Origin of the sequence: Vibrio sp. B1ASS3 (assembly GCF_905175355.1) — a bacterium.
Taxonomy (GTDB): Bacteria; Pseudomonadota; Gammaproteobacteria; order Enterobacterales; family Vibrionaceae; genus Vibrio; species Vibrio owensii.
Genome location: NZ_HG992742.1, coordinates 3,976,727 through 4,034,397 on the forward strand (window position 1 = coordinate 3,976,727; position 57,671 = coordinate 4,034,397).

At 44.6% G+C, this 57,671-nt stretch carries 47 protein-coding genes and 7 pseudogenes (2 of these 54 running past the window's edge); 30 read left to right on the forward strand and 24 right to left on the reverse strand.

Annotation, left to right across the window (positions count from 1 at the left end; genetic code table 11):
• From KJB05_RS18010 to KJB05_RS18025, 4 genes are all read right to left on the reverse strand, one after another.
• On the reverse strand, positions 1–15 hold the start of the coding sequence (locus KJB05_RS18010; protein ID WP_208446460.1) for a DUF1488 domain-containing protein. 249 nt of this gene lie to the left of the window's left edge; 15 of the gene's 264 nt are visible here — the first part of the coding sequence; it begins with the start codon at positions 13–15; its stop codon lies off the left edge, out of view.
• A gap of 3 nt (positions 16–18) precedes the next feature.
• The gene (gene aroE / locus KJB05_RS18015; RefSeq protein WP_208446461.1) at positions 19–852 is read right to left on the reverse strand and encodes a shikimate dehydrogenase; all 834 of its coding nucleotides are present in this window, start codon (positions 850–852) and stop codon (positions 19–21) included.
• 100 nt (positions 853–952) lie between these two features.
• Positions 953–1,870 carry an oxygen-dependent coproporphyrinogen oxidase gene (gene hemF, locus KJB05_RS18020; protein ID WP_045408333.1) on the reverse strand — a complete coding sequence of 306 codons (918 nt, stop codon included), beginning with the start codon at positions 1,868–1,870 and terminating at the stop codon, positions 953–955.
• Positions 1,871–1,904: 34 nt separating this feature from the next.
• The gene (locus KJB05_RS18025; protein ID WP_038896199.1) at positions 1,905–2,462 is read right to left on the reverse strand and encodes an L-threonylcarbamoyladenylate synthase; all 558 of its coding nucleotides are present in this window, start codon (positions 2,460–2,462) and stop codon (positions 1,905–1,907) included.
• 200 nt (positions 2,463–2,662) lie between these two features.
• On the opposite strand from KJB05_RS18025, the gene purE reads away from it, so the two are divergent.
• Together purE and KJB05_RS18035 are read left to right on the forward strand one after the other, a co-directional pair.
• Positions 2,663–3,148 (forward strand): 5-(carboxyamino)imidazole ribonucleotide mutase, encoded by a 486-nt coding sequence (gene purE, locus KJB05_RS18030; protein ID WP_005440742.1) that lies wholly within the window; start codon positions 2,663–2,665, stop codon positions 3,146–3,148.
• Between the two features lie 4 nt (positions 3,149–3,152).
• Positions 3,153–4,286: a 5-(carboxyamino)imidazole ribonucleotide synthase gene (locus tag KJB05_RS18035; protein WP_208446462.1), complete on the forward strand. Its 1,134-nt coding sequence runs from the start codon at positions 3,153–3,155 to the stop codon at positions 4,284–4,286.
• Between the two features lie 64 nt (positions 4,287–4,350).
• On the opposite strand, the gene KJB05_RS18040 is transcribed toward KJB05_RS18035, so the two are convergent.
• Together KJB05_RS18040 and KJB05_RS18045 are read right to left on the reverse strand one after the other, a co-directional pair.
• Positions 4,351–4,920, reverse strand: a complete 570-nt coding sequence (locus tag KJB05_RS18040) for a topoisomerase DNA-binding C4 zinc finger domain-containing protein (protein ID WP_009708006.1) — start codon at positions 4,918–4,920, stop codon at positions 4,351–4,353.
• A 22-nt stretch (positions 4,921–4,942) separates the two neighbouring features.
• Positions 4,943–5,260: pseudogene (locus tag KJB05_RS18045) on the reverse strand (DUF494 family protein); the annotation flags it as partial.
• Positions 5,261–5,366: 106 nt separating this feature from the next.
• On the opposite strand from KJB05_RS18045, the gene KJB05_RS18050 reads away from it, so the two are divergent.
• A complete protein-coding gene (locus tag KJB05_RS18050) occupies positions 5,367–6,575 on the forward strand; it encodes an IS4-like element ISVsa5 family transposase (protein WP_001352368.1) in 1,209 nt (402 codons plus the stop codon).
• A 14-nt stretch (positions 6,576–6,589) separates the two neighbouring features.
• Here KJB05_RS18050 and KJB05_RS18055 read toward each other — a convergent pair.
• The 3 genes and pseudogenes from KJB05_RS18055 to KJB05_RS18065 all read right to left on the reverse strand — a co-directional run.
• Positions 6,590–6,760: pseudogene (locus KJB05_RS18055) on the reverse strand (DUF494 family protein); the annotation flags it as partial.
• Positions 6,761–6,762: 2 nt separating this feature from the next.
• A complete protein-coding gene (gene dprA / locus KJB05_RS18060) occupies positions 6,763–7,872 on the reverse strand; it encodes a DNA-processing protein DprA (protein WP_208445678.1) in 1,110 nt (369 codons plus the stop codon).
• Positions 7,856–8,950 (reverse strand): LysM peptidoglycan-binding domain-containing protein, encoded by a 1,095-nt coding sequence (locus KJB05_RS18065; RefSeq protein ID WP_009708009.1) that lies wholly within the window; start codon positions 8,948–8,950, stop codon positions 7,856–7,858. The genes dprA and KJB05_RS18065 overlap by 17 nt, the downstream gene beginning before the upstream one ends.
• A 138-nt stretch (positions 8,951–9,088) precedes the next feature.
• Between KJB05_RS18065 and def the strand changes: the two genes are divergently transcribed.
• The 6 genes from def to KJB05_RS18095 all read left to right on the forward strand — a co-directional run bounded on the left by def (position 9,089) and on the right by KJB05_RS18095 (position 15,514).
• Positions 9,089–9,607, forward strand: a complete 519-nt coding sequence (gene def, locus KJB05_RS18070) for a peptide deformylase (RefSeq protein WP_033006323.1) — start codon at positions 9,089–9,091, stop codon at positions 9,605–9,607.
• Between the two features lie 33 nt (positions 9,608–9,640).
• Positions 9,641–10,588, forward strand: coding sequence for a methionyl-tRNA formyltransferase (fmt, locus tag KJB05_RS18075; RefSeq protein ID WP_038896195.1), 948 nt, complete (start codon positions 9,641–9,643; stop codon positions 10,586–10,588).
• A gap of 82 nt (positions 10,589–10,670) precedes the next feature.
• Positions 10,671–11,954: a 16S rRNA (cytosine(967)-C(5))-methyltransferase RsmB gene (rsmB, locus tag KJB05_RS18080; RefSeq protein ID WP_005440762.1), complete on the forward strand. Its 1,284-nt coding sequence runs from the start codon at positions 10,671–10,673 to the stop codon at positions 11,952–11,954.
• 64 nt (positions 11,955–12,018) lie between these two features.
• The gene (trkA, locus tag KJB05_RS18085; protein WP_005440765.1) at positions 12,019–13,395 is read left to right on the forward strand and encodes a Trk system potassium transporter TrkA; all 1,377 of its coding nucleotides are present in this window, start codon (positions 12,019–12,021) and stop codon (positions 13,393–13,395) included.
• Between the two features lie 9 nt (positions 13,396–13,404).
• Positions 13,405–14,850 carry a TrkH family potassium uptake protein gene (locus KJB05_RS18090; protein WP_005440768.1) on the forward strand — a complete coding sequence of 482 codons (1,446 nt, stop codon included), beginning with the start codon at positions 13,405–13,407 and terminating at the stop codon, positions 14,848–14,850.
• 25 nt (positions 14,851–14,875) lie between these two features.
• A complete protein-coding gene (locus tag KJB05_RS18095) occupies positions 14,876–15,514 on the forward strand; it encodes a DUF3157 family protein (RefSeq protein ID WP_208445679.1) in 639 nt (212 codons plus the stop codon).
• A gap of 38 nt (positions 15,515–15,552) precedes the next feature.
• Here the strand turns inward: KJB05_RS18095 and KJB05_RS18100 are convergent, their stop codons facing one another.
• Both KJB05_RS18100 and KJB05_RS18105 read right to left on the reverse strand, forming a co-directional pair.
• Entirely contained in the window at positions 15,553–16,206 is a 654-nt protein-coding gene (locus KJB05_RS18100; protein WP_005450987.1) for a hemolysin III family protein, read from the reverse strand.
• A 72-nt stretch (positions 16,207–16,278) separates the two neighbouring features.
• Entirely contained in the window at positions 16,279–17,085 is an 807-nt protein-coding gene (locus KJB05_RS18105) for a sporulation protein (protein ID WP_005450989.1), read from the reverse strand.
• 296 nt (positions 17,086–17,381) lie between these two features.
• On the opposite strand from KJB05_RS18105, the gene KJB05_RS18110 reads away from it, so the two are divergent.
• The 6 genes from KJB05_RS18110 (at position 17,382) to KJB05_RS18135 (ending at position 22,653) form a co-directional block, all read left to right on the forward strand.
• On the forward strand, positions 17,382–17,549 hold the full coding sequence (locus tag KJB05_RS18110; RefSeq protein ID WP_005450993.1) for a hypothetical protein: 168 nt from the start codon (positions 17,382–17,384) through the stop codon (positions 17,547–17,549).
• Positions 17,550–17,671: 122 nt separating this feature from the next.
• Positions 17,672–17,938: a YihD family protein gene (locus tag KJB05_RS18115; RefSeq protein WP_005450994.1), complete on the forward strand. Its 267-nt coding sequence runs from the start codon at positions 17,672–17,674 to the stop codon at positions 17,936–17,938.
• A 312-nt stretch (positions 17,939–18,250) separates the two neighbouring features.
• Positions 18,251–19,672 (forward strand): cytochrome c oxidase accessory protein CcoG, encoded by a 1,422-nt coding sequence (gene ccoG / locus KJB05_RS18120; protein WP_208445680.1) that lies wholly within the window; start codon positions 18,251–18,253, stop codon positions 19,670–19,672.
• A 48-nt stretch (positions 19,673–19,720) separates the two neighbouring features.
• Positions 19,721–20,707 carry a serine/threonine protein kinase gene (locus KJB05_RS18125; protein WP_199481036.1) on the forward strand — a complete coding sequence of 329 codons (987 nt, stop codon included), beginning with the start codon at positions 19,721–19,723 and terminating at the stop codon, positions 20,705–20,707.
• Between the two features lie 34 nt (positions 20,708–20,741).
• Positions 20,742–21,344, forward strand: coding sequence for a thiol:disulfide interchange protein DsbA/DsbL (locus tag KJB05_RS18130; protein ID WP_005440776.1), 603 nt, complete (start codon positions 20,742–20,744; stop codon positions 21,342–21,344).
• A gap of 104 nt (positions 21,345–21,448) precedes the next feature.
• Positions 21,449–22,653 (forward strand): IS3 family transposase gene (locus KJB05_RS18135; protein WP_244142947.1). Its coding sequence is split into 2 segments (ribosomal slippage): positions 21,449–21,836 and positions 21,836–22,653, totalling 1,206 coding nucleotides; the frame shifts between segments, so codons are not numbered across the junction.
• Between the two features lie 19 nt (positions 22,654–22,672).
• Here KJB05_RS18135 and KJB05_RS18140 read toward each other — a convergent pair.
• Complete coding sequence (locus KJB05_RS18140; protein ID WP_208445682.1) at positions 22,673–23,557, reverse strand: acyltransferase; 885 nt, start codon at positions 23,555–23,557, stop codon at positions 22,673–22,675.
• 164 nt (positions 23,558–23,721) lie between these two features.
• Between KJB05_RS18140 and KJB05_RS18145 the strand changes: the two genes are divergently transcribed.
• Complete coding sequence (locus KJB05_RS18145; RefSeq protein ID WP_208445683.1) at positions 23,722–24,678, forward strand: DUF2860 domain-containing protein; 957 nt, start codon at positions 23,722–23,724, stop codon at positions 24,676–24,678.
• A 48-nt stretch (positions 24,679–24,726) separates the two neighbouring features.
• Here the strand turns inward: KJB05_RS18145 and KJB05_RS18150 are convergent.
• A pseudogene (locus KJB05_RS18150) lies at positions 24,727–25,365 on the reverse strand (ATP-binding protein); the annotation flags it as partial.
• Positions 25,366–25,952: 587 nt separating this feature from the next.
• Here KJB05_RS18150 and KJB05_RS18155 point away from each other — a divergent pair.
• The 3 genes from KJB05_RS18155 (at position 25,953) to KJB05_RS18165 (ending at position 30,062) form a co-directional block, all read left to right on the forward strand.
• Positions 25,953–28,607, forward strand: coding sequence for a DUF2235 domain-containing protein (locus KJB05_RS18155; protein WP_244142948.1), 2,655 nt, complete (start codon positions 25,953–25,955; stop codon positions 28,605–28,607).
• On the forward strand, positions 28,597–29,250 hold the full coding sequence (locus tag KJB05_RS18160; protein ID WP_085344060.1) for a hypothetical protein: 654 nt from the start codon (positions 28,597–28,599) through the stop codon (positions 29,248–29,250). Before KJB05_RS18155 ends, KJB05_RS18160 begins: the two co-directional genes overlap by 11 nt.
• A 545-nt stretch (positions 29,251–29,795) precedes the next feature.
• Entirely contained in the window at positions 29,796–30,062 is a 267-nt protein-coding gene (locus KJB05_RS18165; RefSeq protein ID WP_005379032.1) for a hypothetical protein, read from the forward strand.
• 230 nt (positions 30,063–30,292) lie between these two features.
• Here the strand turns inward: KJB05_RS18165 and KJB05_RS18170 are convergent, their stop codons facing one another.
• Positions 30,293–30,754 (reverse strand): hypothetical protein, encoded by a 462-nt coding sequence (locus KJB05_RS18170; RefSeq protein WP_208445685.1) that lies wholly within the window; start codon positions 30,752–30,754, stop codon positions 30,293–30,295.
• 146 nt (positions 30,755–30,900) lie between these two features.
• Positions 30,901–31,283: pseudogene (locus KJB05_RS18175) on the reverse strand (DDE-type integrase/transposase/recombinase); the annotation flags it as partial.
• A 372-nt stretch (positions 31,284–31,655) separates the two neighbouring features.
• On the opposite strand from KJB05_RS18175, the gene KJB05_RS18180 reads away from it, so the two are divergent.
• From KJB05_RS18180 to KJB05_RS18190, 3 genes are all read left to right on the forward strand, one after another.
• The gene (locus KJB05_RS18180) at positions 31,656–33,197 is read left to right on the forward strand and encodes a class I SAM-dependent DNA methyltransferase (RefSeq protein ID WP_208445686.1); all 1,542 of its coding nucleotides are present in this window, start codon (positions 31,656–31,658) and stop codon (positions 33,195–33,197) included.
• Positions 33,187–34,539: a restriction endonuclease subunit S gene (locus tag KJB05_RS18185; RefSeq protein ID WP_208445687.1), complete on the forward strand. Its 1,353-nt coding sequence runs from the start codon at positions 33,187–33,189 to the stop codon at positions 34,537–34,539. The genes KJB05_RS18180 and KJB05_RS18185 overlap by 11 nt, the downstream gene beginning before the upstream one ends.
• Before the next feature lie 83 nt (positions 34,540–34,622).
• Complete coding sequence (locus KJB05_RS18190; RefSeq protein ID WP_086368859.1) at positions 34,623–37,709, forward strand: type I restriction endonuclease subunit R; 3,087 nt, start codon at positions 34,623–34,625, stop codon at positions 37,707–37,709.
• Positions 37,710–37,853: 144 nt separating this feature from the next.
• Here the strand turns inward: KJB05_RS18190 and KJB05_RS18195 are convergent, their stop codons facing one another.
• From KJB05_RS18195 to KJB05_RS18215, 5 genes and pseudogenes are all read right to left on the reverse strand, one after another.
• Positions 37,854–39,218, reverse strand: coding sequence for a site-specific integrase (locus KJB05_RS18195; RefSeq protein ID WP_208445692.1), 1,365 nt, complete (start codon positions 39,216–39,218; stop codon positions 37,854–37,856).
• Positions 39,218–39,748, reverse strand: a complete 531-nt coding sequence (locus KJB05_RS18200; protein WP_208445688.1) for a hypothetical protein — start codon at positions 39,746–39,748, stop codon at positions 39,218–39,220. The genes KJB05_RS18195 and KJB05_RS18200 overlap by 1 nt, the downstream gene beginning before the upstream one ends.
• An 11-nt stretch (positions 39,749–39,759) precedes the next feature.
• Positions 39,760–42,172 (reverse strand): annotated as a pseudogene (locus KJB05_RS18205) (integrase).
• Complete coding sequence (locus KJB05_RS18210) at positions 42,166–44,511, reverse strand: hypothetical protein (RefSeq protein ID WP_208445690.1); 2,346 nt, start codon at positions 44,509–44,511, stop codon at positions 42,166–42,168. The pseudogene KJB05_RS18205 and the gene KJB05_RS18210 overlap by 7 nt, the downstream one beginning before the upstream one ends.
• Positions 44,512–44,661: 150 nt before the next feature.
• A pseudogene (locus KJB05_RS18215) lies at positions 44,662–45,476 on the reverse strand (YifB family Mg chelatase-like AAA ATPase); the annotation flags it as partial.
• Between the two features lie 69 nt (positions 45,477–45,545).
• On the opposite strand from KJB05_RS18215, the gene KJB05_RS18220 reads away from it, so the two are divergent.
• Positions 45,546–47,141 (forward strand): recombinase family protein, encoded by a 1,596-nt coding sequence (locus tag KJB05_RS18220; protein WP_208445691.1) that lies wholly within the window; start codon positions 45,546–45,548, stop codon positions 47,139–47,141.
• Positions 47,142–47,333: 192 nt separating this feature from the next.
• Here the strand turns inward: KJB05_RS18220 and KJB05_RS18225 are convergent, their stop codons facing one another.
• The gene (locus KJB05_RS18225) at positions 47,334–47,723 is read right to left on the reverse strand and encodes a hypothetical protein (RefSeq protein WP_203538354.1); all 390 of its coding nucleotides are present in this window, start codon (positions 47,721–47,723) and stop codon (positions 47,334–47,336) included.
• 260 nt (positions 47,724–47,983) lie between these two features.
• Here KJB05_RS18225 and KJB05_RS18230 point away from each other — a divergent pair, with 260 nt between their 5' ends.
• Positions 47,984–49,390, forward strand: a complete 1,407-nt coding sequence (locus KJB05_RS18230) for an IS66 family transposase (protein WP_208446529.1) — start codon at positions 47,984–47,986, stop codon at positions 49,388–49,390.
• 47 nt (positions 49,391–49,437) lie between these two features.
• A pseudogene (locus KJB05_RS18235) lies at positions 49,438–49,614 on the forward strand (helix-turn-helix transcriptional regulator); the annotation flags it as partial.
• Positions 49,615–50,146: 532 nt separating this feature from the next.
• Here the strand turns inward: KJB05_RS18235 and KJB05_RS18240 are convergent.
• The 3 genes from KJB05_RS18240 to KJB05_RS18250 all read right to left on the reverse strand — a co-directional run bounded on the left by KJB05_RS18240 (position 50,147) and on the right by KJB05_RS18250 (position 52,163).
• Positions 50,147–50,947 (reverse strand): DUF4225 domain-containing protein, encoded by an 801-nt coding sequence (locus tag KJB05_RS18240; RefSeq protein ID WP_208444975.1) that lies wholly within the window; start codon positions 50,945–50,947, stop codon positions 50,147–50,149.
• Entirely contained in the window at positions 50,944–51,444 is a 501-nt protein-coding gene (locus KJB05_RS18245; protein ID WP_086368926.1) for an Hcp family type VI secretion system effector, read from the reverse strand. The genes KJB05_RS18240 and KJB05_RS18245 overlap by 4 nt, the downstream gene beginning before the upstream one ends.
• 149 nt (positions 51,445–51,593) lie before the next feature.
• The gene (locus tag KJB05_RS18250) at positions 51,594–52,163 is read right to left on the reverse strand and encodes a recombinase family protein (RefSeq protein WP_086368927.1); all 570 of its coding nucleotides are present in this window, start codon (positions 52,161–52,163) and stop codon (positions 51,594–51,596) included.
• Positions 52,164–52,915: 752 nt separating this feature from the next.
• Between KJB05_RS18250 and ilvG the strand changes: the two genes are divergently transcribed.
• The 5 genes in view from ilvG to ilvA are tightly spaced (at most 13 nt apart) and all read left to right on the forward strand, a layout consistent with a single transcriptional unit that may run on beyond the window.
• Positions 52,916–54,562 carry an acetolactate synthase 2 catalytic subunit gene (ilvG, locus tag KJB05_RS18255; protein WP_005440785.1) on the forward strand — a complete coding sequence of 549 codons (1,647 nt, stop codon included), beginning with the start codon at positions 52,916–52,918 and terminating at the stop codon, positions 54,560–54,562.
• Between the two features lie 11 nt (positions 54,563–54,573).
• Positions 54,574–54,858 (forward strand): acetolactate synthase 2 small subunit, encoded by a 285-nt coding sequence (gene ilvM / locus KJB05_RS18260; protein ID WP_005440786.1) that lies wholly within the window; start codon positions 54,574–54,576, stop codon positions 54,856–54,858.
• A 12-nt stretch (positions 54,859–54,870) separates the two neighbouring features.
• Positions 54,871–55,809 (forward strand): branched-chain-amino-acid transaminase, encoded by a 939-nt coding sequence (gene ilvE, locus KJB05_RS18265; RefSeq protein WP_009708024.1) that lies wholly within the window; start codon positions 54,871–54,873, stop codon positions 55,807–55,809.
• A gap of 13 nt (positions 55,810–55,822) precedes the next feature.
• The gene (gene ilvD / locus KJB05_RS18270; RefSeq protein ID WP_020195188.1) at positions 55,823–57,664 is read left to right on the forward strand and encodes a dihydroxy-acid dehydratase; all 1,842 of its coding nucleotides are present in this window, start codon (positions 55,823–55,825) and stop codon (positions 57,662–57,664) included.
• Positions 57,665–57,668: 4 nt separating this feature from the next.
• Positions 57,669–57,671 carry the 5' end (the start) of a threonine ammonia-lyase, biosynthetic gene (gene ilvA, locus KJB05_RS18275; RefSeq protein ID WP_208444977.1) on the forward strand. Its footprint extends 1,545 nt past the window's final position, so only the first 3 of its 1,548 coding nucleotides appear in the window; its start codon is at positions 57,669–57,671; its stop codon lies beyond the right edge, outside the window.

Below are 57,671 nucleotides of genomic sequence, written 5' to 3' on the forward strand. Positions count from 1 at the left end.
GATAGATTGATTCATTGATTATTGACCTTCAAGGTTCTTTCTTAGTTCTCTGAGAATTTGTTTAGCACCAGGACGTAAGCCACGCCAGAGCATGAAGCTTTCTGCAGCCTGCCCAACTAGCATTCCAAGACCATCATACGCATGAGCGGCACCATTTTCTCTTGCCCATAAGTTAAAGCTCGTCACCCCTTTGCCGTAAATCATGTCATAGCTTGTACTGTTGGCGGCAAAGATAGAGGAAGAGATAGCAGGTAGTTCACCACTAAGAGAAGCAGAAGTAGAATTAATGATGACATCATACTCTTCATTAATACTATCCATCTCTTTGGCGACGATAGGACCGTGAGAGACAAACAACTCAGCAAGCTCCTGTGCTTTACTAAAGGTACGGTTGGTAATGGTTAAAGAAGCCGGCTTTTGATCAAGCAGTGGCTTAATAACACCACGAGCTGCACCACCAGCACCAATAATTAGGATTCGCGCACCTTCCAATACAACTTGGTGCTGAAGCAGATCTTGCACTAGACCTGCACCATCGGTGTTGTCACCAATGATTTCACCATCATCTAGCTTCTTGAGAGTGTTCACTGCGCCCGCCAACTGAGCACGCTCAGTCAGACGGCTAGCAAATTGATAAGCGTCTTCTTTAAATGGCATGGTAATGTTGCACCCCTTGCCACCTTCAGCAAAAAACACCTTCGCTGCGTCAATAAAGCCATCAACAGGCGCACTTTCTGCGGTATACACCAAAGACTGATTGGTTTGACGAGCAAACAAGGTGTGAATGAATGGCGACTTACTGTGTCCGATAGGGTTACCAAACACGGCATAGCGATCAATTTGCTGAGTCATTTCCTTACCTTTATTCCTTACTTATATAGAAAAAAACAGGGCCACCTGATTACAGATGACCCTATCACTATCTATCTATATAGAAAAGGAGATTCAGCGCCTACCACTCTCGGGGCGTTAGGTATTGCTCGTAAAGCTCTGCCTCTGGAGAACCAACTTGCGGCTCATAGCTGTATTCCCAACGCGCAAGTGGTGGCATTGACATAAGAATCGACTCGGTACGACCACCACTTTGCAAACCAAACAGAGTGCCACGGTCATACACTAGGTTGAACTCTACGTAACGGCCACGTCGGTACAGTTGGAACTCGCGCTCACGCTCACCGAATTCAATGTCTTTACGACGAGAAACGATCGGTAGGTAAGCTTGGCAGTATCCCTCGCCAACCGCTTTGATGTAGTCAAAGCACTTATCAAATTCCCATTGGTTTAGGTCATCAAAGAACAAGCCACCAACACCACGAGTTTCATTACGATGTGGTAGGAAGAAGTATTTGTCACACCATGCTTTGTGCTCTGCGTAAACGTCGTCACCAAATGGTGCACAAAGCTGTTTTGCTGTGTCGTGCCATGATTGGCAATCTTCTTCAAATGGATAGAAAGGCGTAAGGTCAAAACCACCACCAAACCACCAAATTGGGTCTTCACCGTCTTTCTCTGCAATAAAGAAGCGGACATTGGCGTGTGAAGTCGGTACGTAAGGGTTTTTAGGGTGAATAACCAAAGAAACCCCCATCGCTTCAAAACGACGACCCGCTAGCTCTGGACGATGTGCTGTCGCTGATGCTGGCATTTCATTACCTTCTACATGAGAGAAGTTCACTCCTCCTTGCTCGAAGATATGACCATCGCGCAATACGCGAGTACGGCCACCGCCACCAAGACGCTCTCCTTTTTCACGTTGCCAAGCATCTTCGACAAAGACGGCCTTTCCATCTTCTTGTTCTAGTTGCTGACAAATGGAATCCTGAAGTGACATCAAGAACTGCTTTACGGCGTGCTTATCGATTGCTGACATACGTGTAGTACCTATTGATTGCTGACTAGCAGGGTTAGCCCTGTCTTAATATTTGCGAGGTTTTAGCATCACGGATTTCACTAGGCTTGTCACGACCGCTGGTTTCACCACGTAAGATCGCCACAAGTCGGTCACCTAACTGTTCTTCGACTTCTTTCGTCGTCATACAAGGAGGCAGACCTGTAAGATTCGCGCTGGTAGAGGTTAGCGGCTTTCCGAATGCATTACACATCTTTTGTACTAAAGGATGATCAGTCACACGAACTGCAATCGAATCAAATTGACCCGACACCCAGTGAGAGACTTTGTCACTCGCAGGCATGATCCAAGTGTATGGTCCTGGCCAAGTTGCGTGGACTTTATCTAACTGATCTTGAGTCAACTGAGATTCATCAACATAAGGCAAAAGCTGCTCATAGCTAGCCGCAATAAGAATAAGCCCCTTCTCTACTGGGCGCTGCTTTAGCTCTAGCAACTTTTGAATCGCTTCCGGGTTATCTGGATCACAGCCGACACCAAATACGCCTTCTGTTGGATAGGCAATCACTTCGCCTTTTTGTAGTGCTTCAAGCACCTGTTCAAAGTTATCCACCAATTACTTCCTGATAGTCTTATCTGTTGTGTTTGCACTAAGTGTACAAATATTCATTCTCAGAGACTAAATCAATTTGTTTATAAAATGTATCAATACCATTTACAAACACACGCAAACGTTTGCTTGAGGTAAAAATCCCCGTATAATGCGCACAAATTTATCAGCTCACCTAATTTTGCAGCTTGAAGGAGTTTGAGATGAAAGTCGGTATCATCATGGGTTCTAAATCAGATTGGCCAACCATGAAACTAGCAGCAGACATGCTGGATCAATTTGGCGTGTCTTACGAAACAAAGGTGGTGTCAGCTCACCGTACTCCTCAATTGTTGGCTGATTACGCAAGCAGCGCGAAAGAACGTGGCATTAAAGTCATCATTGCGGGTGCTGGCGGTGCCGCTCACCTACCAGGCATGGCAGCAGCGTTTACCAGCGTACCTGTACTTGGCGTTCCAGTTCAGTCTCGTGCACTGAAAGGCATGGATTCACTGCTTTCTATCGTACAAATGCCAAAGGGTATTGCGGTTGGTACATTGGCGATTGGCGAAGCAGGCGCAGCAAACGCTGGCATCCTAGCAGCTCAAATCCTTGGTACACATGATGAAGCGATCATGGCAAAAGTCGAAGCGTTCCGTAACGAACAAACGGAAACCGTATTGGCGAACCCAAACCCTGCTGAGGATTAATCAGATGCATGTACTGGTTCTTGGTGCGGGTCAACTAGCTCGTATGATGTCTCTGGCTGGTGCGCCACTGAATATTCAAATCTCAGCTTACGATGTGGGCAGCGGTAACATCGTTCATCCACTGACTCAGCACGTACTAGGCAACGGCTTAGAGAATGCAATTGAACAAGTCGACGTCATTACTGCTGAGTTCGAGCATATCCCACATGATGTGCTCGATGTTTGCGAAGCGAGCGGTAAGTTCTTACCAAGTACGCAAGCCATCAAAGCAGGTGGTGATCGCCGTGTTGAAAAGGCATTACTTGATGATGCTGGCGTGCGTAACGCGAAATACTACGTCATCGAAACTCGTGAAGACTTTGACCGCGCAATTGAACACGTTGGTATGCCAATGGTTCTGAAAAGTGCATTAGGTGGTTACGATGGTAAAGGCCAGTGGCGCTTAAAAGAAACTTCTCAAGTCGAAGACATTTGGACTGAGATGGCAGAGTGCATTGCCGCAACACCAACTCAAGCGATTGTTGCTGAGGAATTTGTCCCTTTTAACCGCGAAGTTTCACTGGTTGGTGCTCGCGGTAAAGATGGCAGCGTTGAAGTGTACCCTCTGGCAGAGAACGTCCATACCAATGGAGTATTGAGCCTTTCTACTGCAATTGATGCACCAGAGTTGCAAGAGCAAGCAAAACAGATGTTCACGGCCGTTGCCAACAACTTGAATTACGTTGGTGTGCTAGCGCTGGAGTTCTTCGATGTTGATGGTACTTTGCTAGTTAATGAAATCGCACCACGCGTACACAACTCTGGTCACTGGACCCAACAGGGTGCAGAAACTTGTCAGTTTGAGAACCACCTACGCGCCGTGTGTGGCATGCCTTTGGGTAGCACTAAGCTGGTTCGTGAAACCTCAATGATTAATATTCTTGGTGAAGACACACTACCAGAAGCATTGCTAGCGATGGATGGTTGCCACATTCATTGGTACGGCAAAGAAAAACGTACGGGTCGCAAGATGGGTCACATCAACGTATGTGGTGACTACACTGGCGAACTTAATCGCAAGCTTTGTGCATTAGCAGATGTTTTGGATGAACAGGCTTTCCCTGCCGTACATGAATTTGCCAAGCAGTGGCAAGCCTAGAAAAGCAGCGGGATAAATAACAAAAGGGTCGCATGATGCGACTCTTTTTAATTCGTACTGAAGGTTATTGTGATTGAGTATGCTGGCACTTACGGCTCGCGCATTGCAGTTTAACTCCGCTGGCCAGTTTCTTTTCGACCAGTAAGGTAAATCCACATTCCTCGCAGCGGCCTCTTACAGGCGGCAAGTTCACCGCAAACTTGCACTTCGGATAGTTATCACACGCGTAGAATGTTTTACCAAATCGGGTTTTACGCTCAACCAAATGTCCTTTGCCACATTCAGGGCAAGCGTGTTGCTCTTTCGCTTGCTGCTCTGGCTCAGGTTGGTTAATCGACTCAATATGATGGCATGCTGGGTAATGGCTACAACCAACGAACATACCGTAGCGCCCTTGGCGGAGTACCAATTCATTGCCACACTCAGGGCAAGGCACACCCAACTCTTTCACGATGTGACCGTCATTGCTGTGTAGCGGCTTAATGTAATCGCAACTTGGGTATTGGCTACAACCTAAAAAAGGACCGTGTTTACCGTGCTTAAGCGACACTTCCCCACCGCATTTAGGGCAAGGTTCGCGCTCAAGCGCATGCTCGTGTGCCGAGAAAAGGTTGTGATCGATTTTACTACTCATACTCACCGCTCAAGCGAAGATATTAATGAAGAATACCTTGTTCCTTGGTGTACAGCAGCTCTTCCATCAGCGTGTAGGCGTTTTCGTTGCCTGGAACATTAAACAGCACCATAAGAATGATCCATTTGAGGTCCTCAAGCTCAAACTCATTGGTTTCAAGCCCCATTACACGGTCGATAACCATCTCACGCGTTTCGGTGGTCAGAACATTGATTTGCTCTAGGAACAACAAGAACCCACGACATTCGAGGTCCAGTCGCTGCATTTCTGAAGCGGTATAGATACGTGTCGATGCCGATGCAATGCAGGTTGAAATGGCTGAATGTTCATCGCTTTGTTCTGATGAATCCCCTAATGATTTTTATCAAAATCATTAAGTTAAGGTAGATACACATCTTGTCATATGATCAAATGGTTTCGCCAAAAATCAATAATCAGACAACAAAATGTGCGAACTCGATATTTTACACGACTCTCTTTACCAATTCTGCCCCGAATTACACTTAAAACGACTCAACAGCTTAACGTTGGCTTGCCACGCCTTACTTGACTGTAAAACTCTCACTCTTACCGAACTTGGCCGTAACCTGCCAACCAAAGCGAGAACAAAACATAACATCAAACGAATCGACCGATTGTTAGGTAATCGTCACCTCCACAAAGAGCGACTCGCTGTATACCGTTGGCATGCTAGCTTTATCTGTTCGGGCAATACGATGCCCATTGTACTTGTTGACTGGTCTGATATCCGTGAGCAAAAACGGCTTATGGTATTGCGAGCTTCAGTCGCACTACACGGTCGTTCTGTTACTCTTTATGAGAAAGCGTTCCCGCTTTCAGAGCAATGTTCAAAGAAAGCTCATGACCAATTTCTAGCCGACCTTGCGAGCATTCTACCGAGTAACACCACACCGCTCATTGTCAGTGATGCTGGCTTTAAAGTGCCATGGTATAAATCCGTTGAGAAGCTGGGTTGGTACTGGTTAAGTCGAGTAAGAGGAAAAGTACAATATGCAGACCTAGGAGCGGAAAACTGGAAACCTATCAGCAACTTACATGATATGTCATCTAGTCACTCAAAGACTTTAGGCTATAAGAGGCTGACTAAAAGCAATCCAATCTCATGCCAAATTCTATTGTATAAATCTCGCTCTAAAGGCCGAAAAAATCAGCGCTCGACACGGACTCATTGTCACCACCCGTCACCTAAAATCTACTCAGCGTCGGCAAAGGAGCCATGGATTCTAGCAACTAACTTACCTGTTGAAATTCGAACACCCAAACAACTTGTTAATATCTATTCGAAGCGAATGCAGATTGAAGAAACCTTCCGAGACTTGAAAAGTCCTGCCTACGGACTAGGCCTACGCCATAGCCGAACGAGCAGCTCAGAGCGTTTTGATATCATGCTGCTAATCGCCCTGATGCTTCAACTAACATGTTGGCTTGCGGGCGTTCATGCTCAGAAACAAGGTTGGGACAAGCACTTCCAGGCTAACACAGTCAGAAATCGAAACGTACTCTCAACAGTTCGCTTAGGCATGGAAGTTTTGCGGCATTCTGGCTACACAATAACAAGGGAAGACTCACTCGTGGCTGCAACCCTGCTTACTCAAAATCTATTCACACATGGTTACGTTTTGGGGAAATTATGAGGGGATCTCTCAGCGCTTTGTTGCAATGCCGCCAGCTCTTCTAACCAGACAAGGGCTTTGTAGATGTCTTTTTGCTGGAAGCCTGCACGAAGCAATTCATCTTCCAATTCGTCTTGTTCGACTTGTAACTCTGCATCGCTATGGATGTAGGTTTCGAATAGATACATAAGTATATCCATCATCATAGCTAGCCCCTCCCCTTTCGAATATAGCCACCGGATACTGCAACAACATGCCCTGAAAGCTCAAGCTCTAAGAGCTGCATCATGACTTCTTGGACAGGTATATTGGTCCTGCTTGCAAGAATATCAACTGGTGTAGCCTCATTTCCTACGTTAGCTAACAGCTGAGGAAATGGCAATTCTTCTTCATCAATTGGCGCAGAAAATAAATCTAAGCTCTGATTAATAGACCAGTCGAGTAAAGACTGTATTTCATTCAGCACCTCTTGAGTATTTTGTACGAGGCAAGCCCCGTTACGAATCAATTGATTACCACCACTGGCGTTAGGAGCATTAATCGAAGCTGGCAGAGCGAAAACTTCTCGACCTTGCTCAAGGGCATAGCGAGCAGTGATTAAGGAACCACTTTTTTCAGCCGCTTCCACCACCAAAACACCCAGCGACAAACCACTGATAATTCGATTACGACGTGGGAAGTTTTCTGCGCGAGGTTTAGCATCAGGACGAAACTCAGAGACAAGCGCACCATTTTCCATCACTCGCTGCGCCAAACCTCGGTGTCTTGCTGGGTACACTTGTTCCAACCCAGAACCAAGCACTGCGATGGTTTTACCGCCAGCTAAAAGCGCGCCATCATGAGCATGACCATCAATACCTAATGCTAAACCACTGGTGACGATCAGATCGTGTTGTACCAAGTCTGATGCAAAGCTTCTTGCATGTTGTAGTCCATCCACGCTGGCATTACGACTGCCAACCATGGCTATTTGTGGCTGAGACAAGCAGCTCGCGTCTCCCTTTACGAATAATAAAGGAGGCGGTGCGACGGTTTGTTTGAGAAGTGGCGGATACAAAGCATCCGCCAAAGTAAGAATATGATGATGAGAAGATGCAGCAGCCCAAGTCAGACAAGCATCGACTTCTTTATCGACCTTCGACCACGCTTGCAGTTGTTTCGCCGTTAAACCTAAAAGCTGAAGCTGCTCCGTGGAATATTGGACAATATTACTCGGCGTGTCTTTGCTCAGTAGCTTACTCAGCTTGACCCCGCCAATACCTGGCAAGCAACTCAGCTTTAACCAGGCGGCGAGATCCGTATCATTGTGTGGTTTCATTGGTGGTCGGTTCCTCTACCAGAGGAGAAACCACAGATACCTCTTTATTGATTGGTTTGGTGCTATTGGTGATCAGAGCAAGGCTGAAATATTCATAAGGGCGAATCACGAGTAATTCACCAACTTTACTCTGTGGCAAAGTGATCTTGGAGTCGAGAAAACCGTTGTCCTTGGCAAAGTCATCACCATCTTTATAAACAGGATGCGCATCTTCTTTAAGATCGAACACACTGCCTTGGCGAAGTTCGTCCGATGTGCCTTTATCGATCACAACCACTTGGTTGGTCGAGCTAAAGCGAATGCCTTCAATATTCCCCAATAACTTAGCAGAACTGCCTTGCGGCGAAGGTAATGGATAGAAGGTGGCCGTGAAATCCCCGTTTTCTAATGCTTGAACCGGCAAAGCAATATCATTACGGATAATCTCTTGCAGTTGAGTGGTGATTTTCAGTCCTGAAAATTCGTCTGACGCCTCGATCAACTCACCTTTGGCAATCAAACGCAATGCCGTGATTTGTTGTGATACATCATCTCGAGAGAAGGTTTCCACTGGTCGATATATTGCCCAATCTGTCCATGCTTGCTTGCCACTGATGTACAACGTGTCTTCTGCAGTCAGGTATTTACTGCCTTTACTGCTGCCCATCACCTTCGCTGCGTTTTCTAATGTCTCATCATCCACTAAGCGATCGGATTTTAAGTACGGCATCACCAAACCTTCGGCTACGGTAGGTACCGCTTTCTTTTCAGTGATGCGAGCTTTAGGGCTGAGTTTTTTGACGGGTTTTAAGCTCAAGACTGGCTGGCCGTTAATCCACACCAGCGATAACTTGTCTCCCGGATAAATCAGGTGCGGGTTATCGATCTCTGGATTGACTTGCCACAAACGAGGCCACAACCAAGGGCTATCAAGGTACATCGCTGAAATATCCCAAAGCGTATCACCTTTGACCACAACGTAAGTTTTAGGTGCATCATCTTTAACGGTAAGTGGTTGGGAGTCCGTATTTGCTACAACATTGAAAGAGAAAAGTAACGGCAACGTAATACGAGAAACGTTGCGGAAAATTCGATTCATGACCCTCGTCCTTGGTCTATTAGGCAGTTACCAGAATGGAAATTGGTATCAGGATGCTGTCATTTAGGTCATAAAATGTCTAGAATTGAGCCAACAAGGTTTGTGCTGTTACGGCACAGTTCAATATTTCGAGTGAATATGTCTGTATTACAAGTATTAACATTCCCAGATGATCGCCTGCGTACCGTTGCAAAACCTGTAGAAGAGGTGACACCTGAGATTCAAAAAATCGTCGATGACATGATTGAAACCATGTACGACGAAGAAGGTATTGGCCTTGCGGCAACGCAGGTTGATGTCCACAAACGTATCGTAGTTATCGATATTTCAGAGACTCGCGATGAGCCGATGGTGCTTATCAACCCAGAGATTCTGGAAAAGCGTGGCGAAGACGGCATCGAAGAAGGCTGTCTATCGGTACCAGGTGCTCGCGCACTTGTGCCTCGCGCTGCTGAAGTTACGGTTAAAGCCCTAGATCGCGACGGCAAAGAATACACATTTGACGCTGACGATCTGCTAGCAATCTGCGTTCAACACGAACTAGACCACCTAATGGGTAAACTGTTCGTTGATTACCTATCGCCACTTAAGCGTAAGCGTATTCAAGACAAACTAGCGAAAATCAAACGCTTTAACGAGAAACAGCAAAACGCTTAATCTCGATACAATTTAATTAGAAGGAAGCCTACCTTGAGTCAGTCTTTACGTATTGTCTTTGCAGGTACTCCGGATTTCGCCGCCCGTCACTTGGCGGCGTTGTTGTCTTCGGAGCACGAAGTAATTGCGGTATACACTCAACCAGACCGCCCAGCAGGTCGTGGTAAGAAGCTTACTGCCAGTCCAGTGAAAACCATCGCGCTTGAGCACGACATTCCGGTATACCAACCAGAAAACTTCAAATCAGATGAAGCCAAGCAAGAGCTTGCTGATCTGAACGCCGACATCATGGTGGTTGTGGCTTACGGTCTATTGCTTCCACAAGTCGTGCTAGATACGCCTAAATTGGGCTGTATTAACGTGCACGGTTCGATTCTTCCTCGCTGGCGTGGTGCAGCTCCTATCCAACGCTCAATTTGGGCTGGTGATGCAGAAACAGGTGTAACCATCATGCAGATGGACATTGGCTTGGATACAGGTGACATGCTGAAAATCGCAACATTGCCAATTGAAGCAAGTGACACCAGCGCATCTATGTACGAAAAACTTGCAGGCTTAGGCCCTGATGCTCTGATTGACTGCCTAGCAGACATCGCAACAGGTAAAGCTGAACCAGTGAAGCAAGATGACGAGCTTGCAAACTACGCGAAGAAACTGAGCAAAGAAGAAGCACGCATTAATTGGAATGACGACGCGGCACACATCGAGCGTTGCGTTCGCGCATTCAACCCATGGCCCATGAGCCACTTTGAAGCGGCTGAAAACAGCATCAAAGTATGGCAAAGCCGTGTGGCGGAACAAACCAGTGACAAGCCAGCGGGCACTATTGTGCAAGCAGATAAAACCGGCATTTATGTTGCGACAGGCAATGGCACACTGGTACTGGAACAACTGCAAGTTCCGGGTAAAAAAGCCATGTCAGTTCAAGATATTTTGAACTCACGTGCATCTTGGTTTGAAGTTGGCACCCAACTGGTTTAAAAAGCCAGACAATAGTGTCAAAGACCAATAATACGAACTTTTAGAGGGCAGAGATGCCCTCCTTTACTTTAAGGTACTCATCATGAATGTTCGCGCTGCGGCTGCCAACGTCTTGTATCTTGTCGTCGACAAGGGCCACTCACTTTCAAGCGCTCTTCCAGCGGCTCAACAAAACGTACGACCACGAGATCACGCTCTTCTACAAGAGATCTGTTACGGCGCTCTACGTTACCTCCCTCGCCTAGAAATGATTGCAAACCAATTGATGGATAAGCCGTTAAAAGGCAAACAACGCGTTTTCCATCACCTTATTTTGGTTGGCATTTATCAACTAAGCTTCATGCGTATTCCTGCGCACGCTGCAGTCGGTGAAACGGTTGAAGGTACTAAAGAGCTGAAAGGTCCTCGTCTGCGCGGTCTTATCAACGCGGTATTGCGTAACTACCAGCGCAACCAAGAAGAGCTAGACCAAATGGCGGTCAGCAACAATGCGGGCAAGTACGGCCACCCAAGCTGGTTACTTAAACTGCTGCAAGAAGCTTACCCAGAGCAGTGGGAAAGCATTGTTGAAGCCAACAACCAAAAAGCGCCAATGTGGCTGCGTGTAAACCACCAGCACCACACTCGTGATGAATACCTAACGCTACTCAAAAATGAAAACATTGATAGCACGCCACACACACAAGCAATGGACGCCCTAAAATTGGCCGCGCCATGCGATGTGATGAAACTACCGGGCTTTGAAAAAGGTTGGGTATCGGTGCAAGATGCGGCAGCACAGCTGTCGATTAATTATCTTGAACCAAAAGATGGCGAGCTGATCCTAGACTGCTGTGCAGCACCGGGCGGTAAGACGGCGCACATTCTTGAGCGTACGTCTGGCAGCGAAGTGGTAGCGATTGACTGCGACGACACACGTCTTAAACGTGTGCACGAAAACCTGAAGCGTCTCAACCTTCAGGCAAAAGTGGTTTGCGGCGATGCGCGTAATCCTCAAGAATGGTGGCAAGGCGAACAATTTGATCGCATTTTGCTGGACGCACCATGTTCTGCAACGGGCGTAATTCGTCGTCACCCAGACATCAAATGGCTACGTCGTGCTGATGATATTGCCGCACTTGCGGAACTACAGAGCGAAATTTTTGATGCAATGTGGACGCAACTGAAACCGGGCGGCACCATGGTTTACGCGACTTGCTCAATCACACCTCAAGAAAACGTGGAGCAAGTAAAAGCGTTCTTAGCACGTACTGCGAATGCGCAACTAGTGGATTCTGATCCCGAACAACCTGGTCGTCAGATTCTACCAGGCGAAGAAGATATGGATGGTTTCTACTACGCAGTGCTAACGAAAAAACACGCGTAACAGCATGCTAAATAGGGCGATTGAAGCGAATTCAATCGCCTTTTTCAGATAACGAGTAAAGAGTATGAAAATCATTATTCTTGGTGCTGGTCAGGTTGGCGGCACATTGGCAGAAAACCTCGTTGGTGAGAATAACGACATCACCATCGTCGACAAAAATGGCGACCGACTGCGAGAGTTGCAAGACAAGTACGATCTTCGTGTTGTTAATGGTCACGCGAGTCACCCAGATGTGTTGCGTGAAGCAGGTGCACAAGACGCCGACATGCTAGTTGCGGTGACCAACACCGATGAGACCAATATGGCCGCGTGTCAGGTTGCCTTCACTCTGTACAATACCCCAAACCGTGTTGCACGTATTCGTTCTCCAGAGTATCTGGCAGAAAAAGAAGCGCTATTCAAATCTGGTGCAATTCCTGTCGATCACCTTATCGCACCAGAAGAGCTGGTAACCAGCTATATCGAACGCCTCATCCAATACCCTGGCGCATTGCAAGTCGTCAGCTTTGCCGAGCAAAAAGTCAGCCTAGTCGCAGTAAAAGCCTACTATGGTGGCCCGCTTGTTGGTAACGCTCTATCCGCTCTGCGTGAACACATGCCACACATCGATACTCGTGTTGCTGCGATTTTCCGTCAAGGGCGCCCTATTCGCCCACAAGGCACCACCATCATAGAAGCCGATGATGAAGTCTTCTTTGTTGCAGCAAGTAACCATATTCGCTCGGTAATGAGTGAACTTCAGCGCCTTGAGAAACCTTACCGCCGCATCATGATTGTCGGTGGTGGTAACATCGGTGCCAGCTTAGCAAAACGCCTTGAGCAAGCTTACAGTGTGAAGTTGATTGAGCGTAACTATCAGCGTGCAGAAAAACTGTCTGAGCAGCTAGAAAACACCATCGTCTTCTGTGGTGATGCTGCGGATCAAGAACTGCTGACCGAAGAAAACATCGACCAAGTCGATGTGTTCATCGCGTTAACCAACGAGGATGAAACCAACATCATGTCAGCGATGTTGGCAAAACGCATGGGCGCGAAGAAAGTGATGGTGCTGATCCAGCGCGGCGCTTATGTCGACCTAGTACAAGGCGGCGTGATTGATGTAGCGATCTCACCACAGCAAGCGACGATTTCTGCTCTACTCACGCACGTTCGTCGTGCTGACATCGTTAACGTATCTTCTCTGCGTCGTGGCGCGGCAGAAGCCATCGAAGCCGTTGCGCACGGTGACGAAACCACATCGAAAGTGGTCGGTCGTGCGATTGGCGATATCAAACTCCCACCAGGAACCACCATTGGTGCTATCGTTCGTGGCGAAGAAGTTCTTATCGCACACGATCGTACCGTCATCGAACAAGATGACCACGTCGTGATGTTCCTGGTCGACAAAAAGTACGTACCAGACGTCGAAGCGCTGTTCCAGCCGAGTCCATTCTTCCTCTAGGATTTTCCTATGGTCAACTTACGTCCCGTACTGTTTGTTATCGGGCTGGTTTTATCCAAACTGGCCCTTTTTATGTACGTGCCGACTTTGGTCGCGTTTTTCACTGGTACGGGCGGATTCCTCGATTTCGCCCAAGCCGTTGTGATCACCCACCTAGCCGCATTCATCTGTTTGACGATTGGCCGAACCGCCAAGTTCAAACTCAGTGTGCGTGACATGTTCCTCATCACCAGTTTGGTATGGACCATCGCCAGTGCGTTTGCTGCATTGCCGTTTGTGTTTATCAACCACATTAGCTTTACCGACGCCTACTTCGAAACCATGTCTGGCATCACCACGACAGGGTCTACTGTACTCAGTGGTTTGGACAACATGGCGCCGAGTATCTTGTTGTGGCGTTCCATCTTGCAATGGTTGGGGGGTATTGGCTTTATCGTAATGGCGGTAGCTATCCTACCAATGCTTAACGTTGGTGGTATGAAGCTGTTCCAAACCGAATCGTCTGATTGGTCTGATAAAAGCAGTCCGAGAGCCAAGACTGTCGCGAAGAACATCGTATTGGTGTATCTGATGCTGACAGGCTTGTGTATTGTGGGTTATTTGCTGACTGGCATGAACCTGTTTGAAGCGATCAACCACGCCTTCACTACCCTGTCTACGGGCGGATACTCAACGTCCGACGGTTCGATGAACCACTTCTCTAATGGTGCGCACTGGGTCGCAACCACCTTTATGTTCCTTGGTGGCCTGCCATTCCTGTTGTTTGTTGCCGCATTACGCAAGCGCAGTGTCGAAGTATTGATAAGAGATGCTCAGGTACGCGGTTTTGCCTACCTGTTCTTATTCTCTAGCTTAGTGGTTTCTGCTTGGTTGGTGATTCGCGATGGTTACACCATTTTGGATGCACTGCGCGTTTCAATGTTCAACATCGTATCGGTGGTGACGACTACTGGGTTTGGTCTGGAAGACTTCACCGCATGGGGCGCTCTACCTACCACGTTGTTTGCTTTCTTAATGATGGCGGGCGCGTGTTCGGGCTCGACCTCCGGCGGGATTAAAATCTTCCGCTTCCAGATCGCTATGACGCTGCTTAACAAGCAAATCATGAAACTGATTCACCCATCTGGCGTGTTCGTTCAACGCTACAACCAACGCCCAGTGAATGACGATATTGTTCGTTCAGTGGTGGCATTTGGTTTGATGTTCTTTATCACCATCATCTTTATTGCAGGCTGCTTAAGTGCACTTGGCCTAGACCCTGTAACCAGTATTTCTGGTTCGATTACCGCAGTAGCGAACGTGGGTCCGGGTATGGGCAGCGTGATTGGCCCAACTGGTAACTTTGCACCTTTACCAGACGCAGCTAAGTGGCTACTAAGCTTTGGTATGTTGATGGGCCGTCTGGAAATTCTGACTATTCTTGTACTGTTCTTCCCTGCGTTTTGGCGCCGTTAAACAGACTCAAATAAAAGGTATAACAATGAAAACATGGATCACTCTGGCGACCCTACTCGCCTCTTCATCGGTTTACGCAGCCGAAGTTGTGAAACTGGCGGATGGACGCGAAGTAAAACTGAACGACGACTTCACGTGGGAATATGTCGTGAAAAAGGCCACACCAAAAGCCGCAGAGACCACACTAGAGAAAGTTGAAGCAGTAGAAGCTGCGGCTGTCGTAGCCTCAACCACCGCCGTTGAAGCCGTGGCAACTTCAGCTCCTGCAACAACAGAGATGGCGACAATTCCAGTTGTGACCAAGAAAGTCGGTACCACCGTTGTTGTAAACGCGAAGAAGCCAACCATGCAGCTATCTGATTCAGGTGTGGATGTATTGATTGGCTCGGCAAGCTACGAGGATGGTGAACTGATCTTCCCTACTTCTATCACGAACCAAAGCTCACAATCGGTGATTCAGGTTGAAGTGGAAGTACAGGTATTCGATATGTCTGGTAAACCGTTGGCGAAAGAAAGCTTCACAGTTTGGCAATCCATCAAACGTATGGCAGACACTTACCTACGTCCGCAACAAGCTGAGCAAGGTAAAGCAATCAAGCTGGCAGTACCGCAGTCGCAGCAATACCAGTTCTCGGCAGAAGTATTAGAAGTGAAGACCCGCTAATACAATAAAATATGCTTAGTCGAGTCTATTTCTATCAACTAGATAGGCTCGACAAAGTAGTAAATAGCGAAGAAATGGCATACACACCCCGCCAAAACAAAGCCGTGCCAAATTGCGTGATTAAATGGGATTCGTTTCGCTACGTAGAAAATCACCCCAATTGAATACACCAATCCACCCGCCGCTAATAGTGTCAAGCCACCAATATCTAAATTAATCGCCAACTGATAAATCACAATCAGCGACAACCACCCCATCACCAGATACGTCATCAAAGACAGCTTCTTGAATCGATATACAAATGCAACCTTCATGATGATACCAATCAGCGCAATGGTCCAAATCACAATCATCAGCCCAATCGCTAATGGAGTACGCAGACTCACCAATAAAAACGGCGTGTAGCTGCCTGCAATCAAAAGATAGATGGCGCAGTGATCGAAGGTTTTCAGCCAACGTTTAGCTTTGGGGTACGGAATGGCGTGGTAGAGCGTGGATGCCAGAAACAGGACAATCATACTAGAGCCGTATATTGCCATGCTGGTAATGGTCAACGTATCCGCTTGGTGGTCGATCGCCTTGATTAAAAGCAACACCAAACCAACGATGCCAAAAATCATCCCAATACCATGAGTGATCGAGTTGGCTAGCTCTTCGCCCTGACTGTATTGTGCTTTCTGTGGTGAGGACATGAACGCGCCTATACTAGAGTTTCGAATATTCACTCTAGTATGGCACATTAAGCTTACACGTGTAAGCTTAAATTATGACTCGTGGGCAGCAGTGGTTTGCTCAAGGTAACTCAGTACCAGCGGACCTACATCTTCTAATTGGGTGCTAACTGGAATGCTCAGTTCTCGTTTAAGTTTGCCGCTGCCTAGTAGGCTCGCCAACATGCCACTCGCCCCACTTCGTGTACGGTCAACTTCAAACCAAAGTTTAAGAGCCTGCTCGTCGCGATGAGCAACAAACTCTAATTCACGCCATACGCCATGATATGGTCCATCGGTTGGCACCATTTCAAACTCTTGCACGAATGGCAAATCAAAGCCTTTCACTTCTTCACACTCGACTTGGCGGATACGCAAACCTTGCGATTCAAAAGCAGACAAAATGGCATCCATAAGTGGGTCAGGTCTAACAGTAAGAATGTCTTTGTCGGTAGGGTCGAGCGCCATCGCAACGTCTAAGCCGGTCTCTAGCCAAACTTTGGCATCACCAATGGTCACAGGCGTATTCCAAGGCACATCGAGTTTAACCTCAAAAGTACGGTCTTCGCCGGGATGGATAGTAAATGCGTATGGGAGGTTCCACTTAGCAAGCACATGCGTTTGCGGTACCCGACGCATGCTGTGTCCTTCGCGAGCTCCGCGATCATCAGGCGCTTCTGCAATATAACGGCAACAAAGCTTCAGATCGATGTTGTCGATCGCTTGTTCAGTCGCTCCGCCATACACGTGGATAGAAACATCAACGCTCTGACCGGGATACAGTACATCTTGGTTTAGGATCGAATCGACCTTAGCACTGCCGATCCCAAAACTCGCAAGTGTCTTCTTCAAAAATGACATATGCACCTCCTTCGTAGAGATCTCATACTACTACTGCTGATCATGGGATCAAAACAAATTTTCGTCTCGATTTCGCACAGAAAACCATAAAATCCATACAATTCAACTGCTCAACTATCGACCAATTATAGCAGGAGTGCTAACCTATACATGATATGCATGCATATCGTTATTCCTGATGCATTATTTGGATTGGCGAGAGCCAGAAGAGCCACCCTTCAAGCAGTTGAAGCTCAACTCATAATGAATCAGGCCATTACATCGGCAATGGATATGCCTGGCAGTTAGGTATCTAAATGCGCCCAACAACAGTCAGGTTCGCACATACTAATCGTAGTGCAATGCGCCGTCGCAGTGGTTTCACTACTGCGCCAAAGGCAAAACAAGTTGCGCCAGCAATGACTCTGGTTGAGAAGACAGCGGTTATGCCAAGTGTTCCAAACAAAGTTATCAAAGCAGCTTAATTAAAAAGCGCGGCAATCACCGCGCTTTTTTCTTTACTCCCCTACCTTTCCTATTTGGTGTTCGCCAAGCAATTTGATACCTTTAGTAGCAAATAACACCTATAAATTCTGTGGAGAAAGAAATGAAGTGTCATCGTATTGAAGAGTTGCTTGAGCTTCTAGAGCCTGAGTGGCATAAAGACCAAGAAATGAACCTGCTGCAGTTCATCCTAAAGCTAGCAAATGAAGCTGGCTATGAAGGCAAACTGGAAGATCTCACCGACGACGTGTTGATCTACCACCTAAAAATGCGCAACAGCGGCAAAGATGAAATGATCCCAGGTCTTAAGAAAGACCAAGAAGATGATTTCAAGACAGCAATCCTACGCGCACGCGGTATCATCAAGTAAACCGCTCAACACCCAAGCATTGATAAGCGACTCATTTGAGTCGCTTTTTTTATAACTAAATCAAACAGTTTAAAAAGGTGGTTATAACTGTTCAGTCATTTATTAGGTTAACTGTACTGACTTTTGTTGTTAAACGTTGACTGCGTTAAAGAAACGGAATTGTTATTGATTGTATAATCGCCGTTCATCAGTATTTACTAAAATAATTATGTTCAGCCATGAATCATGGCATGGACGAAGCAGCAATGTCATCGAGCGACATCACTAGAAGTGTCGCCGTACATTATAAAAAGCCTAAAGAAGGATGTGTGCATGAGTCAGGATAAGATTGATATCAAAGATGTGACTCCAAAAACCTTTAACCCGAAAACCCACAAAGGGAAAGGGGATCGTTTCAACCCAAGTAATCGAATCTATGTTCGAGAAAGTAAAGGCACCTTTCAGAAACTCCGTCGCTACGGCGGTTGGTTTTTATTGTTGCTGTTTGCATTGGTACCATGGATTCCTTACGGCGAGCGCCAAGCCATTTTGCTGGACATCGGTAACCAGCAGTTCAACTTTTTCGGCACAACGCTGTATCCACAAGACCTTACCCTACTCGCACTGCTGTTTGTAATAGCAGCATTTGGGCTGTTCTTTATCACCACCTTCTTGGGGCGGGTTTGGTGTGGCTACTTGTGCCCGCAAACCGTGTGGACCTTCATCTATATTTGGTTTGAAGAGAAGCTCGAAGGCAGTGCAAATAAACGCCGAAAGCAGGACTCCAATAAGCTGACTGCAAATTTAGCCATGCGCAAAACCCTCAAACACATTGCGTGGTTTGCGATAGCTCTTGCGACAGGCTTTACCTTTGTTGGCTATTTCGTACCCATGAAGCAATTAGTCGTCGACTTTTTCACCTTTAATGCCAACTTCTGGCCCGTATTTTGGGTGATGTTTTTTGCTATTTGTACTTACGGTAACGCTGGCTGGATGCGCTCTATTATGTGTATTCACATGTGTCCTTACGCGCGTTTCCAATCAGCGATGTTCGACAAAGACACCTTCATCGTGGGCTACGACACCAAACGAGGTGAGAAGCGCGGCCCTCGTTCACGCAAAGCCGATCCAAAGCAGCTTGGATTAGGTGACTGCATCGATTGTGACTTGTGTGTTCAGGTATGTCCGACCGGCATCGACATTCGTGATGGCTTGCAGTATGAGTGTATCAACTGTGGTGCATGTATTGATGCGTGTGACAACACTATGGAGCGCATGGGTTACGAGAAAGGTCTGATCAACTACACCACAGAGCATCGCCTCTCAGGTAAGAGCACCAAAGTCATGCGTCCGAAACTACTTGGTTATGGCGCAGTGCTCCTAGTCATGATTGGCCTGTTCTTCCTACAAGTGGCATCGGTTGATCCAGCAGGTATGAGCGTACTGCGCGACCGTAACCAATTGTTCCGAGTGAACAGCTCTGGCGAAGTAGAAAACACCTATACCTTGAAAGTGATCAACAAAACTCAACAAGTTCAAGAGTACGACTTGAACGTCGAAGGTTTGAGTGATGTCAGTTGGTATGGCAAACAAACCATTCAAGTTGAACCAGGAGAAGTATTGAACTTACCAATGAGCCTTGGCGCAGATCCTGACAAGCTAGATTCTGCGATCACGACAATTCAGTTTATACTCACCGATAAGAGCAACGAATTCACCATTGAAGTGGAAAGCCGATTTATCAAGAAGCTATAACTTCAATGACCAATGGAAAAAGGCGCAGTAATGAGCCTTTTTATTTATATGTCCCAAGGTACTTTCAACTTTGACGCCCTCACGCCTGACTTTATGTGGTACGCGCTAGAGAGCATCGGCATTCGAGCAGAATCGGGGTTTCTAGCACTCAACAGCTACGAAAACCGCGTTTACCAATTCACAGACGAAGAGCGTCAGCGCTACGTGGTGAAGTTCTACCGTCCTGAACGTTGGAGCAACGAACAGATTCAAGAAGAGCATGATTTCACGCTTGAATTGATCGAAAACGAAATTCCTGTCGCTCCACCCGTTCGCATTAATGGTCATACTTTGCATCATTACCAAGGCTACGGTTTTGCTTTGTTTGAGAGCGTGGGTGGCCGTCAGTATGAAGTCGACAACTTAGATCAGCTCGAAGGTGTGGGTCGTTTCCTTGGCCGCATCCACAAAGTCGGTAGCCGCCAAGCCTTCCAACACCGACCAACCATAGGCTTGCAAGAATACCTCTATCAGCCAAGAGAGATTCTGCAAAACGCCAACATGATTCCGATGCATTTGGAGAACAGCTTCTTCAATGATTTGGATATGCTGATCAAGTCGATTGAAAGCCACTGGCAAGAAGGCTTCAGCACCATTCGTCTGCATGGCGATTGCCATCCGGGTAACATCTTATGGCGCGATGGCCCAATGTTTGTCGATTTGGATGACTCACGTAATGGCCCAGCGGTACAAGACTTATGGATGCTGCTCAATGGCGAACGCCAAGACAAGCTAATGCAATTAGATATTGTTTTAGAAGGTTACCAAGAGTTTTGCGATTTTAACTCGGCAGAATTGAAACTAATCGAACCACTTCGCGGTCTACGAATGGTGCACTATATGGCATGGCTAGCAAAACGTTGGCACGACCCGGCATTTCCGCTCGCTTTTCCATGGTTTAATGAGCCAAAATACTGGGAAGGTCAGGTCCTTGCATTTAAAGAGCAGATTGCCAACTTAGAAGAAGCACCGCTATCTTTAATGCCTCAATGGTAAGTCAGGCCGAACAATTCAAAATGGAGATAATTAAATGAAAAAGCTGTTCGCACTGTTTTCTATGCTGATGCTAAGCCTGTCGGCACATGCAGCGCAATTCAAAGAAGGTGAACATTACAAAGTATTGGATCTAGAGGCATCGAAAAAGCCTGTAGTGACTGAGTTCTTCTCTTTCTACTGCCCACACTGTCATTCTTTCGAGCCGATCATTCAGCAACTGAAGAAGCAGCTACCTGAAGGTGTGAAATTACAAAAGAACCATGTGTCATTCATGGGTGGCAATATGGGTCCTTCAATGAGCAAAGCTTACGCGACCATGGTTGCGCTTAAAATTGAAGACAAGATGGTACCAGTGATGTTTAACCGCATTCACAACATGCGTAAAGCACCACGTGACGATGCAGAACTTCGTCAAATCTTCCTAGATGAAGGCGTAGATGCGAAGAAATTCGATGCAGCATTCAAAGGCTTCGCGGTTGATTCAATGGTTCGCCGTATGGACAAGCAATTTGAAAACAGCGGCCTAACTGGTGTTCCAGCGGTTATCGTTAACAACAAATACCTAGTTCAAGCACAGGGCATTAAGTCTACTGACGAGTACTTTGCGCTAGTGAACTACTTGCTGACGCTGAAGTAATTCAGACCATCATTAAAAAGGGGAGCACATTGCTCCCCTTTCTATTTATGATGTACCGTCCTAAATAAGGTTGACACATTTCCAACATGAAATTGGAGAGTGTCATGAAATCAACGAGTAAACGAACCCAACGAGATTATTCTCTTGCCTTTAAATTGCAGGTTGTTGACCAAGTAGAAAAAGGTGAAATGACCTATAAACAAGCTCAAGAGCGATATGGGATACAAGGTCGATCTACTGTCTTAGTTTGGCTTCGTAAGCACGGTCAGCTAAATTGGTCTAAAGGAATAGAGAAACCGAACACAGTAGGTAATGGTATGCCTGATTCTCCTTCTACCCAAACCCCAGAACAACGGATAAAAGAACTCGAGCAACAACTTGAGGAAACTCAACTGAAAGCGGACTTCTTTGAAGCTGTCGTAAAAGTAATGGATAGAGATTTTGGTGTCCGAATCTCAAAGAAGCGCAAAGTCGAGTTATTAAGGAAAAAACGGTCAAAAGGCTCACAGTAACTAAAGCTTGTCACTTCATTGGTATTACCCGGCAGGCGTTTTACAAACGTTGTGCGCTAGAGCTTCAGCGAACTCGGACAGAGCAGTCTGTCATTCGGTTCGTCAAAGAGCAAAGGATTCGACATCCTCGATTAGGAACTCGAAAGCTCAAGTACTTACTCAGTCAGAATAACATTTATATAGGGCGAGACTGTCTGTTTTTATTGCTAAAACAGCATCGCCTATTGGTCTTAAACCGTAGGGCTTATCATCGAACAACAAACAGCCATCACCGGTTCCACTGCCATCCAAACCGAATCAAAGAGGGCATGGCTCCAAATAAACCGGAGCAGTTGTGGGTCGCTGATATTACTTACTTGGCAACGCGAGCGGGAAATACTTATCTCAGCTTAATCACTGATGCCTACTCGAGGAAGATAGTTGGGTATCATCTCGATGATAATATGAAGACAAAAGCCGTTAAAAGTGCGTTCCTGAAGGCTTTGAAAAAGCGGCGATATGAGGGAGAGCTTATCCATCACTCTGATCGAGGTATTCAATACTGCTCTGAGGAATATCAGTCATTACACAGAAAATATCATGTGACATGCTCTATGACTGATGGATACGACTGCTATCAAAACGCTCTAGCGGAAAGAGTAAATGGTATCTTAAAGATGGAGTACTTGCTGACTAAGCCGAATGACTTGAATGAAGCTAAGAAAATGGTCGCTGAGTCGGTGAAACTCTATAATGAACAGAGGCCACATACAGCCCTAAAATACAAAACACCCGATGAAGTTCATCGAGCGTTTTAACTAAAAGTGTCAACCTATATCAGGACGGGTCATGAATCTCTTGCAGCACTTGGTCTTTCTCTTGCCAAACATCGCCTAACCATTGTTGGAACTGGCGTTTGTATGGCTTGTCATTGAAGTAATCACCCAACACTCGCTCATCGACTGGCAGAACCTTCACTCGCACCACAATTTTGGTCATACGCCCCATCAGCATATCTTTAAAGGGTTTATTGGTGTTTTCTGGGTACGCTAAGGTTACGTCGATGATGTTCTCAAACTGCTCCCCCATGGCCGCTAACGTATAAGCAATACCACCAGATTTAGGTTGCAACAAATGTTGATAACCTGCTCGGCTCTTACTTTGCTTATCTTGGGTAAAGCGTGTGCCCTCTACATAGTTCACCACTGTGGTTGGCGTATGTTTAAACTTGGCACATGAACGGCGCGTGGTTTGCAGATCTTGCCCACGTTTGTCTGGATTACGAAGCAAATACTCTCGCGAATAGCGACGCATGAACGGCATATCTAACGCCCAACATGCCATTCCGATAAAAGGCACATATAATAGCTGCTGCTTGAGGAAAAATTTTGGCATCGGTATGCGATCTTTAAACACGCAACACAGTACAACAATGTCAGTCCAACTAAGATGATTACTGATCAGTAAGTACCAGCCGTCTTTCTTTAGGTTTTCACCGCCTTGAACATCCCATTCAACGCGATTAGAGAGCGCAAGAATACCGGCGTTGACCGTTGCCCACACCCACATCATTTTGTTGGCAGCCTCGGTGCCTTTGGCTTTGAGCTTCGCAGTTGGAAGCAACAGCTTAAAAATGGCGATGATACAAATTGCGATGGAACAAACCGCAGAATTTATAATCACAAAAGAAGCGTTAAAAATGAGTAACAAATATGCCAACATGGTAACCAATCAGTAACTATAGCGCGTGAGTAATAAAACAGCGTGTAATTATACGAATCCGTTGCCACATTGAAACATTTGTAAGAATGGTCAGATTTGTTTCACTGTAAAACTGGACCAACGCTCAAATAACATCTTTCATTCGACAAACAAGGAGAAAGCGAATGAATCCAAGGCTAACCTTACTGCCTTTGGCCTTTATCGTCAGTTCAGCACAAGCTCAACTTGCAGAAACAGCAGGTTTTAGCGGTGAGATTTCGTTGAACGCTGGCTTCGTTTCATCAGAATCCAACTTCAATACAGACAGCAACAGCACTATCACGTCATTGAATCAGCGTGCCGAAAGTGATGAATCCTTTATCGTCGCACCGCTAGGCAGCGCAGCGTATACCTTTAGTAATAAACTCAATCACCAAGTGTATGCCGGTACCACTCGTTCCGATATTGCGATCGGTACTCTCGCCTTCCAGCTTGGTTACAAATACCAACTGGCTTCAGGCACTGTACTCGACTTTTCCTACTTACCAACCATCTTGGAGGGAGAAACTTGGCAAGATCCGTACTTAACGGGACAGTCGAGAAAAACCACCGATGAGGGCGGTAATGCGTTTCGTCTCCAAATCAATCGCTTCTTAGATGACAACTTTAATCTTGATTTGGCGTACGCAGATAAAGACGTAGAGAAAGATACCGTGACCGATTCATCTTTGCTACGTGATGCAAAGATCTACCACATCAAAGGTGACTACCGCATTCCGCTTAGCCGCACGTCGATGCTGCAACCTGCGTTTACTTATGTCTATCAAGATGCAGATGGTGAAGCGGAATCCTTCGACTCTTACCGATTCGAATTAAGTTGGTTCCAGTTCGTGAATCGCCATCGTTTTGCGGTTACGGCAGGTTACACGCTGAAAAACTACGAAGCATCCAGTGACACATTCGATAAGACGCGTGATGACGGCAAGCTCAGCTTGTTTGCGGCCTATGAGTACGAAAATGTATTCGATTGGCAAAACTGGTCACTCATCTCTCTGGCAGGTTACGGGAACAACGATTCCAACATCACATTCTACGATGAAAAAGAATACCTGCTGTCTGTCGGTTTGAACTACGCCTTCTAAAGAAGTGAATCGCAGTGAACCTTTGGCTCACTGCGATTTCTGGATTCCTTATACAGCTTGAGCCGTCAACTGCTTGAGCAACCTATCCATTGCTCGATAACCCAAAGCTTCTGCCAGATGCGTTCGCTCAATTTGTGGTGAGCCTTCGAGATCAGCAATAGTACGCGCTACTTTGATGATGCGATGGTAAGCACGAATCGATAACCCAAGACGATGCAAAGCATTTTCTAAAAACTCAGCGTCGCTTTTTTGCAGCGGACAAAAGGCTTCAATCTCTCGACTTCCCAATAACGCGTTCACTTTACCACTGCGTTGCACCATGCTTTCTCTGGCCTGATTGACTCTTTGCTTAACTACAGCGGTAGGCTCTCCTCGATCGCCACCTTCAGCAAGCGTGCCTTTTGGTAATGCGGGAATCTCTAACGACATATCAAAGCGATCCAGCAACGGTCCAGATAACCGACCAAGGTAACGTAGGATGGCTTGCGGGTTTGTCCGAGCTTGATTACCCTCGTAGTACCCTGTCGGGCTTGGATTTAACGCCCCAACCAATTGGAATCGAGCCGGAAAGCGAGTTTTACCCTGCGCTCGAGAGATAATGATTTCACCGGACTCCAATGGCTCTCGTAAAGAGTCGAGCACCTTCCGGTCAAACTCAGGCATTTTCCTAATATCGAGTTTGAGTAATAAATATTGTCAATTTGAGACTTTGAATGTTGTGAGTGTTGTCCGAATTAGTGGAGCGCATCGCTTCAGATGCTAGCGGAACGATAGGTCATTCATTTTTCTATTTAGTCGAGCAAGTAGCTATGTTATCCATTCAATCTGACGTCTTCATCTAACCCCTCCTCACGAATAAATATTCACTTATTCGTGAGGCGCAACAACGGATTCAGTCACAGAATTCAGATAGAGAGCGAAACTGCCAGCTAAAACAGTTATGCCCCAAGGCGTGTTTAGAGTACATGAAGCCAACATGAGAATTATTTGTGCAACAAGCTACGGTCATAGTTAGCCGACTTTTGCACAAATATAGCTAATGTGAAGAGACAAAGATTTCTTCATTAAGAGGTGGTTTTGAATTGATATCGTCTTTGTACCAAGGCTATTTAGGGAAAAGACCATCAAACATTCTGTAAATGTGCACAGAGCTTGTCCTTCTTAGTTAAAATACCTAAAAAATCAGGCATATTGCATAGCAAAACAATTCACTTGCTTACTGTGTGATTTATGCACTGTTGGTAAAATGTACTTTTGAGTTGAAAGTATATGATATGCCTATAGGATTCCCTAAGCCGAAACGGTTAACAAGCGCTGGATATGCCCCAGTTCAGGATGATGTCCCTCTTGCTCCCCCAACTCCAACCCCAGCGCTCGAACCTGAGCCTGTAGCGGGGTTTGAGTGCCGTATTAAGATCTATGCACCAAAGTCCGATCTGTCTAGCCTGAAATTAGGTGTCTTCTCTCTTAGTAAATCTGATAATGAGGAGAGCGTTAGACGCTGGCGCTCTGAAGAAGCGCTAGACTCGGCAAGGTATACCGTGCTTACTGGAGAGTGTCATGTCGAAGAGCCAAAAAAACTGACTCATGAGTTTCATCAGAACTTTGGCATCAGCACATCATTTGACGTTACGCCAAGATCTGTCGGCTCGGTGTACTTTAATGCTGAGTTTATACCATTGCTGCCATCTCTAGAGACCGAGTCTAAGTTAGGTTGGGCTTTACATGGCTTCTATTACTACTTCTACGAAGGTAAGTTGTTGTATGAACTCGATATACTCGGTGACGGAAAATGGGGATGGCGTATTACTCAATCTTCATCGTTTGATGGTATATCTAGCACCCCTGTAAGCGATCATGTTTTTAGTTCTCTACTGGTTCCTGTTAAAGTTGAAGGAAAAGAACCAGAGAAACAACACATACTCTATTCCCGTGGTAAGTTGACCAACGAGCAATTGAGCGAAGTAAGCATGGCTTGGCTCGATGAAAATGCTACACTGATTGACACAACTCTACTTGTTTCTTCTTTACAACAGCCTCTTCTTCCAAGGGAAGCACCTTCTGACATCAACGATACCGCTGCCAAAGAAATTCAAACGCATAAAGTGAATATGAAGGATAATGGACAGCATGAAAGTTGGAGTGACATTGCAGGGTATTACGACCTTAGCCCGAAAGAACTCCTCAAATTAAATCCATCATTCGAACAAGCTCCGATGGCTTTAAGAGCTGGCGATGTTCTTATTGTTGAAAAATCGGATGTTGTCGATGAGACTCAAGAAACCAAAGAATCTCCCTCTCCGTTAACGGAGATAAAAGTTGGCGAGAGCTATGTATTAGGTAATACATGGGGGAGGTACAATCAGCCACTGCTTTCTCCGTCAATGAAACACATCTTTGAGCTTCAAGGTATTTCTCAGACAACACCAGTCCTCAATGTAAAAAAGGTCGAAGAAAAAATACTACGGATTGGGGTGTTCTTTGATGGAACTGGGCAAAACCATCTGAATGATCTCTACAAAGAAACACGTGGGGTAAAATCGCGCACCAATGTGGCACGGCTATTTGAAATTTACCCATTAGATGATAATTCTAATGCAATTTATGTTGCTGGAGTTGGGACCGTGGATGGAGCCTGGCAAACCCCAACCTTGATAGATGAAGGAAAAGATGAGGTCGATCTAGCTCAGGCGTTTGGTGTCAGCCCCAATAATTTAGAGAAAACATGGACGTTCGTTGATACGGCTTATAACCTTGTCGCTGATGATACAGGGGCATTTTATAAGTGGCAAAATTGGACAAAGCAATATTTTAACATTATCCAATCCTTAAAAGATAACCAATCATTTCAGGGGATAACACACATTGAGTTCGATGTATTTGGTTTTAGTCGCGGAGCGGCTTTAGCTCGTCACTTTGTTAATGCCGTTAAAGATGGATTACCTGACTATAACAAGCCGCGTGATGGTGAAGCATTCGGTGAAGTTTTCCCGAACTTATTAGCCCACCAAGATGATATCAGTAGCCAACCTAAACATGGTTACTATCCTGACGAAACACGTACCTGTAGTGTTCGTTTTGTCGGATTATTTGATACCGTAGGCTCGTTCTATCTAGCAGGAAACAACGATGAAGGCAATTTTGAACTAGGACTTGATACTAGTTGTGCGGAGCGTGTATTCCAGATAAGCGCTCATCACGAATACAGAAAAAACTTCCCTCTAACGTCACTGCTACCTAGCGATGGCATTCTACCTTCTAACTTTTATGAGGAGGTGTTTGCTGGCTGTCACACAGACATTGGTGGCGGTTATCCTTCAAAAGAGCAGTATGCAAAGCAAGGTTTACCTGAAAGGTATGGAATGCCTCTGTCTGCAACTTATAATCGTGAGTTAATAAAAACAGAATCCATAAGGGAAGATATACAAGCACAACAGAATGTTTATGGAGCCGCCGCATACAGTGATCGCCTACACAAGCAAGCTCAAGATGCTTGGAATTTGGAATGCAGAACTAAGGGTTTATATGGTGTTGTGACACTGGTGAATGGCATCCTTTATTATTACGAGTTACAGCCTATTAGCAATGCTCTTTCGGCTTTGCCATTAGAAAGAATGAAACAGCAGGCAGAGGTTGCAGGTGTTAATTGGGATGACGAAAAGCTCGCCTATCAACAAGATTTTAGCCAATTGACAGGAAATGATGTGGCTTTAAAAACGTTGAATGAAAAGTTATTAGCTCAACCGTTAGGAAGCATTGCACCGACACATTGGCAGGGTGAGATTAGCCAGTATGGAAAGGAATGGATACATCGCCCTCATGATGCACTTATCAACGCAGGATGTGAGACTGCAATGGATAGTCTTGTTAATGCGGTCACGAAAGAAGGAAACCAACTCAAGCGAGTAGTATTTGATAATGAAGTATAGATTTTTAATTGCTGTAAGCATGTGCTTTTTACTTAATGGTTGCTTTGAGAGCAAGCCAGTTTCAGTTGCGAGCATTGGCAATGCAGGGTCTTTAAGCGGTCCTCATTTTATTCGTGATATGTGGGTCAGTGATATCTATGGTGGAGGTGCAAACTTTGCTTATGGGAGCGTTCAGGGCTGTTGTAAAAGTGCAAGCATTGGCATTGGTATCCCTAGCGCCATAAAAGGTGAATGGGAAAATGGAGTTGGTGGCGGCTCATCCCGTGAAAAGTGGCAAAAGCGTTGGAAGCCCGAATGGGGTAATTTCGATGAGAATTATGATACTAAATGGTTTCGAATTGATGATGTGATAGACAGTGAGCTTGCCAAGCAAAAAATAGAAACAATGAACCATTACTACAAGAACCATCATGCAAACCCCGTCATGAAGCTTCTTGTTAATGATGACAAAGTTATGCTTCTGTATTCTATCTTGTGTGTTAAATCTGCAAATGATGACTGCACGGTTAACGAAGGTGCAGATCCTAATGGATGGATAGTCCCTTCCCCTAATAGACACCCTAAAAGCGTCGCTGTCGTTACCGTCTTATATGATGGTAAAGGAGAAGTGTCGGGCAAACCATTTAAGGATAAGACACCTTAATGCGGTCTAGAGTATAGCAATAGCTGCCCTAAACAACTTTAGCCCACTGCTTAAAATTAAGGCGTGGGTTTTTCCCAATTTTTCGGTAATTTTAGTTTTATTAGGAGAAAATTTTGAGGATTGGCATTAAAACAGTGATTATACAAGTTTTTGCTCAAATTGGATCATTGTTTTTTGCAAATGCTGTGAACTATGGAGAGCCATTCAAGTTGGCATTATTAATTCTATTCATCATATCTTGCTACAATATAAATACGATATTCGAAGCTAAAAATACAGTGAACATTATAGAGAAAACGGTATTTTGCTTATCATTGCTAAGTTCTTGTTTCGTAGGATTTCTTATATTTTTCATCCACGCAGTCTCAGTCGTAGGCTGGAGATAAACCTAACAAATAAGGATACTAGCCCTGCTAGTGTCAGACATGCGAAGACATACCAACGAGCTTGCTCATTTCTGCCCCTTTGCTTGTTTCAGAGCTAATTTCTAGCTGCTCACTATGCTATAAATTATCTAATGTCATTTTTGAATCGAGAAGTAAGTTATGAGTAAAAAACTGCTGTCAGAAAAAGACCTTTTAGAAGGATTAACAAGTCATACTGCGCACACCGATGAATTCGTGACTACAAGTGAAAAAGATTGGGGGGCTTATTCGGAAGGTGCGGATAAGGCGGATATTGACTTTCTAGTTGAACGACGTGATGTTTTTGACTCTTCCCGAATTGAATTTGAGGAAGATGAACAAGACCGAGAACTAGTTAAGCAAAGAGAAAACTCCCCAGAAATTGACGTTGATATTGACGAGTTGTGAACCAGTATGTTTGTGTTTCGGAGTTAATCACCAGAATCAAAATGCCCCAAGTGTATCAACTTCTCATTTGTTTGAATTGCCACCCGACCGAAAAATATCAAAAGTTAGATTTAGCGATGATATGAGCGTAAAAGCTACGCTTTAGTCACTTAAATTGGATCATTTAGGGCTGGATCTATACGAACGAGCTAAAGAGCAGAGTAAATATTTAATAGTAACTAAGAATATGCCTAACTCTTCTTTGAGAGATCCAGAGCTATGGTAGATTGATAGAACGGAGCTGAGTAATCCTGAAAGATATGGTTGAATTGCTCACGGCTATCAAGCACAAAAGCAACTCGAACGTGGTCTAGGTTGTATGTCGTCAAAACAGAGCGTAACCAACCCGCCAACGAACTCTCCAAAAGCGCTCTACAGCCTACGAACCACACCCATGTTTGCTGATCACTTCGAATAACATCTAAGATTTCTGACTTGTATCGATAACCATCTCCCATTGAAGTTAGGTCGATGTACACAACATTAGCTCCCAGTCCATGGTTAATGCGATTGTACGTATCTTGAAGTTCTTTACCGCATTCACTATCAAATGTGTGAAACCTCATCACGCCCAACTCCCAATAACCGTGTATTAAGCGTTCTGGTGTACCTACAGGCCAGCTATCAAAGGTGTATAAATTATCTTTACGCATCTACGAAACTTATTTTTATGAACGGATTAGAGAAGTGAAGCCCAATGGCTGGACACATAAGCCAATATCTTAAGTGATTGAACCAGCTCATGCAGCGTAGCTCTGTCTGTCAAAGTAGACTTAATCAGGGTGAGGTCATTGAGTACCTAGTGTTTACGCTCCTCATTATAAAACACCATGTAGTGCCCGATTTCAAGCTCTGCTTCACGGGATGTACTGTAAGCTTTTAAGTAAATCTCCTCGTATTACAGACTTCTCAATATCCGCTCAATAAAAAGATTGTCAATCCAGCGACCTTTTCCGTCCATGTTGATCCATATTCCCCTGATTGAGCAACTTCTGTGTGAACTCAGTGCTAGTAAACTCGCAGCCCTGATCGGAGTTAAAGATATCGGGTGGTCCGTAGTATTGGAGCACCTCTTCGAGAGCCATGATACATAAAACTTGTACCCATGGTGTTCGATAACCGCGAGGACAACACCTTACAGTTATACCAGTCGATAATGACAACCAAGAACAGGAACCTTTTTGTTAGTAGTTCGTTCATTTACAAGAAAGTTTGTCACTTTTTCCTCTGTCGGTTTAACTTGACAGAGGTGATATGAACTGTCTACAGCAAACACGCCTTTTGCCCCATTATCATTTTCGAATGAAACTATCTAACTCTGGATAGGATAAACTTTAGATTGGTTTTACTAATGATAAATGATGTACTTAGAGCCAGCTAAGTTAGTTCTTTTTAATCATGCCTATCAAGAGGATGGATACAGTATCCCAGCGCCATAGTTTGAAACTCTTTGAGTGGTTACTTTTTCATTCTGGTTTGCCTTGTAAATGGCGTATAAAAGTAGGGTTTGGTATGATAATTGATTAATGCCAAATTATGATGAGAACAAGAAAAATGGTTAGAAATGTTGGCGATAAAGCTTTTTTTGAAACGCTATGGGAATCAGCCGTGGCGTTGCGTGGTGCGTTACAACCATCAGAATACAAACACCCTGTACTGGCACTTCTTTTCTTTAAGTACGTAAGTGACTCTTTTGGCGAGTTCCGCAGCGATGCTCAAGAATGGATTAAAGACGAAGACCACGAGTTCTTCGAAATGGATATCGACGATCCAGATCTGTATGAAGCCGCAAACATCTTCTGGGTTCCAGAAGTGGCTCGTTGGGAATATCTTGTAGCCAATGCAAAACAGCCAAACTTTGCGAAGATTTTGGATGATGCCTCTAAGGCAATCGAAGAAAACAACCCTGATCTAAAAGGCATGCTTTACCGTGGGTTTGGCCTACTCAAAATCCCATCAAGCAAACTGGGGGAGCTGGTTGACCTGCTTGGTACTCTGAGCTTCAACAACAAAGAGCATCGCTCTGCTGATGTTCTAGGTCTGGCGTATGAATTCTTCCTGGGTAAATTTGCTCTTGCAGAAGGTTCAGATGCAGGTGCCTTCTTCACATGTGAGTCCATCGTAAAAACACTTGTTGAAATCATCGCTCCGACGCGAGGTATTCTATACGAGCCTGCGATTGGTTCTGGCGGCATGGTGGCATGGTCTGAGAAGTTCATGGAAAACCATGGCGGTGAGCGTGGCGACATCAGTGTATACGGCCAAGAATACACATACACCACATGGAAGATGGCAGCGATGAACCTGCTTATCCGTGGTATCGATTTCGATTTGGGGGCTGAGAATGCCGACACGCTTCTAAACGACTTGCATAAAGATGTTCGTGCAGACTACATCCTGGCGAACCCGCCGTTCAACCAAGAGAAATGGGGCGCAAGTAAAGTAGCAAATGATGTTCGCTGGAAGTGGGGAACACCAACAGATAGCAATGCTAACTATGCTTGGATCCAGCACATGCTTTACCACCTAAATGATACTGGTCGCGCAGGTGTGGTCATGGCGAATGGTGCCATGACATCGACAGCGAATACTGAAGGTGATATTCGTAAGGCCATTATTGAAGATGATCTAGTTGAGTGTATGGTTGCTCTACCGCCGAAGCTATTCATTAACACTCAGATCCCTTCATGTCTGTTTATCTTCAACAAGAACAAAAAGCGTAAAGGTGAAACTCTCTTTATCGATGCTCGTCATCTGGGCCGTTTAGAGTCTCGTGCTCAGTTGGTATTCGACCAACACCATGTCGATGAAATTGCGCAGACTTACCACGCTTGGGCCAAAACAGACTTCTCTGTGAAGGAATACGAGGATATCCCTGGTTTCTGCAAATCGGCTAAGTTTGAAGACATTCAAAAAGCAGGCTTTGTTCTTTCTCCTGGCCGCTATGTTGGCGCTGCGGAAGTCGAAGAAGATGAGACTTCATATCAAGAAGATATGGCTATCCTAACTGAGCAGTTGTCAGAACAGATGACTAAGTCGGTTACTCTTGATGAGCAAATCAAGGCTTCGCTTGCGGAGGTTGGGTATGATATTTGATATTGAAAAATACTCAAAAATCCCTGATGGATGGTCAAAGGTCAAGCTGTCTGAACTAGCTGATTTTAATGCTAACTCTTGGTCAAAAAAAGATAAGCCCGACACCATCAACTATATAGATATTTCCTCGGTATCTACAGGTAAAGTTGCAGAGCCAACTGAAATGAAGTTTGATAGCGCACCCTCAAGGGCACGTAGAAAAGTAGCCAAAGGTGATATCATCATTTCTACTGTTAGGCCAAACTTAAAACAGTTCGCATTGCTAGATTTTAACAATGACAACCTAACGGCATCGACAGGTTTTTGCACAATAACCCCAAAAAAAACCGAATATACTTGGTTGATTTATTCCGTTGTAACAACGGATATTTTTACAGAGCATCTAGTTCGTGTAGCTCAAGGCGCTGCGTATCCAGCCATTAAACCTTCTGATATCTCCGAAGCATATATTGGCCTACCTCCTCAAGAAGAATTGCATAAATTAAACACTCTGATTGGGGCATTATGGCAAAAGCAAACGATCAATGAAGCTATGAACCAGACCTTAGAAAAGCTCGCCCAGCGCATCTTTAAGTCTTGGTTTATCGATTTTGATCCAGTGAAGGCGAACAAGGAAGGTCTGCCTTTCGATGGTTTGTCGCCTGAAATCCAAGCTTTGTTCCCAAGCGAGTTTGAAGATTCTGAGCTGGGGATGATTCCGAAGGGGTGGGAAGTATCAACCATTAAGCAGTTACAGGAAAAACTTTCAAAAGGAACTACTCCTAGAAAGAAAGATGTAGAATCTGCACAGGATGCTCCTTCTATCCCCTTTATAAAGGTTCGCAACATAAGTGATACAGGGTCAATTGAGAGCGAGCTAGAGACAGTTGCAAGCTCAATACATGAAGGGGCTTTAAAGCGGTCTATTTTACAATCAGAAGACTTGTTATTTACGATTGCAGGAACGATTGGCAGAGTTGCAATTGTTCCCGATACGCTTAACAACTCGAACTGTAATCAAGCAGTATGTTTTATCCGACTAAAAGATAAGCCAACGTACAATAACTACTTGTATTTGCATCTGAAATCCAAGCGAATTCAAGAACAAATATCATCTAAAGTTGTTCAGGCTGTTCAAGCGAATGCTAGCCTGCAAAACATTAATGACATTAATTTTCCATTACCTACAAATAAGTTAATGGAAAGCTGGAATAAAGTTACTCTTCCTCTCTTTGATAGAATCAAAGAAATTGAGAAACAGAACATTACGTTAACGAGACTACGTGACAGGCTATTGCCGAAGTTGGTCTCTGGTCAAATTTCTGTAGGTGAAGCAACACAGGAGCTTGCAGAAGCAGTATAACTGGAAGTCCGAGCCCTGCATTTAGGGCTCGGACTGGCTTAATCATATTCATAACAAAAACAATAAATAAGAATGGATATAAAATGAAAATAACGGAAGAAATGCTAGAAGACCATTGCATGGTCTGGTTTGGAAGCCTCGGCTACCAAACGTTAAACGGCAGCGAGCTAGAGCCTAAAGGAAGTACGCCAGAGCGAGATTCGCTCTCTGACGTCGTTCTCAAACCTCGACTCCGCCAAGCTCTACTAAATATCAACTCACACTTGCCAGAAGAATGTATCGATACCGCCATTGGTATCTTGCTCAATACAGTCCCTTCTATCGAACGTGCTAACCACACATTCCATCGTCAAATCATCGAAGGCATTCAAGTAGAGTATGAAGACGAACGTGGGCATCCTGTCGGGGATAAGGTCAGGCTGGTTGATTTCAATAATGAGCACAATAACTGGTTGGCCGTGAGGCAATTTTCAGTCAACGGTGTCACCAATGGTGAGATCGATAACCGCAGACCAGACATCGTCGTATTTCTAAATGGCTTACCCATTTCACTTCTTGAGCTAAAAAACCCTGCCGATACCAAAGCCGATGTGTGGCGAGCGTACAATCAAGTTCAGACCTACAAGCAAGCCATCAAAGATCTATTTGTCTTTAACGAGTCCCTAATCATCTCAGATGGGAGTGAAGCTTACATTGGCTCACTAACGGCCAATAGAGACCGATTCACCCCTTGGAGAACGATTGACGGCTCTCGTGATGACACTGTCGATACATTGGCCCTTGAGGTGATGGTACGTGGATTCTTCAATCAAGAACTTCTTCTCGATTATCTTCAATACTATGTCTCATTCGAAGTCGATAATGAGAAGGTCATTAAGAAGATCGCTGGTTATCACCAATTCCATGGTGTTCGCGCTGCGGTTGAAAGTACGATTCGAGCGACTCGCCATGATGGCGACCAACGGTGCGGTGTTTACTGGCACACTCAAGGCTCTGGTAAGTCACTCTCGATGACATTTTACAGCGCTAAGTTGATGGCATCTCCATCGATGAATAATCCAACGATTGTTGTCGTGACTGACCGTAACGACCTCGATGAGCAGTTATTCGAAACCTTTGCTGAAAATGCAGAGCTACTTGGCGACACTCCTGTTCAAGCAAAAGATCGAGATGAGCTGAGAGAGCTATTAAATAATCGTCCATCTGGCGGCATCATCTTCACAACCATGCAGAAGTTCGCTCCACCTAAGGGAGAAACTCGCTGTAAGCCACTCACAGAACGCTATAACATCGTTGTTGCAGCAGATGAAGCTCACCGCTCACAGTATGGTTTAAAGGCTCGCGTAGACAAGAAAACGAGTGAAATGAAATATGGCTACGCTCAGCATCTTCGGGACTCGTTACCCAATGCTGGTTTCATTGGTTTCACTGGTACGCCAATTGAAATGGAAGACAAGGATACTCGTGTCGTCTTTGGTGATGATGTTTCTGTTTACGACATCGAGCAGGCTCAAAAAGACGGTGCAACCAAACCGCTTTATTATGAGAGCCGTCTAATCAAGCTTGATATGAGCAAGAGCACAAATGAGGAAGACGTAGACTCCAAAGTTGATGAGTTGGTTGCTGAATATGATGAAGATGATCAAGCTAAGGCCAAAACTCGCAATGCGGCATTAGAGGCTCTAGTTTGTGCTGAAGACCGTGTAGACCGCCTAGTTCGCGACTTACTGAAGCATTTTGCCTCTCGCGAAGAGACGTCACTATCAAAAGCGATGATGGTCTGCATTAGTCGTGAGGCGTGTGTTCAGGTCTACGATAAGATTGCTGAACTCAAGCCTGATTGGGCAAACGACGATCCAGAAAAAGGCTGCATGAAGGTCATCATGACAGGCACATCTGATGACCCTGCCAAGTACCAAAAGCATATCCATAAAAAGCCAATTCAGAAGAAGATCGCTAAGCGAGTTAAAGATCCTGAAGATGAACTGAAACTGGTCATTGTTTGCGATATGTGGCTGACAGGTTTTGATGCGCCTTGTTTGAATACCATGTATATCGACAAGCCACTTAAAGGCCATAACTTGATGCAGGCTATCGCTCGTGTTAACCGTGTATTCCGCGATAAAGAAGGTGGTTTGATTGTCGATTACTTAGGTATCGCGCCTGAGCTTCGCAATGCAATTGCGAACTACACAGCAAGCGGTAACGGGTCTCCGACAATTGACCTGGCTGAAGCTTTAGCCGTCACTATGACCAAGCTAGATGTTTGCCGTGGGATCATGCATGGCTTCGACTACAGCGATTATCGAACCAATACACTTGGCTTGCTCGCAGGTGCCATGAACCACATTCTTAACCTGGAAGATGGTAAGAAGCGGTTCGATAAAGCGGCCCTGTCACTCTCTAAGGCATTCAGTTTATGTAGCAGCATGGATGAGGCCAAAGGCATCAAAGAAGAGATCGCCTTCTTTGAAACGCTACGCGCAGCTATTAAGAAGTCCACTACCTCAAAGCAACGAATGTCTGATGAGAATGTTCAAACGGCATTAAGACAGGTTGTGTCTGAAACTATCGTTTCTGGCGAGATAGTTGATGTCTTCCAGTCCGCAGGATTGAACAAGCCAAACATTAGCATCCTCGATGATGAGTTCCTTGCTGAAGTCGAGAAAAGTGAGCACAAGAACCTAGCAGTAGAGATGCTCAAAAAGCTCATTCAAGATGAGATAAAGACGCGCACGGTTAAGAATGCTGTCGCTTACAAGACGTTCTCTGAGATGTTACGTAACTCCCTTGATAAATACCGTAACCGTTCGGTTGAGACCAGCGTAGTTATTGAAGAACTGATTAAGCTGGCTAAAGAGTTACGGGAGTCAGCAGATCGCGGTGAAGAGCTGAACTTAACCAAAGAAGAATTGGCCTTCTTTGATGCACTAATTGCCAATGATTCTGCTCGTGAGGCAATGCAGCAGAAAGACATTCTGACTATTGCTAGAAAGCTTGCTGAGGAGATTCGCAAAAGTGCACAACCAGACTGGGCCAAGCGAAAAAACCTTCGAGCGAAAATGAGGCTCAAGATTAAGCAGATACTTAAACGTACTGGATACCCGCCTGATGAGCAGGCGGAAGCTGTCGAGCTTGTTTTAGAGCAGGCAGAGCTGGTAAACCCATAAAAACTTATTATTGATTGCCACCTTTGTCCTGCAAGGGTGGTGCAATAGTTTTTCTCATGTGTGATCAGCCAGATTATCTGAAAAGGCAAATGATAAATGTCCAAAGGCGTGTTACGCGACCGATTGGTAATGATGTGATGAACCTTACTGTGACGATACAATGCTTTTATTTATATCGGATTGGAAAGCTACCAATAGTTCCTTTATCTCACACAACGCTGCGGTAGGCGTCAACTCCTTCCTTGCTATCTGTTCTTCTAACAACTCAATCTGACGTTTAGCAAGCTCAACACTCGACTTTAGAGAAACAGCATTATAAACCTCTGTGTAGCCGTGAATATCTGCAAATGCGAGGTCAATATAAGTATCCAAAGAGCTAAGTATTGTATGACCAGTCCATTGTTGTAACTGCATTTTAAACGTTTGTGTATGAAGCAGATGTTTTCGGAAATCATCTTTATCATTCACTTCTTTAGTGGCAAGAATCAGTTCCTTAAGCTTGTCTGTAATGAATGCGTGTCTCCACAAGTGCGGGTGCAATTCTCCCTCGATACCAAGCTCTTTTTTCCATGAGTTCATGTACGTTGTCCATGAATCGGCAGATAGGCGTAGACCTGTTTTTAAGCTGATAAACAGGTAGTCATGTTGGACTTTTTTCTTCCTCATGACTTTCTTGCGAACTTTGATGTAATCCGCAATCACTGATAATAACAAATGTGGGACAGGTATCTTTCGAGTGGCGTTCTCGTCTTTGCGTTTTAAAGTGGTAAGAGTGAGCATACCTGTGCGTCTAGCTTCCTCGTAATCGGTCATTTTAATCAAATGAAGCTCCGTTACACGAGCGCCTAGTTGCTCCATTGCTGTGTATAACGTCATGTCCCTTCTACGCTTATCTTTGTTTTTCTGAGTCTTGATAAACTCCCACACACGCAACGCATCATCTTCCGAAACAGGGTGACGTTTCTTGATTTCATCTTTTGTTGGCACGGCTGCATGGGTGACTTTGACACCTTCAATATAACCTTTGTAGCCTTCCTGTTTGCGTTTGTAATGCTTTTCAAGTATCCGAATTGAGTTGCTTTTATCTTTGCCTATAAAAGCACTCAAGTCATGAAAGTCTTGGATAAACAGCAAGAAATCCAGACAGGTATGTGCAATCTTTATCACCGAGTTATTCTTGCGTTTTAGTTCGCCAAGCGGCGTTCTCTCTGCCTGTAGTGACTGAACGAAAAGGGTGAATGTTGCGTCAGTAAGCTGGCTGAAGCGACTCAATAATGGCTGTTTTTCAATAAAATGCACTAAGTGAATAATATCGTGTGCATACCCTCGTATCGTGTCACTTTTCAAGTTTCTCACTATTAAGCTATGAATGTAGGCATTGGCTTCATAGCAAGGAGTATGATTACTGTAGGTTACGAAAGGAATATCCTGTGGTTTACGAAAGACAAGCTTGCCATCAAACCCAAGATGACTCCATTGCTCAAAGTCTTTAAGCTTTCGAACCGCCATCATACCTCTCCATTCAAAGTGAAATTCATCTGTGCTTCAATCTTCCGATTGTGCTCTCGATAAAGCTCCTGTCGCTCTTCTACTGTTCCTTCATGGTTCGCTAGTTGCTTTAGTCTAGAGCGCAGCTCTGAGACCATAACGGTTAGTAAAGAATTGCTGCGCTGCGCTGCATCCAGCTCCGATTCAAGTACAGCAACCTTGTGCTTCAAACCCACTACGGTTTGCTTGTTGCCTTTGGAAGCTTTCTCATCGAGACATGCAGCCTCTATCGCCAGTTTTGCATTTATACGAAGTTCATCTAATGATAAGAAGCCTCTTTCCAGAAGTGCTTCTGAGATGCTTTTGACCGTGTTTAATGAGCATGATGTGATATTACGCTCTTGATTCTGATATTTAGCGATACCAGATTGAGACTTGAGCGCTTTTAGTAGTTCCTCATCATTTTTAAACTCAGCAGGGGTGGTGATGATTTCCCTTAACAGCTTTTCTGTTTCAAGTATCTTAGTTTGGTTTTTCTCTAAAACTTTCATTGTCCCAATCCTCAATCAAGGTCCTTGATTTTTAAAATTAGATTAAAGGTTTGAGTTGTATTTCCATCAGCATCTTCAATGGTAAAGAACTCTGGCTCAAGCGTGATTCGACCTTCGTCTAAAAGCTGAATAACCTCTGTTTCAATGTCCTGCTCTTTTTGAAGTTGGCTTATATGAGGGACGGTTAGATAAGACTCATCATCGTAATCTTCTGCTGCTTCACTCACTGACTCTATCGTGATGGGTGTTGAACTATCACCTGTCAGGCGTTCTGCAATGATTTTGCGAACCTCTTCGATTCCTTCTAGCTTTGCAAGTTCAGAAGTGGAATCGACCAAACCACGAACAATTACACTGGCTTTAGCTCCATTTAGTACCGCCCCAGTTTCTGACTCAGAGATATAGTGATATAGATGCTCCATGTCTGAATGTCCGAGCATCCAGCGAAGAGCATCCATTCCATCAAACCCTTTTGACCAAAAGAACGCCATAGCAAAGAAGCGTCTCAATTGGTGCTGACGGACATAATTACGGCGATACTCTCCGTTGTCGAACTCCACCAAGTCCGTTTCTAAGTAATCGCATAAAGAATCAAGGTGCGCATTATATGTTATGTGAGCAACCTGACTTAACTGCGAGTTTTTTGAATTGAGGTTGTTAAACAAAGATAACTTTCCTTTGCATAACCCCAACTCACTCGCTTTGATGTTAAATTGCTCCAGTTGCCAAATGAACCTTGCGATAGATAAGGGAATTGGTCTTTCTATTGTTGCGTTCACCCCTTTTGAACCAGTTTTTTTTTACCTTAAATATCAGGTTGTACTCTGTTTTTGCACCCGCTTCTGAAAAGGGATTTACATTAGGTGAAAGGTTGCCATGTGACTTCAACTTGATTAATTCATCTTGTCTTCGAGCCATGATTGCACCCACTAAAACTTGTATTGCGCCTTGCAGTACAGAGAACAAATCAAACAAGCTCTCATTAGCTCGAATCCGCTCAAAGCGACTTTCCACACTTTCTGCAAAGGCTTGAATCTGCTTTACCCCTTGTTTAAGGTATTCACTACTCAGACAGTTGATTGCCTCCGTTTGAAACCAGTAACCTCGCTCCGTACCAGACATCTCTCGATGCAACTCTTCATTCCAAGTTCGGGTGGATTCGTGTGGGCGGAGTTTGTTGGATTTTTTTGCCGCCGATTTACTTCTTGCTTTAGACAGCAGTGTTAATGTTTCATCCAGTAAAGTAACAGCGCCTTCCTCTATAGGTAGATGCTCTTTAGCAAACTCATAGCACTGACGAATTAAATTAAACACAAAGGTAGGCGGCAAGGTGCGGGTGCGTCCTGCTTTTTTTAAGCTAACTAACTGGCTAATGTGGCCTGAGCTGACACGCTCGGACAAGATTGAAGCGCTTGCCGCATCTCCACGCTCAAAATTGGTATGAATCAATCGAATCGCTTCAATGTATGTCGATATAGTCACTTGATTCGTGCCTATTGAAGCGTCTTTATTCTCAACCGCTCGATACTCTGAGTTTCGCCTTGGCGCTTTGAGATGAAGTTCTGCGTGGTTGGGGAGATTAATATCGTGATAAAGCATCTTACCTTTAAACAACAACTCACCCAGCACAGCACTGCTACCAGTGTATCTTATGTGTTCTCCACTGCGATAATAACCTTGCTCAAAAAGCCAAGCGCACGCCTTCTCTCTCTCTGCTAGAAATAAGTAACTTTCATCTTGCACAATGTCTTGGGTAACGTAGGGGAACTTCTCTTTAAACGCTTGTGCATCTATATCAGAAATGCTTTGAGACGCGTTATTAAGTAATACCTCGGTATGTTTATCAAACTCATACACACCTTGAAAACTTCCGTGCTCAGCGAATTTGGTCAAGATGTTCAGCCAAAAGTCATCATTCACATTCAGAAGGTGATATTTTGCTAGCTTCAATTCTTTCGAGTGCAGCAAGACCGCATTGATGAGAGTGATAACTCTGTTAACTTTATGATAAGCCGCTATTGGACTGATAACCTTTCCACCGTTTTCAAGTGGATTATCTGCTGCCGTAATCCAGTATTTAAAGCTGTTTAACAGCTTTTGGTGTTTTTTATCCGTGAGCTTCTTACCGTCATCTAAGTAAACCGTGTCCCAATGTATCGTTTTTGGGGTTTTGCCAAATTTTAGTACCCACTTGTTTTCAGGAAAGCTGGATTCTAACCATTCGGGCTGTCTGTCATCGTAACCGTAGATGCCAGTATGGATATTCGTGATGACATCTAATGCTCGATAGTCATCATTTGCTACTGAGAAATTGATAATATCTTCAAGAGTCTCGGCACTTAAACCATTTAGAACCGAATGGTCTTCCACGATGTTTTCAATGAGGTTAGCAATAGAGGAATTGTCGATAGCAACACTTAACATAGCAGCGCTCCCTTAATCGAGTCAGTATCTAGTGTGTTATTGGTTGCAATATCAAGCATTCCCATCAAATCATCATCCGCACTATGCTTGCCTGAACTCAGGGTGTCTAAAACAAACACCGCTGATTGATACCAGTGAGCAACAATATCTAAAAAAGATTCCTCATCATCACTACTCTCAACAACAAAGCGTATCGCCATCAACAACTGCAAAAGTGATGTCGATATAGTGTATGTTAACTGGTCAAACCCTAATGATTCTGAAACTTCACTGTCAGTAGTCGTCTGCTGAGTAAAACCATGATCGAGGTGCTCTGGAATGTTGCTTATGCCGTGATTACTCAAGAACTCCTCAATGTCTTGAGCGCTCATGTTCACAGCATCAAGTCGATGCACTGAATCTTTCATGGCTTCAAGTAAAATAGCGTTCTGGAACTGACGTATCCAACGTGCATTAAAGAAGTCCATTAACGGCTTAGGAAGGTAAGATGTCAGTAGGTTTGCATCCTTCTTTTCATGACCAAGCGCCTCGGCAACGGCATCCATTGAACGTGTTTCCAAATAAATTTGACAACCTCGGTGTCGTCTAATGGAACGTAACGAATGGATATCGGAGATGGCTTGGGCATCTTCCAAGGTTATGTCGCTGCTCTTATCAAAGAGCGTTTCATCTTGAAGCCAATCATAAAAATCATTTGCTGCATGAAGAGTTTGATTGAGATTGCTTGGACATAGCACACGGGTAGTAGTTGAAGTTAAAATCATCTTTCGCCAATTTACATTCCCTTTTTGCTTCAGGTATTCACGGCTCATGCGAGTATGGCGCATCAAGAACTCAACTATAGGTTTAGAAAACTCATTGAGCACTACTTCTTGCTGCGCACTGGTCGCTCCTTTGCGTGATTTATAACTAACAGCAATGTGTTGATTACCAACTTGCTTATAGCCTACCATATTGCCATTTACATCAAACAAATCCCATTTTGCTAACCAAGACGGTGTTATCAGAGGATGCTCTATCACAAGAAGCGTCAAAAGAACATTCAGTGTTGATTTGGTTGGTAAATTTAACTCTGTGTTGAGTTGGCGAGCATCACCGTCAAACCCCAAAAATGATAAATAGCCAGTGCCTTTTGCAGCGATGCCGTGTGCATAAAAGGTTGCTACTGTATTCTCTAACTTATCTTCACCGACAAAGTTTTTATATTGATAGTTGTTGCTATTGCTACTATCTAGAGGCTTGACAGAGCCAGTGCTCTGAAAGGCTATATTCCTATCCTCTCGATCTAAAAGCTCCAAAAATTTCAAGAGACACACATGCCTGACATGCGCCATGTCTCGGTCTACACGTTGCTGAATAATTGAAACAGCCTCTTCATCTTTAATTTTGAGTGGAATGTTAGCAAACCATCGAAGGTTTTCTGGCTGCGTAGCATTGCCGCCAATTGAAAAGGTGGGTGCTTCATCTTTTGGGTCTTTCCAGCCTGGAACGATGAATGGTTTGTGAGGCTCAGCAAAAACACCTGCGTTGATAAAGCAATCGGTATAATAGTTAATGGTATCTCGCCATTTAACGTGAAAATGCTTGGGGCAGTTCTGTGCAGCTTGGGAGCGCACAAATAGCACTTTAAACACCTTATGGAAAAGTAGCTGCACATGATTACGACTTAGAAGGGTTTCTATTGTTAGTCCGTCTCGGTCGTTATAAACCGTGGCGATGCCCACAAAGAGTGTTTTGAGTTCATTTAATGCACATTTCAAAGTTGATGATTTTTGTGTAAAAGCATAGTTTTTTAGAGCAAGATGAACCTTGTTGGTAAACGCCTCACCAAAATTAACATAAAGCGTATCCAGATGAGCCTCATGTTCTTTGCCTTCTTTTGATAACACCCGCCAACCATCAAGGTAGTCGGCTTTTGTTTTATCTATATTGATCTTTCGGAACTGAGCTAGACAGCTCGAAGCGTCTTCTGTGATTTTTAGAGTCGAAAGCTTTACTTCATCAAGAGTTAAATGTTTATCTTGCGCAATGTAGCAGAAAAGATTTTTGAGTCGATTACCAATCTCATATTTATGTTTGATAGTGATATCATCATAGTTATAAACAAAGCCAATGAGCGACTGGAAGTGTGCATTAAGTGAGCTTGAATCATTCAGTATTTCCAATGCACTGTAGTTACCTTGTTTAACCAAGTAGCAGTAAGCTGAATAAAGATTCAATGGTGCCTGAATATGACCGGAGGTGACTAAGGATTCAGCAGCAAGCGCTAGGTAGTTAGAGTATTCGACTGACAGTGCAGTTTTTAATAAAGAAAGCTTATTTAGTGTTTTTACATTCACAACCAAACCTCATAAATTGACAACTAACAGACACACTAATTGTCAGAGTGATTATTATCAATGTAAATAAAATGCACTAAAACCATTTAAATCATTGATACTCAAAAACTTGATATGATTTTGATAATTTACAGTCATTAGGATTAGAAGTATCTCATCGAGAAACAGTAACCCATTGTGCGCTAGAGAGATTTCACCCGGTCTCGGCACAGACCCACCACCAACTAAAGCCGCCATTGAGCTGGAATGATGCGGGGCGCGAAACGGCCGCGTCTTCCAGTTGTGTTCATTGATTTCACTTTGAGTCAGTGACGCCACAGAAGCCGTTTCCATTGCCTCTTCAACATTCATCTCAGGTAACAAATCGCATAATCGAGAAGCCAACATGGTTTTTCCCGTACCTGGCGGACCAAGAAACAGTAGATTGTGGTTGCCTGCTGCAGCGATCTCTACACGCGTTTGCCTTGCTGTTGGCCAATAATATCCTGCAAGTCTCGTCCGTGTGTTTTAGTCTCTTTTTTCTTCGGGGTTTGATACAAACTCAATTGATGCTGACCACAAAGTTCGGCACACACTTCCAGTAACGATTGAGCTGATTTATGCTGCTCTTTACCCACTAATGCCGCTTGATCACCATTGGCATGAGGCACTACTAAACGGCGCTGTTTTTTGTTCGCAGCCAACGCAGCGGGCAACACACCTTTTACAGCTCTTAGTCCGCCAGAAAGAGCTAATTCACCGACAAATTCGTAGTTTTTGAGCTTATCTGTCGCGATTTGTTCTGAAGCTGCCAAAATCCCTAATGCAATTGGCAGATCGAAGCGTCCACCTTCTTTGGGCAGATCCGCAGGTGCCAAATTTACCGTAATTCGCTTGGCAGGGAATTGAAAGTTGGAATTAACGATCGCACTGCGGACGCGATCTTTCGATTCTTTTACTGTCGTTTCCGGTAGACCCACTAGCGTAAGTGTTGGCATTATTCACCTTAAAATATAATATCAATCAAATTAAGAGATATAGAAAGATAAGTATTTATGAGCATTGCGTATTCTTACATCCGCTTTTCATCAGCACAGCAAGCGCAAGGGGATAGCTTGCGTAGGCAAACACAACTAGCCCAACGATACTGTGAAGAGAATAACCTGACGCTATCAGATACCAACTTTCAAGACTTAGGAGTGTCAGCTTTTCACTCAGATAATGTGAAGGAAGATAGTGGTCTAGGGCAGTTCTTAGAAGCCTTAGAGCAAGGAGCAATACCAGAAGGCTCTTATCTGTTGGTGGAAAGTCTAGATCGCTTGAGTAGGGCTAAAGTTCAAACAGCACTAATACAGATGCTTAGGATTACTCAGTTAGGGGTAAAAATTGTTACATTGATGGACAATCGACTCTATGACAAAGACTTAGACACCACCGACTTGATTATCTCTTTGACGATCATGGAGCGAGCACATAATGAGAGCAAGACAAAATCAGAACGTATCAAAGCTGCATGGACGAATAAAAGACAGAACCCCAACACAACGAATCGTCATAGTAGTACACCATTTTGGTTAACTTTGAACTCAGATAAACGCACATACACAATAAATGAAGAGTATGCGGAGCTTGTACGTAAGATCTACCAGTTATCAATTGATGGATGGGGAGTCATAAAAATAGTCCGATACCTAAATGAAAATGGCATTACTGCACCTAAGGGAGCGAGTTGGGCAACAACAACGGTCAACAGAATCTTAAATTCAAAAGCGGCTTTAGGTCACTATGAACCGACTCAAAACAGAAAATCACTGAATACACTGATTGAGGACTACTACCCTCCGATCATTGATGAAAAAACTTATTACCTCTCTCAACAACGTAAATTTGAACGCTCAAAACCAGAAGCAGCAGGAAGAAAAACAGAGTACCCAAATCCTCTAAATCAAATCGCTAAGTGCAAAAAATGCGGTTCATCAATGTACTACGAGAACAAAAGCCAGAGCTTAAAGTATCTGACTTGCAGAGAATTTAAGAAGAAGAATTGCACTAACAAACCAATAAGAATGGAGTTGATTTACCGATTCATTTACGAGGTGTTCAACAGCCCTATGTATCATCAACAACATGCTAAGTTAGTGGACAAGTCAAAGCAGAAAGATGTCAACAGACTTGCAGAGTTAGAAGGAAGATATGAGGCAGAGCGCAAAGCGTACGAGGAGCTTCTAGAGGCGTCTTCGTCTTTTAGTGACCCTATCATACTAAATGAGCTACAAAAGCGTTCTACGTCGATTATAGAGCTTTCCAAACAGGTAGAAAAGGCAAAAGCAAAGAAAGCTGTTGAACAAGCTAGAACAGCACACATAAACTTTGCGGAAGCCTTAAAATTAACAACTAAAGCATTATATTACCCCTTAAAGGGGGAAAGGATAGAGAAGTTATCCCCTGAAGAACTATTCAATACTAGGGTTAGACTCAACAGAATCTTAAAGCAAACCTTCAATAATCTATCAATCTTCCATTGTAATGAAAGTAAAAGAATAACAATAGAAACAGAAGTGACTGAGGATTACCCAATAGATTTGAGATACGAAACCAACCAGAAAGCTATCAAAGAATCAATGAAGAATAGGATCTGGTCAGTGTACTAACTCTTTCATTAACCCTTATAGGAAGGGCAGGGATAAGGAATATCCCTCACGAAGTGAGATAAGATCATTGATACAAAAGATAGACACTGAGAGAAGGGAGAATAGAAGATAACTTCACCTCACGAAGTGAGAATTATTCTCTAGAAAATGTCCATCTCTCAGTGAACTTAAATGCTCATTTACACTAGTTGATTAACTCCATAACCACCACACAACAAGAGCACCAACTGTTAGCGAAACTTGCAAAAGGGCTAAGTTTTGAACGGATAAGTACACGTACTTCCAGAACTCACTTTCTACGTTTTCAGGGTTCTTAGCCCCATAAATACGATCAGTAACCTGAACCAAGCAAAATACATAGTAGAGGGCTTGAGCAATACCAACACTACCTTGGCTCAACATCCAATCCCCTGAGCCATCATCCAACAACATAAAGGAAACTCTCTGCACAAACTTAAAGCCAATCACCATTAAGATGCACGCAGTGAAGAAAGCGACTAGCTTCCAACCTTTAGTTAATTGACTATCAAACCCTACTTTCAGAGATGGTGTATTAATCCCCTTTTTCAATTCACTTCTCATTCTTTAATCCTCATTTTCATTGTTGACTGCTTGCTCCGTCTGCGGAGCATTTTGGGGCACTCTAGCAACTAAAATTTGCTCTACAACCGGAGCAAAGAAAGTTGACTGAAAAATGACAATGATGAATATCGTTGGTTCGCAGATAAGAACATTAAGGGTAACTATTCACCCAGGAGCTATTGACAGCAAATTTATGTGACTGAGTTAACTTGATCCCACATTCAACTTGAGTGATCTTTTTGTGGTGGCAATCTGGAGGTATGAATAAGAAAACATTACCTCCACCGCCAGATTTCGATTCGCCTGAAGAGGCGAAAGATATCATCCACTTTTTATGGAATAAGTTGGCTGAGCTTGAAGATAGGCTAAACCAAAATAGTCGCAACTCTTCTGTGCCATCATCTCAACAACCCCTGCATAATAAAGCTAAAAATACTTCGCCGAATCGGAAGAAATCTGGAAAAAAGCAAGGAGCTCAACCAGGTCATAAAGGCAATCGCCGACTGCTTCATCCTATTGAAGAGAGCGCCTCGGTTGAGCAATATTTACCGAATAAGATATGCCACTGCGGTGGGTGTGTTATTCCAAATAGAAAACCTTATAAACGACACCAAATCTTTGACTTGCCAGATATCTCATACACGCTTGTTGAACATCAAATTTTTAAAGGCGAGTGCTCATGGTGTGGTGATAAGCATCAAGCGGAGCTTCCAGAGTCTGTGCCCGATGTTCAAATGGGGCCAAATCTACATAGCTTTATCGCAATCCAAGCGACGCAGCACCACCAAAGCATAGGTAAAATACAATCTATGCTGAAAGACGTCTTCCAGCTTAACTTCTCAACAGGTGCAATATCTGCGGCGCAAGGACGAGTCACTGAATACTTAGCTGATACTCATACTCAAATCCATGACACAGTAAAAGCATCTAAACTGATTATGGCTGATGAGACTTCACATCAGCGCAATAATGATAAACGCTGGATGTGGGCCGCACTCAGCAATAACGTAGCCTTTTTCCAAATTAACAGCGGAAGAAACCAACATGCTGCCAAACGACTACTTGGTGAAGCGGTTTCACACCTTTTAGTGACTGACCAATATTCTGCCTACAAATATATCGACGAATCTAAGCGCCAATTATGCTGGGCTCACATATTAAGGAACGTCATCGCTATCGAGGAAAGCGTTTGTCCTGAAAACCAAAAAATCGGAGACAAACTCGCTTTAATCGCTCATAGCGTATTCAGGTGTCATCACCGATATATCGAAGAAGAAATTACCGAAAGCCAATATTACCGCCGACTCAGGCGGTTACGAAAGAGCTGGCTTCATTGGCTCAAATTGGGTAGTTATCAATGCTCAAAACGATATCGAGGTAGATGTCGAAATCTCATCGCTGATGATGCTATGGTCTGGCGGTTTATGGACGACTCCGAGTGCCCGTTAACAAACAACGCAGCGGAGCGAGTTCTCCGTAATTACATACTGATGAGGAAGTGTTGTTACGTGACTCGCTCATATCGAGGCGACCAGTTCCGCGAACGAATGTTCTCGCTGATAGAAACAGCCAAACTTCAGCAGGTCTCTGCTTATAAATGGCTGCGTGAAATCGTCGAACATCACATGTTGAAAGTTGATTATCAGGCGCCAGTATTTTTAGCGTAAACCGTCGTCAATAGCTCATGGGTGAATAGTTACCATTAAGGAAGCAACAAAAACTAACTCAAGAAGAGCTATCTGCACGCTGTAATGTCATTGGTTTGGACATCAGCAGGGGAACCCTAGCAAAGATAGAAGCAGGTGTAAGACAGGTTCTAGACACAGAGGTAGTACAACTAGCTGTAGCCTTAAGAGTCAAAGAAGCCGATTTGTTTCCCGACCGTGGCTAACTCAAATAGGTCTAACTTCCATTACTGACAAATAAGAAAAGCCTTTCCCCCTTTCTGGGAATGTGTCCACTCACGGTAGACGAACGTAGAAAATGGTTAATTTTTACAATGGTACATGTATCACAATCTATAAGCACTTGAATTACAAAGATAAAAACATTTAACAAGGGTTGACAAGATCATCACTTAAATAGTTTTTTAATGTGTTTCCTTACAAATAACTCGACTGGTTCTAAACGATTAAATTGGGAGGGCGGTACGGTAAGTAGAGTTAGGAAGAAAAACAATAAAGCTACATTTTCAAAGCTTTCTGTGATAACGATGGTTTTTACATCAAATAGACTGCGCCAAATCAACGAAGGCTCATTTTTGAACGCTAAGCTGTAATGTGGCTCTCCAAATAAACCTAAGCACAGTAGATAAAACAAAAAGTACATTTGATTGAACTTAGGAGCGTACATGTACTGATTTGAGATTATGTGAGTGATTAGTAGACCAACCAAGCTAATCGAGACATATGTTACTATAGACATTAATCCTTATCCTTATCCTTATCTTCAACATAAGGTTCTATGGCGGTCATTGTAGTGTTTATGCCACCAATCACTTCGCTACCTAAAGCTGTCTTAGTCATTGCTTTTACGCCCTTCTCGTAATCTGTCTTGAAATACTTAAACAGCTGTAATTGCTTTGAGTCTGGCATATTTGACCATTGCTGAACCACCTTTCTACTGTTGACCAAACCGTAGGCACTAGTAGCAAGATCCGCTATAGCATACGCAGCATCACCGTCTCGTTCATCTAACCCTAGATTCTTAGCTCCAAACCTGTAGCCCTCTTTCAGTAGACCACTTACATTTTCAAAGTCACCTGTATAACGTCCTGTCCAGTTTTGATGTATGTTCCCTGCTATCTTGTATGAGTTTTCGTACAAGTTGTTAGCCCCATGTAATAGCATTGGTGCACCAACACCACCGCAAAACGACATACCAGTAAATGAAAAGATAGATTCAGCAGTACAAATACCATAACCAGTAGCTACTTGTCCCGCCCCTGCAAATACACCAAGACCATATAGGGCTAAATCAGCAGCTTGATCTTTCAGGCTTTGCCGTTCTTGCTTCACTAGTCGAACAACTTTATCACCAACGAGTATCCCATTCTCATAGTCATCAACTAAACACTTGCCTAAGAAAATGTACTCACGTTTAAAGTAGTACCGAACTAGAGGATCCTGTAAGTGTGTGATGCTGTAGCGATTTGCGGTATTCAATAACCCATCAACAGCTTTACGTACTTCATCACGTTCTAAGTCTCTTCTTGAAATGCTCATTCAAATTTCTCAGCTAGCTTTTTCAATGGTTCAAGCCAAGATGAATACGCAGCAGTATTAGCGCTGATATGTCTCCATTGAATATCTCGATAAGCGATAGTGACGATTTCCTGCATCTCTTTCTCATTGAAATCAGTAGAATGAGGCATATCCATTGAAATGGAGCGGATCATAGCTCCGGTTAACTTAATCTCATAAAACGCTTCTTGAGTACCTTTGTCTGTAGGGCGGTAATATGTGATTGTACAGTTAAGCTCTTGCCCATCAGTACAAGCTTGATTGAGCACTGGAGAGGATTTGTCTATTTTTTTAATGATTTCTATCGGTTGGTGAATTGCTCGATTGCTGTAACCTATCGTGTGACTACAAGCAAGGACTGTAATCTCATCCTCATGACCAGATTGGTAGCTATTACCCATCGAGTAAAAAGTATTACAGCCAGAGGTCAAACAACCTTGAGCAATGCTTTCGATTTTCATAAATGCTTGAGATGCCATGTTTTTCCTTTCAAAGTAAAAAGTGAATACAGGATCATCATACTTATTTTTTTACGCTCGTGTTTAGTCGTTATCCAATAGCGACAGGTTCACTATTAGAAAGCTCATTTTGAAGGTTATTATTCTCAGAATGCCTAATTGTTAAACAGCTATAGAACCTCTTTCCAGTGTCTTTTTACTGTGCTTAGACCAATCCCTAAAGCTCTAGCTGTATCGCTTTGCCCTAAGCCCTGAGCTTTGGCTAATTGGACTCTTCTGTTTGTTTCTGTTGCTGGTGGACGTCCTAGCTTCTTACCTTCTGCTTTTGCTCTCTCTAAGCCTTGGGCTGTACGCTCTCTTATTCTGTTTCTTTCAAACTCAGCAAAAGCCCCAAACATTTGAAGCATCAAACGCCCTTCTGAACTACTAAGGTCAGTAACAGGTAAATCAAGACAAACAAGCCTTACACCCATATCAGAGAACATCTGTACAGTTTGTTGTATGTCGATAGCATCACGCCCTAAACGGTCAAGCTTTAGAACAATAAGACAATCCCCCTCTTCTAGTCTGTCTACTAGTTTTGAAAACTCTGGCCTATCCATAGCCTTAACACTACCGCTAATCGTTTCTGATACAACTCTGTTTGTTTGTACTTCAAAACCTGCATTAGCAATAGCTAGAGTTTGGTTCTCTGTTGTTTGTTCAGTCGTACTAACACGACAATAAGCAAAACTTCTCATTCGTTTATCTTTAGTTGGTTCATAAAAGGGCAGCTCATATTTAATCATGGTCCATAAATGAATTTCAATACTTTATGGGCTGGTTTTTTATGGTTCATGAGTTAGGTCATAAAACGAATATTTAATGGACTAGATGTAAGCTAACCTCTTTTTTACATTGTATTTATTAAAAAGGTTAATATTGCCATTAACAGTAAAGCCCGGCATCCCATTACTGATGTGGACTTCCACACTTACCGACGGCGCTTGCACACCCACACTTGCTCGACTATGAATGATTGCCAGCCCCATAATTTCCTCAAATTTTTGTACGTTATATAACCAGATGTTTTCTATATGGATATGTTATATAGCCTGTCCAGATTGGTACTTAATGTGAAAAAAGAATGACTTTTTGCTTGTCATGCAGCAGATTTGTGTGTTACCACTAGTGACGCAAACATTTTCGTAGAACATTACACAATACTTATTAACGAAAACAGAACGACAGACAGATGAACTTATTCGCTCACATCAACTCACTGCTAGCCCTGATTATCGTGGTCATTATTGGCACCGCGCGGGGGATTGTGGGCGAAAGATAACCACAAATTACAAAAACCCCCGCACTGAGAAGTCCGGGGGTTTTTTTACAACTACAAGTTGTCATCTGTCTAACCCTTAGACAGCTTAACGGGAAGAATGGGAGTGCACATGAAGTGCAAAACACATGGCGATAGCTACGAGCCACAACGTAGCAAAGGAGGTTTACGATGACCGGTGCAGAACTAGTCGTAGCCGCTTTAAGACAGCAAGGCATCGAGACGGTGTTTGGGTATCCTGGTGGAGCCATCATGCCAATCTACGATGCGTTGTATGACGGAGGTGTTGAACACATCTTATGCCGTCATGAGCAAGGGGCTGCAATGGCCGCCATCGGGATGGCTCGAGCGACGCAAGACGTTGCCGTTTGTATGGCCACTTCCGGCCCAGGCGCCACCAACCTTGTTACTGGCCTTGCCGACGCCTTCCTCGATTCCGTTCCTCTAGTAGCCATCACAGGTCAGGTTGCTAGCTCTCATATCGGTACCGACGCGTTCCAAGAAATGGATGTGATCGGAATGTCTCTAGCCTGTACCAAACACAGTTACCTAGTGACTGAGATTGAAGACCTTGCCCCAACGCTGGCCGAAGCGTTCGAAGTAGCAAAAACAGGGCGTCCTGGTCCGGTGATTGTTGATATCGCCAAAGACGTTCAGCTTGCTCAAGCACCAACCGAATTACTGCCTCCTTTTGTTCCACCAGCTGCACCTTTAGTCACCGATGCTGATATCCAGCGCGCTCAAGAAGTGCTTGCCGCTTCAACTCGTCCAGTTTTATACGTCGGTGGTGGCGTACAGATTGCCAAAGCGACAGACTCAGTACGCGAGTTCCTACGTTTAAACCCAATGCCAGCGGTAAGCACACTAAAAGGTTTGGGCACCATTGAACGTCACGACCCGCACTACCTAGGTATGTTGGGCATGCATGGCACCAAAGCTGCAAACCTTGTGGTTCAAGAATGTGACCTTTTGATTGTGGTTGGGGCGCGTTTTGATGACCGCGTGACAGGTAAGCTCGACACGTTTGCGCCAAACGCGAAAGTCATTCATATCGACATCGATGCGGCTGAAATCCATAAGCTTCGCCACGCCAATGCACCTCTTCGTGGTGAGATCAGCAAGATTCTTCCTCAACTAGAGCTCACTCAAGATATCACTCCTTGGGTACATCACAGTGAAAGCCTGCGTAGCGGATTCAAATGGCGTTACGATCACCCGGGCGAGTTGATCTACGCTCCGCTGCTACTTAAACAGTTGTCAGACATGATGCCGGATAGCTCAATTGTCTCGACCGACGTAGGTCAGCATCAGATGTGGGCAGCACAACATATCCAACCACGCGATCCACAAAACTTCATCACTTCTGCTGGCCTTGGCACTATGGGCTTTGGCTTGCCAGCGGCGATGGGCGCTGCAGTCGCACGTCCTGATGATCAGTCTATCCTTATTACAGGTGACGGTTCATTTATGATGAACGTGCAGGAATTGGGCACGCTGAAGCGTCGTCAGATTCCAGTGAAGATTGTCCTTCTTAATAACCAACGTCTTGGCATGGTTCGCCAATGGCAGTCGCTGTTCTTTGACGGCCGCCACAGCGAAACCATTCTTGATGACAACCCAGACTTCGTGATGCTTGCCAAAGCGTTCGATATCCCGGGCAAAACCATCACCAAGAAAGAAGAAGTCGAACCGGCTCTCAAAGAGATGCTAGAAAGTAAGACTTCTTACATGCTTCACGTTTTAATCGACGAAGAAGAGAACGTGTGGCCACTTGTACCACCTGGTGCATCAAACAGTGATATGTTGGAAAACACTTAGGAGACAATCGCATGGACAGATATTTACTCGACATCAAAGCCGACGATAAACCGGTATTGTTGGAGCGCGTTCTTCGTGTGATTCGTCACCGAGGTTTTGTGATCAAACAAGTCGCGGCTACCCAAAACCACGAAAGCAAAGTAGCCAGCGTAGAGATCATCGTCGACAGCGATCGACCTATCTCGTTTTTGGTCAATCAAATTGAGAAGTTGTGGGACATTCGCACCGTTGAGGTACTTAAGATCCGCAACGATGAACTCCCAAATCACAACTTACAACAACACGTGAGTGCATAAGGAAGGCAATAAATGGCAACGAAAACTGCAGATTTCATTTGGTTTAATGGCGAGATGGTTCCGTGGGCAGAGGCGAACGTTCACGTTCTGACTCACGCGATGCACTACGGCACCTCTGTATTTGAAGGCGTACGCTGCTACAACACGCCAAAAGGACCAATTGTCTTCCGTCACCGTGAGCATGCACAACGTTTAAAAGACTCTGCCAAGATTTACCGCTTCCCGATTCCATACACAGTGGAAGAAATCATGGAAGCAACACGCGAAACACTGCGCCAGAACAAGCTCGACAGCGCTTACATTCGTCCATTGGGTTTTGTCGGTAATGTGGGCTTGGGCGTGTGCCCACCGGTTGGTACTGAGATGGACCTGATCATTGCCGCATTCCCTTGGGGCTCTTACCTCGGTGAAGAAGCGCTAGAAGCTGGTGTTGATGCCATGATCTCGAGCTGGAATCGAGCTGCGCCTAACACCATCCCAACTGCAGCTAAAGCAGGCGGTAACTACCTATCTTCACTGCTCGTTGGTGGTGAGGCTCGTCGTCACGGCTATGACGAAGGTATCGCACTGAGCGTAGATGGTTACCTATCGGAAGGTGCCGGTGAAAACATCTTTGTTATCAAAGACGGCGTGATCACGACACCACCAGCAACCAGTGCGATTCTGCCGGGCATCACTCGTGATTCGATCATGACTATTGCACGCGATAAAGGTTATGAAGTGCGTGAAGCCAACATTGCACGTGAAGCGCTTTACCTTGCCGATGAAGTCTTTATGACAGGTACCGCAGCTGAAGTTGTACCAGTAGCAACTATCGACAAAATTGAAGTGGGCACCGGTAAACGCGGCCCAATCACTAAAGAACTACAAGCGGCCTACTTTGGCCTATTTAACGGCACCACGGAAGATAAGTGGGGCTGGTTAGACTATGTGTACCCAGAACAGAAGTAAGAAGGATTAGGAAATGCCAAAATATAGATCAGCAACCACAACACATGGTCGTAACATGGCGGGTGCACGAGCACTATGGCGTGCAACGGGTGTGAAAGAAGAAGACTTCGGTAAACCAATCATCGCCGTCGTAAACTCGTTTACTCAATTTGTTCCGGGTCACGTACACCTAAAAGACATGGGTCAGCTTGTAGCACGTGAAATCGAAAAAGCCGGCGGCATCGCAAAAGAATTCAACACCATCGCGGTTGATGATGGTATCGCAATGGGTCACGGCGGCATGCTGTACTCACTGCCTTCACGCGAACTGATCGCAGACTCAGTAGAATACATGGTCAACGCGCACTGTGCCGATGCCATGGTATGTATCTCTAACTGTGACAAAATCACTCCGGGAATGTTGATGGCATCTATGCGTCTTAACATCCCTGTTATCTTTGTTTCTGGTGGTCCAATGGAAGCGGGTAAAACCAAGCTTTCTGATCAGATCATCAAGCTAGACCTTGTTGATGCAATGATCCAAGGCGCAGATCCAAAAGTATCTGATGAGCAAAGTGAGCAGATCGAACGTAGCGCATGTCCAACGTGTGGATCGTGTTCAGGCATGTTCACTGCAAACTCAATGAACTGTCTAACGGAAGCACTGGGCCTTTCTCAGCCGGGTAACGGTTCTATGCTGGCAACGCACGCTGACCGTGAACAACTGTTCCTTAATGCAGGTCGTCGTATCGTTGAACTGACTCGTCGTTACTACGAGCAAGATGACGAATCAGCACTGCCTCGCAACATCGCTACGTTTGATGCGTTCGAAAACGCGATGGCACTGGATATTGCAATGGGTGGCTCGACCAACACTATTTTGCACCTATTGGCGGCAGCGCAAGAAGGCGAAGTGGATTTCGATATGGAAGATATCGATCGCCTGTCTCGCCAAGTACCACACTTGTGTAAAGTGGCACCATCTACCCAGAAATATCACATGGAAGACGTGCACCGCGCTGGTGGCGTAATGGCGATTCTTGGTGAGCTTGACCGTGCAGGTCTACTGCACAACGATGCTCGCACCGTGCTTGGCCTTTCGATGAAAGAGCAACTGGCAAAATACGACATCATCCAAACTGAAGACGAAGACGTACTTAAGTTCTACCGCGCAGGTCCTGCGGGTATTCGTACCACTCAAGCGTTCTCACAAGATTGCCGCTGGGATCGCCTTGATGACGACCGTGCAGAAGGTTGTATTCGCACCAAAGAAAATGCCTTTAGCCAAGAAGGTGGCCTTGCCGTTCTATCAGGCAACATCGCACTGGATGGTTGTATCGTTAAGACAGCTGGTGTTGATGAGAGTATTCATAAGTTCACTGGCCCAGCCGTAGTATTTGAAAGCCAAGAAGACGCCGTAGAAGGCATCTTGGGTGGCAAAGTAAAAGCTGGCGACGTGGTAATTATCCGCTACGAAGGTCCTAAAGGTGGTCCGGGCATGCAAGAAATGCTGTACCCAACCACTTACCTAAAATCGATGGGCCTTGGCAAAGAGTGTGCACTTCTGACTGACGGCCGTTTCTCTGGTGGTACATCAGGTCTATCTATCGGCCACGCTTCTCCTGAAGCGGCAAACGGCGGTGCAATTGGCTTGGTGAAGCAAGGCGACATTATTGCGATTGATATTCCAAACCGTTCAATTTCACTTCAAGTATCTGAACAAGAACTTGCTGAGCGCCGTGCGAAACAAGACGAGTTAGGCTGGAAACCGGTAGACCGCCAACGTGAAGTTTCATTTGCACTCAAAGCTTACGCAAGTATGGCGACCAGTGCTGACAAAGGTGCAGTACGAGACAAATCTAAGCTCGAGGGCTAGCTTTATG

Bases quoted from the DNA above. Each gene is read 5' to 3' on its own strand.
- KJB05_RS18105 (WP_005450989.1), bottom strand. From the start codon at position 17,085: ATGTCATTTTTGAAGAAGACACTTGCGAGTTTTGGGATCGGCAGTGCT.
- KJB05_RS18185 (WP_208445687.1), top strand. From the start codon at position 33,187: ATGATATTTGATATTGAAAAATACTCAAAAATCCCTGATGGATGGTCA.
- ilvE (WP_009708024.1), top strand. From the start codon at position 54,871: ATGGCAACGAAAACTGCAGATTTCATTTGGTTTAATGGCGAGATGGTT.
- KJB05_RS18245 (WP_086368926.1), bottom strand. From the start codon at position 51,444: ATGGCATCTCAAGCATTTATGAAAATCGAAAGCATTGCTCAAGGTTGT.
- KJB05_RS18225 (WP_203538354.1), bottom strand. From the start codon at position 47,723: ATGAGAAGTGAATTGAAAAAGGGGATTAATACACCATCTCTGAAAGTA.
- KJB05_RS18130 (WP_005440776.1), top strand. From the start codon at position 20,742: ATGAAAAAGCTGTTCGCACTGTTTTCTATGCTGATGCTAAGCCTGTCG.
- purE (WP_005440742.1), top strand. From the start codon at position 2,663: ATGAAAGTCGGTATCATCATGGGTTCTAAATCAGATTGGCCAACCATG.
- KJB05_RS18220 (WP_208445691.1), top strand. From the start codon at position 45,546: ATGAGCATTGCGTATTCTTACATCCGCTTTTCATCAGCACAGCAAGCG.
- hemF (WP_045408333.1), bottom strand. From the start codon at position 1,870: ATGTCAGCAATCGATAAGCACGCCGTAAAGCAGTTCTTGATGTCACTT.
- KJB05_RS18140 (WP_208445682.1), bottom strand. From the start codon at position 23,557: ATGTTGGCATATTTGTTACTCATTTTTAACGCTTCTTTTGTGATTATA.
- KJB05_RS18200 (WP_208445688.1), bottom strand. From the start codon at position 39,748: ATGAAAGTTTTAGAGAAAAACCAAACTAAGATACTTGAAACAGAAAAG.
- KJB05_RS18160 (WP_085344060.1), top strand. From the start codon at position 28,597: ATGAAGTATAGATTTTTAATTGCTGTAAGCATGTGCTTTTTACTTAAT.
- ilvG (WP_005440785.1), top strand. From the start codon at position 52,916: ATGACCGGTGCAGAACTAGTCGTAGCCGCTTTAAGACAGCAAGGCATC.
- KJB05_RS18100 (WP_005450987.1), bottom strand. From the start codon at position 16,206: ATGTCCTCACCACAGAAAGCACAATACAGTCAGGGCGAAGAGCTAGCC.
- dprA (WP_208445678.1), bottom strand. From the start codon at position 7,872: ATGAAACCACACAATGATACGGATCTCGCCGCCTGGTTAAAGCTGAGT.
- rsmB (WP_005440762.1), top strand. From the start codon at position 10,671: ATGAATGTTCGCGCTGCGGCTGCCAACGTCTTGTATCTTGTCGTCGAC.
- ilvM (WP_005440786.1), top strand. From the start codon at position 54,574: ATGGACAGATATTTACTCGACATCAAAGCCGACGATAAACCGGTATTG.
- ccoG (WP_208445680.1), top strand. From the start codon at position 18,251: ATGAGTCAGGATAAGATTGATATCAAAGATGTGACTCCAAAAACCTTT.
- KJB05_RS18155 (WP_244142948.1), top strand. From the start codon at position 25,953: ATGCCTATAGGATTCCCTAAGCCGAAACGGTTAACAAGCGCTGGATAT.
- KJB05_RS18170 (WP_208445685.1), bottom strand. From the start codon at position 30,754: ATGCGTAAAGATAATTTATACACCTTTGATAGCTGGCCTGTAGGTACA.
- def (WP_033006323.1), top strand. From the start codon at position 9,089: ATGTCTGTATTACAAGTATTAACATTCCCAGATGATCGCCTGCGTACC.
- KJB05_RS18240 (WP_208444975.1), bottom strand. From the start codon at position 50,947: ATGAGCATTTCAAGAAGAGACTTAGAACGTGATGAAGTACGTAAAGCT.
- KJB05_RS18040 (WP_009708006.1), bottom strand. From the start codon at position 4,920: ATGAGTAGTAAAATCGATCACAACCTTTTCTCGGCACACGAGCATGCG.
- KJB05_RS18250 (WP_086368927.1), bottom strand. From the start codon at position 52,163: ATGAGAAGTTTTGCTTATTGTCGTGTTAGTACGACTGAACAAACAACA.
- KJB05_RS18050 (WP_001352368.1), top strand. From the start codon at position 5,367: ATGTGCGAACTCGATATTTTACACGACTCTCTTTACCAATTCTGCCCC.
- aroE (WP_208446461.1), bottom strand. From the start codon at position 852: ATGACTCAGCAAATTGATCGCTATGCCGTGTTTGGTAACCCTATCGGA.
- KJB05_RS18065 (WP_009708009.1), bottom strand. From the start codon at position 8,950: ATGAATCGAATTTTCCGCAACGTTTCTCGTATTACGTTGCCGTTACTT.
- KJB05_RS18090 (WP_005440768.1), top strand. From the start codon at position 13,405: ATGGTCAACTTACGTCCCGTACTGTTTGTTATCGGGCTGGTTTTATCC.
- KJB05_RS18180 (WP_208445686.1), top strand. From the start codon at position 31,656: ATGGTTAGAAATGTTGGCGATAAAGCTTTTTTTGAAACGCTATGGGAA.
- KJB05_RS18125 (WP_199481036.1), top strand. From the start codon at position 19,721: ATGTCCCAAGGTACTTTCAACTTTGACGCCCTCACGCCTGACTTTATG.
- trkA (WP_005440765.1), top strand. From the start codon at position 12,019: ATGAAAATCATTATTCTTGGTGCTGGTCAGGTTGGCGGCACATTGGCA.
- ilvD (WP_020195188.1), top strand. From the start codon at position 55,823: ATGCCAAAATATAGATCAGCAACCACAACACATGGTCGTAACATGGCG.
- KJB05_RS18035 (WP_208446462.1), top strand. From the start codon at position 3,153: ATGCATGTACTGGTTCTTGGTGCGGGTCAACTAGCTCGTATGATGTCT.
- KJB05_RS18195 (WP_208445692.1), bottom strand. From the start codon at position 39,218: ATGGCGGTTCGAAAGCTTAAAGACTTTGAGCAATGGAGTCATCTTGGG.
- KJB05_RS18190 (WP_086368859.1), top strand. From the start codon at position 34,623: ATGAAAATAACGGAAGAAATGCTAGAAGACCATTGCATGGTCTGGTTT.
- KJB05_RS18110 (WP_005450993.1), top strand. From the start codon at position 17,382: ATGCGCCCAACAACAGTCAGGTTCGCACATACTAATCGTAGTGCAATG.
- KJB05_RS18115 (WP_005450994.1), top strand. From the start codon at position 17,672: ATGAAGTGTCATCGTATTGAAGAGTTGCTTGAGCTTCTAGAGCCTGAG.
- KJB05_RS18230 (WP_208446529.1), top strand. From the start codon at position 47,984: ATGAATAAGAAAACATTACCTCCACCGCCAGATTTCGATTCGCCTGAA.
- KJB05_RS18095 (WP_208445679.1), top strand. From the start codon at position 14,876: ATGAAAACATGGATCACTCTGGCGACCCTACTCGCCTCTTCATCGGTT.
- KJB05_RS18145 (WP_208445683.1), top strand. From the start codon at position 23,722: ATGAATCCAAGGCTAACCTTACTGCCTTTGGCCTTTATCGTCAGTTCA.
- KJB05_RS18165 (WP_005379032.1), top strand. From the start codon at position 29,796: ATGAGTAAAAAACTGCTGTCAGAAAAAGACCTTTTAGAAGGATTAACA.